The sequence below is a fragment of the Vibrio sp. 1874 genome, assembly GCF_033344395.1.
Lineage (GTDB): Bacteria > Pseudomonadota > Gammaproteobacteria > Enterobacterales > Vibrionaceae > Vibrio > Vibrio alginolyticus.
The window spans coordinates 1-48,910 of sequence record NZ_JAWPOR010000023.1 but is presented as its reverse complement, the minus strand read 5'-3'; the positions used below and the strand labels follow the sequence as shown (position 1 = coordinate 48,910).

The window sequence follows — 48,910 nt, the reverse complement described above, 5'->3', positions numbered from 1 at the left end:
GCGGGGTGGAGCAGCTTGGTAGCTCGTCGGGCTCATAACCCGAAGGTCGTCGGTTCAAATCCGGCCCCCGCAACCAAATACAAGACGATAGATTGAGTACTTATTTAGTATACAATTGTTAAGTCGTCTACGGATGCGCCGCTTGATTCAACGCCTGCTTCTCGCAACCAATCACATCGCTCTTTTCATAATGCTGCGAAGCATGAATCCCCAAAAGCTAAACTTTTATCCGCATCATATGATGTCGGACGATTTCGTTTGTGTTTAAAACACGATATGAATCGGCTGACGTACAAGTATGATGAGGCTTCGCGTGTTTTATCTACTTTAATTAACAGAGTTATCCACATACGTCGTTCTGTGGATAAGTTGGTTGATAAAGTGTTTTTAGCTTGACTTTTTATGATGGGGAAGAAAGATCTTTTCTCTAAAGTGAAGTGGAAACAACAAAGAAATACCAATTAACTCTTTGTTATATAAAGAAAAAATAAGTTTTTTGTCGGATCGAGTACGTTAAAATACGATCATTAACTGGTATTTTTTTGATCCTAGTCATTTCTCCGAGCTGTGTTTAACTTTTTTCTGCTAGCTTGTTTTTCTTGAATCTCAAATTTTTTTCCACATTACAAAATTGAGAACAAGGTCATGAATTGAACATGCAAAAGTACTTTCAATCTCTTGCATATAGACTACGCTCTATGCGTCTCTCGGCAGTCCCTTCTCGACTATCCTTATTAAGCGTTGCTTTTTCGTCTCTATAGATGAATTACTCTCAGTGGGGAGTTGATTCAGTTGCTCTGTCAAAGCCCATTTAATGTGCTCATCAAGTAATTTATTTTCACCTTGCCGACTTTCCAGCGCATCTATGATTCGCTGACTATATTCTGCATTACCAAGTGCGACAGCGATGTTACGTAGCCACTGTATATGACCAATACGACGGATAGCGGAGCCTTCCATATTTTTTAGAAAAGTCGCTTCATCCCAGTTAAACATGTCGACGAGGTCAGGGTTTTTGAAACTGTCACGACGGTGGAAATCATCTTGCTCCGTTATGTCGGCGTAGCGGTTCCATGGGCAAACCAATTGACAGTCGTCACAACCATAAATGCGGTTACCCATTGGCTTTCGAAACTCTTCAGGAATCACGCCATCGAACTCGATGGTGAGATAAGAGATACAACGCCGGGCATCGACAACTTTGTCTTCAACGATGGCTTGTGTTGGGCATGATGTAATGCATGCTTTGCATTTGCCGCACTGATCAACGCTTGGCTCATCTACGGGGAGTGGTAAGTCGATAAGTAGTTCACCTAAAAAGAACCACGATCCACAGTCTTGATCTAAAATCAGGGAATGTTTCCCGGTCCAACCTAAGCCCGCTTTTTGGGCGAGAGGTCGCTCTAATATTGGTGCGGAATCAACGAAAGGTCGGTAACCATATTGACCAACCTCTTGTTCAATAAGTTTGCCGAGCTTATTTAGCTGCTTTCTGACGAGCTTGTGATAATCGCGCCCTAGTGCGTAGCGGCTAATATAGGCATGACTTTTATTCGCGAGGTTCGAAGCGAATTGAGCCTCTGGTGGCAGATAGTCCATCCGGACGCTGATAACGCGAACGGTTCCCGGGAGTAGCTCATGGGGTCTAGCACGCATCATACCGTGACGAGCCATCCAATCCATGGAGCCGTGATAGCCTGCATCAAGCCATTTTTGTAGTGCTGCTTCATGTTCACTCAGATCAACGTCGCAGATCCCAACTTTTTGGAAGCCGAGTTCTTTTCCCCAAACTTTGATTTGTTGTGCGAGTTGTTCGTAGTTCATGTTAACCACCGGAATAAAGGGGGTCGGATCTTAACGGATCTCTGGCTTTGGTGCTACCCAGTTAGGTACGTTTTTGATGTTGTGAATACTGCTTATTGAAGTCATTTGCATATATTCTAAATCTAGGTCGATACTAAGATGATTAAGATACCGTTTATTGGATACTTTTTTCGCACATATGACATTTGAAAGCTTGTCTCTCAAAACCAACACGGTTTACTATTCCTGTTCTTTTGATTTTTATATAGTCAACGATCATTAGTTAGAGAAGCATCAATGAGCACGAAACAATTCAATTTAAAAGATGAGCATGAAACGGTTGCACTAGGCACCGCTTTGGCTCAGCTTTGTTCCCAGCAAACCACAATTTATCTGCATGGTGATTTGGGTGCAGGTAAAACAACCTTTAGTCGTGGTTTTGTCCGTGCTCTTGGTCATCAAGGTAACGTGAAAAGTCCAACTTATACTCTAGTCGAACCGTACCAGTTGGATCAGTGGCAAGTATATCACTTCGATCTTTATCGTCTTGCGGATCCTGAAGAGCTTGAGTTTATGGGGATTCGAGACTATTTCACAGACGATGCGATTTGCTTGGTTGAATGGCCTGAAAAAGGGCATGGCTTACTGCCACAACCGGATCTTGATGTAAACATTCGCTACCAAGGTGAGCAACGTGTAGCCGAACTAACAGCTAATAATGATTATGGTGTGCAGTTACTCAGTCGATTGGAGCTATGTTGAGTTTTTCAAATTTTAGAGTGGTGGCGACGTTTGTCGCCACTTTTCTCCTTCTCATCCCCAATTTAGCATTTGCTAACGTCGTTAAGAGTTTTCGAGTTTGGCCTTCACCTGATGAAACGCGTGTTGTCATCGATTTAGGCTCGGAAGCTGACTATTCCTATTTCTCTTTATCAGGGCCGGATCGCCTTGTCGTGGATTTAAAAAGCACGACGATGCAGGCCAAACTACCTGTTACTGTTACGGATAGCCCTGTTTTAAAACTGGTACGAAAAAGCTCGCCTCCAGAGAAGGGCACTTATCGTTTGGTGTTTGAACTAAAAAAGAGCGTTCAAGCGGAGTTATTTAAATTAAGCCCAACACCAGGTGGGCAGTATGGTCACCGCTTGGTGATTGATTTACCGCACGGTAAGAAGGCATCGACCTCTAAACCGAGTAAGCCAGCGGCGGCCAGCAAAGACATGAGCTCAGTTCAACGAGCTCAAGAAGTGTTAATTGTTATCGACCCTGGTCACGGTGGGGAAGACCCAGGCTCTATTGGCCCTTCACGTCGTAAGTACGAGAAAGATGCGGTATTGAGTATCTCAAGAAAAATTGCTGCTCAGCTCGATGCGACTCCTGGTATTAAAACGCGCATGACTCGTACGGGAGATTACTTTGTAAACTTAAACCGTCGTGTCGCGATTGCTCGTGAAAATGATGCGCACTTGCTGATTTCCATTCACGCAGATGCGTTTACTTCACCGAAGCCTCGCGGTGGATCGGTCTTCGTACTAAATACTCGTCGTGCAAATACCGAAATTGCTCGTTGGGTCGAGAACCATGAGAAACAGTCTGAGTTATTGGGCGGCTCGGGTAATGCGTTCTTCACGAAGACAAAAGATCGTAACGTGAACCAAACTTTGTTGGACTTGCAGTTTAGTCATTCACAAAAAGAAGGTTATAAGCTGGCAACAGAAATCCTAGGTGAGATGGGACGTGTTGCGCACCTGCATAACACCAAACCGATCAACACCAGCCTTGCGGTTTTACGCTCTCCACAGATTCCGTCTGTGCTAGTGGAAACGGGCTTTATTTCTAACCCAACAGAAGAGCGTTTACTGTTTCAACGAGCGCACCAAGATAAGTTAGCTCAGGCTATCACTAAGGCGGTCGTCAAGTACTTAAAAGATAACCCACCAGAGGGTACGGTGTTCTCGCCTTCAGCGAAGCCAATGGTACATATTGTAAAGCGTGGCGAGTCATTATCGGTGATCGCGAACAAATATGGGCTTAGCTCTAAAGCGCTGATGTCGGCAAACAACTTGAAGTCGACAGGCTTGGCAATTGGTCAGAAGCTCAACATTCCCTCTGCTGGTACGATTAAAGTGCCAAGTAAACCGATTACTGTTGAGACAGAAACCATTACGCACAAGGTTAAGTCTGGTGAGTTCTTAGGTAAGATTGCGAATCACTATAAAGTGAAGGTTTCAGATATCCGCCGAGAGAATAACTTGAAGTCAGATACCTTGTGGGTAGGGCAAAAGTTGAAGATAACGGTCGCGGTAAAAGATAAACCGATTCGTAAGCACAAGGTTTCTCGGGGTGAGTTCCTTGGCAAAATAGCGTCCAAATACGGCGTTAGCGTATCGAGCATTCGTAAAGCGAATAACTTACGCTCTGATCAGCTAGCGGTTGGGCAAGTCCTGATCATTCCAAACAAGTAGGTGAGCTTCTAACTCATTATGACGATTAAAATTTTGCCAGCCAGACTTGCAAACCAAATCGCCGCAGGGGAAGTGGTCGAAAGACCTGCTTCTGTGATTAAAGAGCTGGTTGAAAATAGTCTTGATTCTGGCGCAACTCGAATCGATATCGATATCGAGAAAGGAGGCGCAAAGCTGATTCGTGTTCGTGATAACGGAAAAGGTATCGCGAAAGATGAACTTGGCTTAGCGCTCAGTCGTCATGCGACATCTAAGATACATACCTTAGATGATCTCGAAGCCATTATGAGTCTAGGTTTTCGCGGTGAAGCGTTAGCCAGTATTAGCTCAGTCTCGCGTTTGACGCTCACGTCGCGTCCTGCGGCACAAGAAGAAGCCTGGAGTGCCTACTCCGAAGGGCGTGATATGCAGGTGAAGCTTAAGCCAGCAGCGCACCCGATTGGCACGACTGTTGAGGTGTTGGACTTATTTTTTAATACTCCAGCGCGTCGCAAGTTTCTTCGTACGGAGAAAACCGAATTTGCTCATATTGATGAGTTATTGAAACGCATTGCGTTAAGCCGCTTTGATGTCACCATCAATGTGCGTCATAACGGCAAGATCATCCGTCAATATCGTGCGGCGAAAAATCAGCTTCAAACCGAAAAACGTATTGCAGCTGTCTGCGGTAACGCGTTTGTTCGACACATGCTCAGAATAGAGCTTGAGCATCAAGGGTTAAAGCTACATGGTTGGATCACCACACCAGAGGGAGCAAGGCAGCAAAGCGATTTACAATATTGCTATGTGAATGGCCGAATGATGCGTGACAAATTAATCAATCACGCGATTCGTCAAAGCTATGAAATGAGCTTAAAGCCAGATCAGTTTGCTGCGTATGTGCTCTTTATTGAGCTAGATCCGCACCAAGTAGATGTGAATGTTCACCCTGCTAAGCATGAAGTGCGTTTCCACCAAGCTCGTTTGGTGCATGATTTCATCTATCAAGCTTTGACGGATGCACTTGAGCAAAGCGCCGTGATTGATAAACCACAGGTGAATGAATCGGCATTTCATCGCGTGGAACCGACTGAGTCCGAAGAGATTGAGCATTCGCCAGAGCCTGAAAAAGTACAAGAGCCAGCATCTTCACCAGTACCAGAGCGGGTTTATCAAGCGATAGAGAGTACACCGGCTTATCCTGGACGCAGTGATTATGAAGTGAAGCCTCGTAATAGCGGTCCTAGTGAAGCCTCCGTGCGAGAGGCGCGCGTAGTGGAGTCATTCAAACGTAATGATTGGGTGGAATCCAAACCTGCACCAAAGCCAAGTCACAGTAAAGAGCGCCACGTAGAACCAGCGCCAACTAAACAAGAAGTACGCGCTTATCACGAGCTGTTGAAAACGCCAGAGTTTGAGGCTCAGGCAGTCACTCCAATAGCGCCCCAAACGATAACTTCGCACACATCAATGCCATCGATTACTGCATTAGGCAAAGCGCTGATGGTGGTCGATGAACAATTTGTTTTGATGAGCAGTGACAGTGGGGCGGCGTTAGTCTCGTTACCTAGAGCAGAATTTTATCGTGTAAAAGGCCAGCTTTCTCCAAGCGATGGTGCACTCAAGGCACAACCTCTGCTTGTTCCTCTATCTATTAAGTTAGAGGCCGAATTAGTGAGACTGGCCCAAGATTATCAACAAGATTTGGCATTGCTTGGTATTCAATTGAAAGCGAGAAACGAGCACGCCTTAATGGTGATGGGCGTCCCAGCTCCGCTGCGTCAACAAAACTTACAAAATTTAGTACCAGATCTGTTATCTTACGCGCAATCTTGTGTGAACGAAGGTATAGCAGCGGCTCAGATGCTGTCTGAGTTGATAGATTGGCTCGCATTACAGGTCACGACAGTGAAGAGTCACTATACTTTTTCTGAAGCCATTCAAATTATTGCGGAACTTGAACAGCTAAGACATGGTCAATTGCCATTAGAAGATACAAAATTCGTATCCGCTGTTGATTTCTCTGCCACGATAGCCAAATTAAAACCATGACAGATAAACTACCTTTGGCGCTATTTTTAATGGGGCCAACTGCATCAGGCAAAACTGAGCTGGCGATTCGTCTTCGTCAAAAATTTCCGATTGAGATCATCAGTGTTGATTCTGCTTTGATCTACAAAGGGATGGATATCGGTACGGCGAAACCGGATGAAAAAGAGTTAAGTTTGGCGCCTCATCGCTTGATAGATATTTTGGATCCAAGTGAATCTTACTCTGTCGCCGACTTTCGTCGAGATGCATTGAAAGCGATGGATGATATTGTTGCAGAAGGAAAAATTCCACTTCTTGTGGGTGGAACAATGCTGTATTACAAGGCGTTACTTGAAGGTTTATCACCACTTCCTGCTGCAAATCCTGAAATTCGTCAGCAAATTGAACAAGAGGCATTGACTAAAGGTTGGTCAGTGTTGCACGATGAACTCAAAGAGGTTGATCCTGTGTCAGCCGCGAGAATCCATCCCAATGATCCCCAACGTTTATCTCGGGCATTGGAAGTATTTCGCATTTCAGGTAAAACTTTGACTGAATTGACTCAAACGAAAGGTGAAAGCCTACCATACCGAGTCAAGCAGTTTGCAATAGCTCCCAAGGATAGGGCAGAACTTCACCGTCGGATTGAACTCCGTTTCGAGAAGATGATGGAAGCGGGCTTTGAAGAAGAAATGAAAGCGTTACATTCGCGAAAAGATCTTCACCCCGATCTTCCTTCCATACGATGCGTCGGTTACCGACAGATGTGGGAGTATTTAGATGGGGAGTGTACACGTGACGAAGCGGTATTTCGTGGCGTATGCGCGACTCGTCAATTGGCCAAGCGTCAAATCACCTGGTTACGCAGCTGGGATGATTTAACTTGGTTGGATAGCGAGAACATTGAACAGGCATTAGAAACGATGTCGGAAGCAATAGCATCTGATTGACATAGCTGTGTATAATGTGATCGTTTTTGCGTGAACGCACTCTCAAAGGATCTGTTGTTGGCGGTTTTTATACTATGCTGCTAATTACTTAGAGTGCATTTTTGATTCGTTTAGCTCAGATGCAAAAGCCGTATCTTTTGCATTGCACCACTAGCTAAATAATTACAACTACAAATTAAATAAGGAAAATAAAAATGGCTAAGGGGCAATCTCTACAAGACCCATTTCTAAACGCGCTACGTCGTGAGCGTATCCCGGTATCTATCTACCTTGTGAATGGTATTAAACTACAAGGTCAGATCGAATCATTCGATCAATTTGTGATCCTGCTGAAGAATACTGTTAACCAAATGGTGTACAAGCACGCGATCTCAACAGTTGTGCCGGCTCGTCCAGTGAGCCATCACAGCGGTGAACGTCCACAAGGTGAGCGTCCACAAGAGAAATCAGAAGATTAATTCTTCATCGAGTATTTTTAAAATAAGGAGTTGATTGCTTGTTTGACCGTTATGAATCCGGTGAGCGAGCCGTACTTGTTCATATCAACTTCACGCAAGAAGGTGAATGGGAAGATCTGGCTGAGTTCGAAATGCTGGTTTCTTCTGCTGGGGTAGAGGCGCTACAAGTGGTAACTGGTAGTCGTCAATCCCCACACCCGAAATACTATGTCGGAGAGGGTAAGGCCCAAGAGATTGCTACAGCGGTACAATCAACGGGTGCCGAAATTGTGATTTTTAATCACGCCCTCTCTCCTGCCCAAGAACGTAACCTCGAAGCACTGTGCCAATGTCGAGTTCTCGACCGCACTGGTCTTATTCTCGATATCTTTGCTCAACGAGCTCGAACACACGAAGGTAAGCTACAGGTAGAGCTGGCTCAACTTCGTCATATCTCTACTCGTTTGATTCGTGGTTGGACGCACCTTGAAAGGCAGAAAGGTGGTATCGGTTTACGTGGCCCGGGTGAAACCCAGCTGGAAACCGACCGTCGCTTATTGCGTGACAGAATCAAAGCCATCCTGCGACGCTTAGACAAAGTAGCGAAGCAGCGTGAACAAGGGCGCCGCGCCCGAAATCGAGCTGAAATCCCAACGGTTTCACTTGTGGGTTACACCAACGCGGGTAAGTCGACACTCTTCAACCGTATTACAGAAGCTGGCGTGTACGCGGCTGATCAATTATTTGCTACTTTGGACCCGACTTTACGTAAGATAGAGTTAGCAGATGTTGGTCCTGCCATCTTGGCAGACACGGTTGGTTTTATTCGACATTTGCCACACGACTTGGTTGCGGCCTTCAAGGCAACCTTGCAGGAAACGCAAGAAGCTGACATTTTGTTACATGTTGTTGATGCCAGTGATGAGCGTTTTCGTGAGAATATTCAAGCTGTTCATGAAGTACTAGAAGAGATCGACGCGCATGAAGTGCCGACTCTGGTTGTCATGAACAAAATCGACAATCTAGATTCGCAGAAACCACGTATAGAACGAGACGAGGAAGGCGTACCTCGCGCAGTTTGGGTTTCAGCAATGGATGGGTTGGGCATTGATGTCCTGTTTGAGGCGCTGACGGAACGTCTGGCGTCACAAATGGTCGAGCATCAGTTGCGAATTCCTCCACAGTATCAAGGACGATTCCGTAGTACCTTCTTCCAAATGAAGTGTATTCAACGTGAGGAATATGACCAGGATGGTAACTTGTTGATCGATATTCGAATGCAGCAAGTAGATTGGTCTAGACTTGAAAAAAGAGAAGGGGCAGTTTTGACTGGCTTTATAGTCACTTAAAGGACTGCTACAGTATAACGTCATATCAAATGATGGAGCTTTCTAATGGCGTGGAATGAGCCTGGAAATAACAACGGCAACAATGGCCGCGATAATGACCCTTGGGGTAATAATAATCGTGGTGGCCAGCGTCCTGGTGGCCGAGATCAAGGTCCGCCAGATTTAGATGAAGTGTTCAACAAACTGAGTCAAAAGCTGGGCGGCAAGTTTGGTAAAAAAGGCGGCGGTGGTTCTCCAATCGGCGGCGGTGGTGGTAGTGCAATTGGCTTTGGCGTGATTGCTCTGATTGCTGTTGCAGTTTGGTTCTTCGCTGGTTTTTACACCATCGGTGAAGCAGAGCGTGGTGTTGTACTGCGTTTAGGTAAATACGATCGTATCGTAGACCCAGGTCTTAACTGGCGTCCTCGCTTTATTGATGAGTACGAAGCGGTAAACGTACAAGCGATTCGTTCACTACGTGCATCTGGTCTAATGCTGACCAAAGATGAAAACGTTGTAACAGTTGCGATGGATGTTCAGTACCGAGTGACTGACCCATACAAATACTTGTACCGTGTAACCAATGCAGACGACAGCTTGCGTCAAGCAACGGATTCTGCACTACGTGCAGTAATTGGTGACTCATTGATGGATAGCATTCTAACCAGTGGTCGTCAGCAAATTCGTCAAACTACGCAAGAAACACTGAACCAAATCATTGATAGCTATGATATGGGTCTGGTACTTGTTGATGTGAACTTCCAGTCTGCTCGTCCACCAGAGCAAGTGAAAGATGCGTTTGATGATGCAATCGCAGCACGTGAGGATGAAGAGCGTTTCATTCGTGAAGCTGAAGCATACAAGAACGAAATCTTGCCTAAGGCAACGGGTCGTGCAGAGCGTTTGAAGAAAGAAGCACAAGGTTACAATGAGCGTGTCACTAACGAGGCTCTTGGTCAGGTAGCACAGTTCGAAAAACTACTACCAGAATACCAAGCAGCGCCTGGTGTAACGCGTGATCGTCTGTACATCGACGCAATGGAAGAGGTGTACTCAAGCACTTCGAAAGTGTTGATTGACTCGGAATCAAGCGGCAATCTTCTTTACCTTCCAATCGATAAGTTGGCGGGACAAGAGGGCAAAGCAGATACCAAACGTAAATCGAAGTCATCTTCAACCTATGATCAAATTCAACTTGAGTCTGATCGTACACAAGAAGACACTTCGAACACGCAGTCTCGTTCAACAGGTTCACGTCAAGGGAGATACTAAGAATGCGTAAGTTAATGATCCCTGTACTGGTAATCGCACTGGCATTAATGTTGATGTCTTTGTTTGTGATTCCTGAAGGTGAGCGCGGTATCGTGGTTCGATTTGGTCGTGTCTTGAAAGACAACAACGACATCACTCGAATTTACGAGCCTGGTCTGCATTTCAAGATGCCTTTGTTTGACCGTGTGAAACAACTTGATGCACGTATCCAAACAATGGATGGCCGTGCAGACCGTTTCGTAACGTCTGAGAAAAAAGACGTTATCATTGATACCTACGTGAAGTGGCGTATTGAAGATTTTGGTCGCTACTACCTCGCGACTGGCGGTGGTAACTCGCTAACGGCAGAGGCACTACTTGAGCGTAAAGTGACGGACGTGCTTCGTTCTGAAATCGGTGCTCGTGAAATCAAACAGATCGTATCTGGTCCACGTAACGATGATGTGCTACCAGAAGACGCAAGTGCCGATGTTGTCGCAACTGAAGCGGCTCGTGAGGCGCTTGAGATTGATGGTGAACGCGACCTAATCATGTCTGAAGTATTGAAAGACACGCGTGAAAGCGCAATGAAAGACTTGGGTGTTCGTGTCGTTGATTTCCGAATGAAGAAAATCAACCTGCCTGATGAAATCAGTGAGTCTATCTACCGTCGTATGCGTGCGGAGCGTGAGTCCGTTGCTCGTAAGCACCGTTCTCAAGGTCGTGAAAAGGCGGAAGTTATTCGTGCTCAAGCAGAACTAGAAGTAGCAACTATTCTAGCTGAAGCTGATAAAACTGCGCGTGTGACACGAGGTGAAGCGGATGCTGAGGCTGCGAAGATTTATGCTGAAGCGTACAACAAAGACCCTGAGTTCTTTAGCTTCCTACGCTCGCTACGTGCGTATGAGAAGTCCTTCAGCTCTAAGAGCGATATTCTGGTGCTTGATCCGAAGAGTGAGTTCTTCCAATACATGAACCAGTCGAAGGGCAGCATGGAGAAATAATCTCCGCGTCTCATTGAAATAAAAGGCTCCTTAGGGAGCCTTTTTTGTATCTGATGCTAAGTGCTAGCTCATCATGATGGCGATTACGGCTCCAGCAACTACTAGGCAGCCACCGATGCGTCGTAGCTGATTGTTGGGTTGTTCACTTAATTGAGCCACCATATTCCGCCAACCGTTAGGAGCAATCAGTGGCCCAATGCCTTCCACGATCAAGACGAGCCCAATCGCCAACCATATGGATTCAGACATAGCGCTTTCCAGTCGAATAGAGAAAGCTAAATACTATCAGTGATATGCTGATTTCAAAATGAACAAAGCGGCAAGATGACATTCTGGTAGCAACTCTGTGAACAAAAAATGACTGCAAGAAGCGTGATTCGGTGCTAGAATCCATTTTTAACTAGCAATCAGACTTGGAAAGATGGGAAATAACGTAGTCGTTCTAGGCACCCAATGGGGTGACGAAGGTAAAGGTAAAATCGTAGACCTTTTAACTGAAGATGCAAAATACGTGGTACGCTACCAAGGCGGTCACAACGCAGGTCACACTCTCGTAATTGACGGTGAAAAAACCGTTCTTCACTTAATTCCATCAGGTATCCTTCGCGATAACGTAAAATGTGTTATCGGTAACGGTGTTGTACTATCACCTGAAGCTCTACTTAAAGAAATGAAGCCTCTTGAAGAGCGCGGTATTCCAGTACGCGAGCGTCTTTTCATTTCTGAAGCATGTCCGCTAATTCTTCCTTACCACGTTGCAATGGACCAAGCTCGCGAAATCGCTCGCGGTAAAAAAGCTATCGGTACTACTGGTCGTGGTATCGGTCCAGCATACGAAGATAAAGTTGCTCGTCGCGGTCTACGCGTTGGCGACCTATTCGATATGGCGACTTTCGCAGAGAAGCTAAAAGAAGTCATGGAGTTCCATAACTTCCAACTAGTTAACTTCTACAAAGCGGAACCAGTAAGCTACGAAGAAGTACTTGAGCAAGCTAAAGGCTACGCTGAACTACTAACGTCAATGGTTATCGACGTAACTGACGAACTAGACGCAGCACGTAAGCGCGGCGACAAGATCATGTTCGAAGGTGCACAAGGTACACTACTTGATATCGACCACGGTACTTACCCGTACGTAACGTCTTCTAACACGACTGCTGGTGGTGTTGCTGCAGGTTCTGGTTTTGGTCCTCGTCACATCGGTTACATCTTGGGTATCGCAAAAGCGTACTGTACTCGCGTTGGTGCTGGTCCATTCCCGACTGAACTATACGACGGTTTAGATAAGCAAGATCCAATTGGTAAGCACTTAGGTGAAGTTGGCCACGAGTTCGGTGCGACAACTGGTCGTCTACGTCGTACAGGTTGGTTCGATGCTGTTGCTATGCGTCGTGCAATCCAAATCAACTCTGTATCTGGTTTCTGTCTAACTAAACTAGACGTACTAGATGGTCTAGAAGAGCTAAAAATCTGTACTGGTTACAAGATGGAAGATGGCTCTGTGCTAGAAGTTTCTCCGATGGCTGCTGAAGCATTCGAAAAAGCAACGCCAATCTACGAAACAATGCCTGGTTGGTCTGAGAACACATTTGGTGCTAAGTCACTAGATGCTCTACCACAAGCCGCTCTTGACTACATCAAGCGTATTGAAGAGCTAACTGGCGTTCCAGTAGACATCATCTCTACAGGTCCTGACCGTAATGAAACTATCATCAAAGTTCACCCATTCGAAGCTTAATTGATAGCCGTTAAAGATTGCAAAAGCCGACCTTCTGGTCGGCTTTTTTGTATCTGAACAAAAACAGCGTGACTCTCATATGGCAAGCTTTTGCCGCTGAGCCTAAATCAGAGGCAAAAATTGTCTAAAGCTTAGCTGTTTTTTGCCGATAAGGTTATCAAGCAGAGGAGATCCTTCACCGATCTTTGGTTTCTTAGATACCTTAAGGGTACGTTTATGAAGTTACGAACAGTGGCTGCTTCACTGTTGTTGACCTTGGTTGCTACCACAGTGAAAGCCAATGTTGCTGATGTGGGGGCACCAGTTCCGATCTATACCGAAGCAGAGCTGATAAAGCTTATTGAGCAAAATAAGCACTTACAACGTGTGCGCGCTGATAACTGCCAGCTGGTGGAGGATATCGTAGCTCGTGCGACTCGAATTAACTTACCCGCTTATGAATTTCTGTACGGAGATATGTTGGCTTGGGGGGTGTGTGTCGAGCAAGATGTCGAACTGGGTCTTTACTACATCGAAAATGCAGCGCATCAGGGGTTACCAGCTGCACTAGAGCAGATTGGCCGATACTATTCGCGTGGCACTTTAGTACAGCAAGATAAAGAACGTGCAATTCCATATTTGCGAGAAGCTGCGTCAATGGGAAACCTAAACGCGCGTATTCATCTGGCCGAGTTGCTTTTACGTGATTATGGCAGTCCACTCGATTACGAAGATGCGTATCGTTGGTTATATAACTCTGTCACAGCAGATAAGCGGCAGCATAAGCGCATAACTGTATTGAGAAACGGCCTTGAACAGCGCATGCCACAAAACGTTATTGCTCGAGCTAAACGGCGAGACACCTTTTGGTAACGCTTCAATATTGCAAACAACTTCATACAACAAAGCCCACGTCACGTGGGCTTTGTTGTTTTCCCGATAGCTGATAGCGCTTAAACCACTTTGTGTGGACCGAAGCATTCGTAATGGAATTGCTCTTGTGGTACGCCAAGTTCTAATAGCTGTTTCGCTACGTGCTGCATAAATCCTACAGGGCCACAGAAGTACACCTGCACGTTATCTTGCTTTAATGCTGCTTCAATTTCATACAGATTGACAAAGCCCGTGAAGTGGAAGTCTTCACCTAGTTTGTCTTCTGCCGTTGGTTGGTTATACCAAACGAGCGCGTTCATATTTTCTTTTTCTGCAACGAGTTGGTTTACGTGTTGCTTGAAAGCATGCTGTTGGCCATTTTCGGTTGCATGAACCCAGGTTACAGGTGCTTGATGTGCTGAGAGACTTTCTAGCATTGACAGCGTTGGAGTAAGTCCCACACCAGCAGATATTAGAACAACGGGTGTTTGTGGTTCGGCATCCATAAAGAAGTCACCGGCAGGGGCCGCAAGCTGCACTTTTTCGCCAATGTTCAGGCTATCGTGCAGGTAGTTCGACACTTTTCCGCCTTCTTCACGTTTTACCGAGATACGGTAAGTGTTCTCTTGGACCGCAGAAGACAGACTATATTGGCGAATTTCTTGGTTTTCTAACTGGTCACTGTTGATGTAGATGCCAAGGTATTGTCCCGGTTTATACGGCGCCACTTTTTGACCATCGGTTGGCTTGAATACAAAGCTGCAAATGTGTTCGCTCTCAATCTTTTTATCGACTAATTCAAATTCGCGTAGACCGCGCCAGCCGCCTTCCAAAGCTTCATTTTGTTGGTAAATTTGTTCTTCGCGCTGAATAAATACATTCGCAAGTACGCCGTAAGCCTCAGCCCAAGCATCCAACACTTCTTGACCTGGATTAAAAAGCTCATCGATTGTCGCAAGTAAATGCTTACCAACGATTTGGTACTGATCTTCTGTGATCAAAAAGCTCGTGTGCTTATGCGCAATTTTCTCTACTGCGCCAAGCAGAGCTGGCAAATTTTCAATATTGGCAGCATAGGCACAGATAGCGTTGAATAATGCTTCACGCTGATCGCCGTTACGCTGGTTACTCATGTTAAAAATATCTTTCAACTCAGGGTTATGAGTAAACATACGCTCGTAAAAGTGCGCGGTCAGTTTTGGTCCTGTTTCGGCGATGAGTGGTGCGGTCGCTTTGACGATCTCGATAGTTTGATTGCTGAGCATAAGGGCTTCCTACTTTAAGTTGTATTTATAATGCATGTTTAAAGTTGTATCTCAAATGTATCTTTCGATCAAGAAAAGATTTACACTTTTATCGATAGCTCAAGTTTGGGGTTTTAGCATCACCAGCGGGTTATTGAGTCGCACTTTGGGAGAGAATATGCAGTTAACTAGTTTCACTGATTATGCGTTGAGAACCTTAATTTTCTTGGCTTCGTTGCCGGAAGATGAGTTAACCAGCATTACCGAAGTGACGGATTTATTTGGTGTGTCACGCAACCATATGGTTAAAGTTATCAATCGGTTAGGGCAGTTGGGTTATGTCCATACCGTGCGCGGAAAAAACGGTGGTATCCGGCTGATGAAGCCAGCGTCTGAAATCACAGTCGGTGGTGTTGTGCGCGATTTAGAGCCGTTAGATTTAGTCAACTGTGGTGTGGATTTTTGCCATATTACCCCTGCTTGCCGCCTCAAAGATAAATTGGCGAAAGCAAAAAGTGCCTTCCTGGCGGAGTTGGATGACTGCACGATTGAATCCTTGCTCAGTGACAATTCTGAACTTTTGATCTTGCTTGCTCGTCCTTAACTCATTTGCATGCCTAGAGTCGATCTCGATCATTCTTTTTTCAAAGCAATTCTGTAGCTTATCGAGAGACTCAGATATACTAGCCATATACCTTCCTTGCTAGATAGGCGTGCCTATGTCAGACAATATTCCAAACGATCCTTTTGCAGATCGTGAATCCAAAAATTACGAAAATCCAATTCCAAGCCGAGAGTTTATCATCGAGTTTCTAGAGCAAGCGGGCGTTCCAATGAATCGTAACGACTTGTTTGAGGCACTAAAGCTTGAGGGCGAAGAGCAATACGAAGGGTTGCGTCGTCGGCTACGTGCGATGGAGCGAGATGGCCAACTGGTGTTTACCCGCCGTCAGTGCTATGCATTGCCTGAAAAACTTGAAATGGTGAAAGGTTACGTGATTGGTCATCGTGATGGCCATGGTTGGGTACGTCCAGAAGGCAGCGTCGGCAAGGATGATGATATTCTGTTACCGCACCATCAGATGAAGAACATCATCCACGGTGATTTTGTCTTAGTGCAACCGACAGACAACAGCAAGCGCGGCCGCCGTGAAGGACGTTTGGTGCGTGTGCTAGAGGAGCGTAATGATCAAATCGTCGGTCGTTTCTTCCTTGAATATGGATACTCCTACGTTGTCCCAGATGACTCGCGTATCAGCCAAGATATCCTGATCCCAAATGAGCACAAAGCGGGTGCACGCATGGGTAACGTAGTCGTAATTGAAATTACTGATCGTGGCTCACGCTCACGCGGCATGATGGGTAAAGTGGTTGAAGTCCTTGGTGAAAATATGGCACCAGGTATGGAAACACAAATTGCGATTCGTACACACCAAATTCCTCACGAGTGGCCAGAAGCCGTCGATAAACAAATCGAAAACTTGGGCGAAGAAGTACCAGAAGAAGCCAAAGTTGGTCGTGTGGATCTACGTGATTTGCCACTAGTGACCATTGACGGCGAAGACGCACGAGACTTTGATGATGCCGTTTACTGTGAAAAGAACAAAGAAGGTGGTTGGCGTTTATGGGTAGCGATTGCTGACGTCAGTTACTACGTTCGTCCTGACTCTGCGTTGGACAAAGAAGCGATCAATCGTGGTAACTCAGTATATTTCCCGTCGCAAGTTGTGCCGATGTTGCCAGAAGTACTATCGAACGGCCTATGTTCGCTTAACCCGCAAGTAGATCGCTTGTGTATGGTGTGCGAAATGACCATTTCCGATACAGGTAAGCTGTCTGGTTACAAGCATTACGAGGCGGTGATGAACTCGCACGCTCGTCTCACATATAGCAAAGTGAGCGCGATTCTAGAAGGGGATGAAGAACTACGTGAGCGCTACCAGCCGCTTGTTTCTCATCTAGAAGAGTTGCACAAGATGTACAAAGTGCTGAAAGAAGCACGAGATCAACGCGGTGCAATCGAATTTGAAACCGTTGAAACCAAATTTATTTTCAATGCGGAACGTAAAATCGAAAGTATTGAGCCAGTAATTCGTAATGACGCGCATAAGATCATCGAAGAATGTATGATTTTAGCCAACATTGCTTCGGCATCGCTGGTAGAAAAAGCGAAAGAGCCCGCGCTTTATCGTATCCACGAATCTCCAGGTGAATTACGCCTGCAAGGTTTCCGTGACTTCTTAAGTGAACTTGGTCTTGAGCTAAAAGGTGGTTTAGAGCCTTCACCAACGGACTATGCTGATCTCGCACGTCAAATCTCCGGGCGTCAAGATCAAGAGTTGATTCAGACCATGCTGCTACGCTCAATGAAGCAAGCGGTATACAACGCAGATAACGCGGGGCACTTTGGGTTGGCATTGAAACGCTATGCGCACTTTACGTCGCCAATTCGTCGTTACCCTGACTTGTTACTTCACCGTGCAATCAAGTATCTGATTGCTAAAGAAGAAGGTCGTAATCAAGATCGCTGGACACCAACAGGTGGCTATCATTACTCGTTTGACGACATGGATTTTTACGGCGAACAATGTTCGATGACAGAGCGCCGTGCTGATGATGCAACACGTGATGTTGCGGATTGGCTGAAGTGTGAATATATGCAAGACCACGTCGGTGACGAACTAGACGGTGTTATTGCTAATGTCACTAGCTTTGGCTTCTTTGTACGTTTAACGGATTTGCACATCGATGGTTTGGTACATATTTCTACCCTTGCGAACGACTACTATCAATTTGACCCGATTGGTCAACGACTTATTGGTGAAAGTTTCGGTAACATCTACCGCTTAGGTGATGCAGTAAAAGTAAAAGTACTGGCTGTTAACCTCGATGATAAGCAAATTGACTTTGAATTGGTCGAAACAAGTCGTAAGCTACGCGGCGAAGGTAAGACTGCGAAGAAACGCGCAGCGGAAGCAAAACGCAAAGCGAAAGATAAAAAACGCGCTGCGACTCGCTCTTCATCGAAAGAAGGTGGCGCGGCTCGTGCAGTTCCTGCGATAGAGCCAACTAAACGCCCAGAAGAAACGGGTGCAACGAGTAAGCGTAATGGCCCAAAACGTGGTGACGCCGAAGGCAACGAGAAGCCTAAAGTGAAAAAAGCACGTAAAAAGAAGCCGCACAGTAAGCCGAAGAAAACCAAGCGCACTAAAAAAGAAGCGCAGTAGGTTGAAGCGCCAACTTAGTTCAAACTCGGTTGGCGCAGGCAATACGACCAGAACAACAGGTTAAACAATGAGTAACGAATTTATCTACGGCATTCACGCAGTGAAGGCGGTATTGGAGCGCGAACCAGAGCGTTTTATCGAGGCGTACGTTTTAAAAGGTCGTCAAGATGATCGCCTAATGCCAATCCTAAATGATCTTCAGGTTTGTGGCGTTTCTATTCAGCAGATGACACGTAAAACCTTGGATGACAAAGCGCGCGGTGCAAATCACCAAGGCATCATCGCTCGTGTGAAACCAGCGAAGCAGCTGAATGAGAACGATATAGATGACATCCTGGCGCAGCACGAATCACCACTGCTATTAGTGTTAGACGGCGTGACCGATCCACACAATCTTGGTGCGTGTTTACGTAACGCAGATGCGGCAGGTGCTGCGGCGATCATCGTACCGAAAGATCGTTCTGCACCGATGAACGCAACCGTAAGCAAAGTGGCTTGTGGTGCAGCTGAAGTCGTGCCATTGATCCGAGTGACTAACTTGGCTCGTACTATGCGTACACTGCAAGAGCAAGGTATCTGGTTTGTTGGTACGGCGGGCGAAGCAACGCACGACATCTACCAAGCAAAACTGACTGGACCCCTTGCTATCGTAATGGGGGCAGAAGGTGACGGTATGCGTCGTCTGACTCGTGAAACCTGCGACGATTTGATTAAGATCCCAATGGCTGGTAGCGTTTCAAGCTTGAACGTATCTGTGGCATCCGGCATCTGTTTGTTTGAGGCAGTTCGTCAGCGTATTGCTGCAAAGTAATTGCTAAACAAGTTAATAAACAAACAGTTACTGCAAAGTCAGACATAATGATAAAAACAAAGGATGGGGTGCCATCCTTTGTCGTTTTCACCGATTTATAAATAAAAATCCTCAGGGAAGTTATGACTCAACAAGACATTAAATTCATCGCCTTCGATCTAGATGGCACTTTGCTTGATAGCGTGCCAGATCTAGCTGTCGCGGCAGACCAAGCAGTACAGGCGCTTGGCTTTCCATCGGTTTCAGAAGAACAAGTTCGTGATTACGTGGGTAACGGCGCAGACGTGCTTATTGGTCGCTCATTAAGCCAAAGCCTGACCATCAACCCAGAGCTGAGTGAAGAGCTTCGTGCTAAAGCGCGTGTATTGTTTGATGATTACTACGAGCAAAGCGGTCACAAGCTAAGTCATCTTTACCCAACGGTAAAAGAGACACTAGCAGAGCTGCACAAAGCGGGCTTTGTTATGGCGCTGGTGACCAACAAACCTTCAAAGTTTGTGCCTGACGTTTTGGAAAAGCACGACATCGCAAAATACTTCGTTGATGTCCTTGGCGGTGATGCATTCCCAGAGAAAAAACCAAACCCAGTAGCATTGAACTGGCTAATGGAAAAGCACCAAATCCAACCAAGTGAAATGCTGATGGTTGGCGACTCGAAAAACGACATTCTCGCAGCAAAGAATGCAGGCTGTGCCTCATTTGGTCTGACATATGGTTACAACCACGGTGAACCTATTTCAGCATCAAATCCAGATTTCGTCGCTGACAGTTTGGCAGAATTATTGGACGTTGTAGCGGTTTCTGCATAACGGCTACAAAAGAGCTTCCAAAATACTCGTTAATGAGTACACTGAGTAAACCGTGCACCTATTACTGCACGGTTTTTTTCATTTAATTAGATTAAGAAGTCAAAGGAATCATTCTAATGAGCAAACCCATTGTATTGAGTGGTGTTCAACCTTCAGGTGAACTAAGTATCGGTAACTACTTGGGTGCTCTACGTCAATGGCAGCAGATGCAAGACGATTATGATTGCCAATATTGTGTGGTAGACCTTCACGCGATTACGGTTCGTCAGGACCCTAAAGCGCTGCATGAAGCAACTCTAGACGCACTGGCAATTTGTCTGGCAGTTGGTGTTGACCCGAAGAAGAGCACGCTATTTGTTCAGTCACATGTACCAGAGCATGCTCAATTAGGTTGGCTTCTTAACTGCTACACTCAAATGGGTGAGCTGAGCCGTATGACTCAGTTTAAAGACAAATCGGCACGTTACGCGAATGACGTAAACGTCGGTCTATTTGACTACCCGGTGTTGATGGCGGCTGACATTTTGCTTTACGGTGCACACCAAGTACCTGTAGGCAGTGACCAGAAGCAACATCTAGAATTAGCGCGCGATATCGCAACGCGTTTCAACAATATTTACTCGCCAGAGCAGCCAATCTTCCAAGTTCCAGAGCCTTACATTCCGACAGTAAATGCGCGTGTAATGAGCCTTCAAGACGCAACGAAGAAGATGTCTAAATCTGATGACAACCGTAAGAACGTTATCACGCTGCTGGAAGAGCCTAAGTCGATCCTTAAGAAGATCAACAAAGCGCAAACTGACACAGAAACGCCACCTCGTATCGCTCACGATTGGGACAACAAGGCAGGTATCTCTAACCTAATGGGTCTGTACTCTGCGGCAACAGGTATGAGCTTTGAAGAGATTGAAGCGAAATACCAAGGCGTAGAAATGTATGGCCCATTTAAGAAAGATGTTGGTGAAGCTCTAGTTACTATGCTTGAGCCTATTCAAGCTGAATACCACCGTATCCGTGCTGACCGCGCTTACATGAACGAAGTGATGAAGCAAGGCGCTGAGAAAGCATCGGCACGTGCGGCTGAAACGCTTAAGAAAGCATACGAAGCAGTAGGTTTTGTAGCTCGCCCATAGTCGGCTAAGAACAAATACGAAAAAGCTCCACTTTGGTGGAGCTTTTTTATGCCTGTATTATTGAAATGGCGTGTCTTTCATACAGCGTTCCATGTCGTAATATTCAACACGTCCTCGAGCCCCTAGAAAGGCAGACTTCACAACCATGCCTCTATCAATGAAGTAACTAAGCTGTACGCATGATATATCGTAGCTCAGTTCTTTAATTCTCGCTGGAATCCAGTAGGTTCCTGGCGTTCTTAGACGCTGAGTAAAGGTAATAACACCCTCGTCACTGACTTCTAGCTCTTCAATACCATCCAGTTCATTTTTGGCTGATTCGATGATGTCTTGATTCGCGGTAGGTTGAAGTGGCTCACTGGCGGTCAACTGACACCCCGCTATTAAGCTAAGTAGGGAGAGAGCTAGCACACTGCGTTGAATTTTTTTCATTTGTCGTTCCTGGGTTTACAGCTAATGAGATCTTATTGTCTCGCGCAGGTGTTATATCTTTTGTGTATGTTTTTGGCTAGTGAGTAATGAAAAGTTATTGAATAAATCATGAAAACTTTGAAGTATGAGGGGCCTGTAAAAGAGAGAGCGAAGCGAGTAATAGATTCTTGGGCTTGAACAGTGATACAAGTGAAAATTAAAGCATTCTAAATTAGTGACTAATTATATTTTTTATTTGTAACAGGAACGGTTGGGTTAATAAGCTACTCAACAAGTGATGTATTTTCTACTCCTTAACATGAAGTGAAAAAATAAACTGAGTAATCAATCTAAATTCTGACTTGTTTATCAATAGCGCTCTGTATTTATTACAAAAAATGTTTGAATGGGATGCTCTGGCATATTTTCTTATATTCACATGTGATTCATTTCACGGCTTTAATTACTCATTCTTATTTATTTCATAAATAAACCTGATAGTAGACGCAAATGGCAGGCTCTAACCAGAGCTAAGTTTGCATTTACATAAATATCAGGTATGACAATGGACACGTTAATCAAACCCTCAATACTCGCATTAACCATCGCCAGTGCACTTAGTGCAAACGCGAACGCAGAGATTATTATTTCCCAATACGTAGAAGGCGGCGCTTATAATAAAGCGGTAGAGATCGCTAATACGGGTGATACTGCGGTGACACTCACTGGCTACGAGTTGGCGAAATCATCAAACGGTGGTGGTACTTGGGGTAGCACATTCGACCTTAGCCAAGTGACGCTACAAGCTAACCAAGTGTATGTACTGGCGCATGGTGACGCGAGCGATACCATCAAAGCTGTCTCGGATATCACAGATAAAAGCGTTGCGAACTTTAACGGTGACGACCCGATCGCACTGCTTAAAGATGGTGAAGTGCACGACATCATCGGTGTGATGGGTGACGTAGATTTTGGTAAAGACACCACATTAGTTCGTAACAGTGATGCACTAACCCCTTCTGCTACTTATGATGCATCTCAGTGGACGGCATTTGAGAAAGACAACATTGACGGCCTTGGTGAGCTAAATGCGACTGAGCCACCAGCACCATTCGCTTGTGAAGTCGACGGTCAGCAACCTAACTTCACTACCATCCAAGATATTCAAGGTGAAGGCGATACGTCTCCATTCATTGATGGTTACCCATACATTACTAACGAAGATCATTTCGTAACGGGTGTCGTGACTGCTGTTACCACTGGCCTAACCAAAGGTTTCTACCTACAAGCATTAGAAAGCGACAACAACGACAAGACCTCAGAAGGCTTGTTCATTCATACTGACGCGGCAGACACGGCGCTGAAAGCTGGTGACGTTGTTTGTGTGAAAGGTAAAGTTCAAGAGTATTACAGCAATACTCAGCTTGCTTCTGATGCTAACAGCTATGTGAAAACAGGCACCTCTGAAACCTCTCGAGTTACCGATCTTGTTATCAAAGAAGGTGAGACACTACGTGATGCACTAGAGCGTCATGAAGGTATGCAAGTTGAGCTCAGCTCGGCTAGCGAACTTTTCGTTACTCGAAACTTCTCTTACGACTACGATTCACGTCGTAACAATATGATGCTCTCTCATGAAGCGCCATTGTTAAAGCCGACTCAATTACACGCGGCAGAGAGCGATGCAGCCGTTGAGCTAGCAAAAGACAACGCAGCGAACCGCGTATACCTAGAATCAGATGGCAAAGCACCAAACGGCCAAATCCCATACTACCCAGATTTTGCTAAAGATGCAGATCAAGATGGCTCTTCAGAGCAGCACATTCGCCTTGGTTCTCGAGTAGAAGGTCTACAGGGTGTCGTGGCTTACAGCTACAACGAATACCGCCTGATTGCGACGAATGAAGTCAATAACACCAACTTTGTGACTTCAGGTGAAGGCTTCGATGTGGCTCGTAAAGATGCCCCAGCGATTGCGGACTCAGATTTGCGTATTGCAAGCTTCAACGTACTGAACTACTTCAACTCCGTGGCTGACAGTGGTCATGAAAACCCAACCGGACAAAACCGTGGTGCGACTAACCTAGACGAGTTCCTGACCCAACAAGCGAAAATCGTTGCGGCGATGAACAAGATGGACGCTGACATCATTGGTTTGATGGAAGTGGAAAACAACGGCTTTGGTGATGGCAGTGCTATCCAAAACTTAGTTGATGCCCTAAATGCTGAGATTGATGACGCTGAAGATCATTACACGTATGTCGAAATCGAAGAGCAAGACAAATACCAAGACGAATACTTTGGCAGTGATGCGATCATGGTGGCGATTTTATATCGTGCTAACGCAGTAACGCCAAAAGACGCTGCAAAAGTGATCATCACGCCAGAGCAGCACATTGCAGAAAACACAATTACTCGTAAAGAGGGCACAGAAAGTAACCCTGCTTACGATAAGTACCAACGCCACAGTCTACTTCAGACCTTTACGGTGAAAGAGACGGGTGAAGATTTGTCTATTGTCGTAAACCACTTTAAGTCGAAAGGCTCTGAGTGTATTGAAGAGTGGATTGCTGGTGTAGAAGATTCTGAGCCAGAGGATCTGCAAGGCAACTGTAACAACTTCCGCGTTTCTGCTGCGCACGCAGTGGGTGAAGCGTTGAAAGAGGTGAAAGGCGATGTATTGCTCATGGGCGACCTCAATGCTTATGGCATGGAAGACCCACTTCTGACACTGACTGATTACTCGAAAGAGAAATACGGCCGTGACATTTATACTGCTGCTTACACAACCATTGGTGATGGTGAACTTCAAGTAGAGAAGACCAAAATTGAAAAAGGTTACGGTCTGCACAACTTAAACACGTTGCTGCACGGCACTGATACGTTTTCTTACACCTATTCGGGCGAGCTGGGTAATTTGGACCACGCATTGGCAAGCAGTAGCCTAGCGCAAAAAGTGGTAGCAATTGAAGATTGGCACATCAACTCACTAGAGAGTAACTTGTTCGAATACAGCAGCAAGTACACAGGTGATATGCCGAAGTACAAAGATGCGTTCTCTGCCTCTGACCACGATCCAGTGATCATCGCGATTGATTTACCAGATGATGACATCGATTTACCGAAAGCAGGTGACAACTTAGCCGTCGATGTCCGTTTACCACCAACGGCGGTTGTAGGTGATATTGTTACGGTGAACTTAACGCCATCCACACAAGCGGCTGCGGCAAGCAGCGATACGAAAGCTTACTCGGCTAGCCAAACCTTAGTTCAAGCTGATATTGATGCGCGTAGCGTGAATATTGAGTTTGAACAAACGCCAGAGCAAGGTAATTATCAGTTAGAAGAGAAAGTGACTGACTCGACAGGTAATATCGTGAAGTTTAGCTCTGTTCGTGATGTTTCAATGACGCAAACTGAAACTGGAACAGAAGGGTCGAAGGATTCAGATGGTGGTTCGTTTGGTTTTGGCGCGCTATTTGCGCTGCTAGGTCTCGGCTTATTCCGTCGTCGCCGCTAAGCGAATTTACTTTCTGACAAACAGTTCCTAAATAGCTGTAAAGACCAAAGGCCAGCCTATGCTGGCCTTTTTATTCAGCAAAAACTTGCCTTTCTTGCTTGGTATAGCAAAATACCGCCCTTGATTGTCACGAACGTGGCGATTCACTACGTAAGCATTGCCAAAACGGATTGGAGCAACCGACCCTTTATGTTGTTGATCATCGATAACTACGACTCTTTTACCTACAACCTTTACCAATACTTCTGCGAGCTTGGTGCAGACGTAAAGGTGGTGCGTAACGATGAAATCGATATCCAAGGCATTGAGGCGCTCAACCCAACTCATTTGGTGATCTCGCCAGGGCCATGTACGCCGAACGAAGCAGGTATTTCACTGAAAGCGATAGAACACTTCGCTGGTAAGCTTCCAATATTGGGTGTTTGTCTTGGCCATCAAGCGATAGCGCAAGTGTTTGGGGGCGAAGTGGTACGTGCACGACAAGTGATGCACGGTAAGACCTCACCAATTCGTCACAACGGTCGTAGTGTGTTTAAAAATCTGAATAACCCACTCACGGTAACCCGTTATCACTCTCTTGTGGTGAAAAACGGTACTTTACCCGACGTGTTTGAACTGACTGCATGGACAGAACTGCCTGACGGAAGCATGGATGAAATAATGGGTTACCAACATAAAACCTTGCCAATTGATGCGGTGCAGTTCCACCCAGAATCAATCAAAACTGAGCAAGGTCACGAGTTGCTTGCGAACTTTTTAGCACGCAAAGCGATCTGATCGCGATCACTTTTCTTAACAAATCATTCATCTTTTTGCTGAGGTGAGCGGATTGCAAAACTATGCGATTCTCTCGAGTCTCTTTGTCTATTCATGTCTTTTTAAACCTTCTATCCCCTGTATTACATAACATTTATAAAAAATCCCTTCTCTATTTTACTTTCTTGATGCATAAATAGTCATAAGCAGTGATTAATGGAAGTTACTTTCGAGAACGAAAAGAATAAATCACTATTGAAATGGTTAATTAAATGTAAATACAATGCCGCAATAGCTTAAATGCAAAACATTATTTGCTGGCAAAGAGAGCCGGTTAAATTCGCTTATCTGCTACGCATGCGGTATCAAGAAGGAATGTGCAATGACAACGGAAATTAAAGTAGAGCGCGGTTTATTCGATGAGGTAATGGTACCTTGCTATAACCCGATGGAAATGATCCCTGTTAAAGGTGAAGGTTCACGTGTTTGGGATCAGGAAGGTAATGAATACATCGACTTTGCTGGTGGTATTGCAGTGAGCTGTCTTGGCCATTGTCATCCAGTAATGGTAAACGCACTAACAGAGCAAGCTAACAAGCTTTGGCACTTAAGTAACGTTATGACGAACGAACCAGCCCTTCGTCTGGCGAAAAAGCTAACAGAAGTGAGTTTTGCTGAGCGAGTGTTCTTTGCTAACTCTGGCGCAGAAGCAAACGAAGCCGCTTTGAAGCTGGCACGTCGTTATGCAGCAGACGTTCATGGCACTGAGAAATCTGAAATCATTGCATTCAAACAAGGTTTCCACGGTCGTACATTCTTTACCGTAACGGTTGGTGGCCAAGCGGCATACTCTGACGGTTTCGGTCCTAAGCCAGGCGACGTGACACACCTTCCTTACAACGATATCGAAGCTTTACAAGCACACATGTCTGATCGTACTTGTGCGGTCATGATGGAGCCACTACAAGGTGAAGGCGGCATCGTGCCACCAACGCCTGAGTTCGCTCAAGCGGTTCGCGAGCTGTGTGACAAACACAACGCCTTACTGATCTTCGATGAAGTGCAAACTGGTAATGGCCGAACAGGTAACTTCTACGCTTACCAAGGTTTAGGTATCACGCCAGATATTCTAAGTACTGCGAAATCACTTGGTGGCGGTTTCCCGATCGGTGCAATGCTAACGACAGCAAAATTGGCAGAGCACATGAAAGTGGGCACTCACGGTTCTACATATGGCGGTAACCCACTAGCGTGTGCGGTTGCAGAAGCGGTTGTAAATGAAGTTACTAAGCCAGAGGTGTTGGCTGGCGTGCTAGAACGCGAAGCAATGTTCCGTGAAGGTCTAGAGAAGATCAATGCGAAGTACAACATCTTCTCAGAAGTGCGCGGTCAAGGCCTATTACTTGGCGCTGCACTAAATGAAGAATGGCAAGGCCGTGCGCGTGACGTGCTAGTTGCTGCAGGTAAACAAGGTCTCATGGTATTGGTTGCGGGTGCCAATGTCGTACGTTTCACACCATCACTCGTTATCACACAACAAGAAATTGAAGAAGGCTTGGCGAAACTGGATAAAGCGATTGCGACTTTAGTTTAAGCGCGATATCAGTTTAAACGTCAACGCAGACACCCCCGTCAAGGATCTCTGATGGGGGAATTGTTCCTACAATATAGTTAGGATCTTCTTGCATCTGGAGGGAGTATTGATGCTAGTAGTTCGCCCTATCGCGATGTCGGATTACGACGCACTGCACACTTGTGCGGTGGAGTCTGGTCACGGATTTACATCTCTACCGGTTAACGAAGAACTGTTAACCAATCGAATCAAACATTCAGAGTACAGCTTTGGTAAGCCAGATGTGGCAGAACCAGGCGATGAAGGCTACCTGATGGTTGGCTTTGACTCTGAAACGGGTGAGGTTGCGGGTACCACCGGAATCGAAGCATCTATCGGCTGGGATGTCCCATTTTACTCATATCACATTAGTAAAGTTGTGCACTCGTCGCCAAAGCTTGGCGTTAACAACGTCGTTAAACTGCTTACTTTTGGTAATAACTACACGGGTAACAGCGAAATTTGTACCTTGTTCTTGCGTGAGAAATTCCGCCAAGGTCTGAATGGTCGTCTAATGTCGAAGTGTCGTTTCCTAATGATGGCAGAGCACCCAGAGCGTTTCTCTGAAACGATCTTTGCGGAGATGCGTGGCGTTTCAGACGACGAGGGTAATTCACCATTCTGGCAATGGCTCCAAGAGCATTTCTTCTCTATCGATTTCACGCTTGCAGATTACCTAACAGGTATCGGCAAGAAAGGCTTTATCGCCGACTTGATGCCGAAACTGCCTATTTACATCAATCTGCTCAGCCCAGAAGCGCAAGCCGTGATTGGTCAAGTACATGACAACACGCGTCCAGCGCTGAAGCTGCTTGAGCGTGAAGGTTTTACCAACCGAGGCTACGTCGACATCTTCGACGGTGGTCCAACGGTTGAGTGTGATCTGCGTAATATTGAGTCGGTACGTCATTCATTCCGTGCGCAAGTCAAAATCTCTGAACATTCCAGCACACAAGACTTCTTGATGTGTAATTCATCTTTCGAGAACTTCCGTGCGACAGTCACTAAAGCGGCGTATGACGCAGAAACACAAAGCGTGATGATTGCACCAGACGTTGCGGATGCACTTTCGGTTGAAGAAGGGGATTTCGTTCGCCTTCTTCCGCAGTAACAGACGACAGAATTTAAGGATAGAAACAATGACACATTGGATTGCAGGTGAATGGGTACAAGGTCAGGGTGAAGCATTTACGTCTCTGTCGCCGTACAACCAAGAAGTGATCTGGCAAGGCAAAGGTGCAACGGCAGAGCAGGTGAACCAGGCGGTATCTGCAGCGCGTGAAGCGTTTATTGACTGGAAAAAGCGCCCATTTTCAGAGCGTGAGGCAATCGTGTTGGCTTTTGCGGAGAAAGTAAAAGAGAACAGCGAAAAAATCGCCGAAGTCATTGCCAAAGAAACTGGTAAGCCAATTTGGGAAACGCGCACTGAAGCTGCAGCCATGGCAGGTAAAATTGCCATTTCGATTCGCGCTTATCATGACCGCACTGGTGAGGCGAGCCGTGAAGCAGCAGGCAACCAAATCGTATTGCGCCACCGCCCATTGGGCGTGATGGCGGTGTTTGGTCCTTACAACTTCCCAGGCCACCTACCAAATGGTCACATTGTGCCTGCGCTACTGGCTGGTAACACGGTAGTCTTCAAACCGTCTGAGCAAACGCCATGGACGGGTGAATTGGCAATGAAGCTATGGGAAGAAGCCGGTCTACCGAAAGGCGTGATTAACCTTGTTCAAGGCGCGAAAGAAACTGGTATCGCGCTCGCTGACGCAAAAGGCATCGATGGCGTACTGTTTACGGGTAGCGCAAATACGGGGCATGTATTACACCGTCAATTTGCGGGTCAACCGGGCAAGATGCTCGCACTAGAAATGGGTGGTAATAACCCGATGGTGATCTCTGATAAATATGGTGATTTGGATGCCACGGTTTATACCATCATCCAGTCAGCGTTTATCAGTGCTGGGCAGCGTTGTACGTGTGCTCGTCGTTTGTATGTGCCATTGGGTGAAAAAGGCGATGCGCTTATCACCAAGCTCGTTGAAGCGACACGCAATATTCGCGTAGACCAACCATTTGCAGAACCTGCGCCATTTATGGGACCGCAAATTTCGGTCGCGGCAGCCAAGTTTATTCTTGATGCACAAGCTAATCTACAGTCTCTTGGCGGTGAAAGCTTGATTGAAGCGAAAGCAGGAGAGGCGGCGTTTGTTTCTCCTGGCATCATTGATGTAACGAACATTGCTGAGTTACCAGATGAAGAATACTTCGGCCCACTTCTGCAAGTGGTGCGTTACGAAGGGTTAGACAAAGCCGTGGCGCTAGCAAACGATACGCGCTTTGGCTTATCTGCTGGTTTGGTCTCAACCGACGACCAAGAATGGGAATACTTCGTTGACCACATTCGTGCAGGTATCGTGAACCGTAACCGCCAGCTCACTGGTGCAAGCGGTGATGCGCCATTTGGTGGTCCGGGGGCGTCGGGTAACTTGCGCCCAAGCGCTTACTACGCAGCAGATTACTGTGCGTACCCAATGGCATCAATGGAAGGTCAAGAGACTGTCTTGCCTGCAACATTGAGTCCAGGTGTAGCGCTATAAGTTTTAATAATAGAGTCGCAACTATGCATTGCGGCTCACCTTGCCGGCGCATCATTTAGGTATGGGTTGTAGTGATCGTTGGCAGAACACGAAAAGTGAGCAAAGACTCGGAAAAGCGTGTTGACTGACTGGCATTTACCGTCACAGGTTGATGGTTGCTCGTTCATTATTCTGGACAACTTTTGTTGTGAACGAGCAGCCAACTTCCGCTTACCTTTAAACTCTACATCTCGTAACAAGGAGTCGTTATGACGCCCGATGTGTTATTTGAATCGCTATGGCAAGATTACATTCAACGTCTTTGCCCTTCGGCTGCTAAAGTGCATCAGCTGCTTCAAGAAGATGAGCCTCTGATTAATGATCATATAGCTTTACGTACCTTCAATATCGCGCCTCTTGGTATTGAAACTCTAGCTAAGCCATTTGTAGCTATTGGTTACAAGGCGTGTGGTGATTACGTTTTCGAAAGCAAAAAGCTGGTTGCTAAGCACTATGAGCACCCAGATCCGAAGCAACCTAAAGTCTTTATTAGTGAGCTAAAAGTTGAAGAGTGCTCGTCTGAGCTACAAGAGATTGTGAAAAATTTGGTGGCACAAGTCGATGCTGACAAGCTGAACGATAGCGCATTCTTACATGGTGGACGCTTGTGGGATTTAAGCTTTGCTGATTACCAAACGTTGGCTAAAGAAAGTGAGTACGCATCTTGGCTTGCGGCGCATGGTTACGGAGCAAACCACTTCACGGTGAGCGTTAACCAGCTCAATGAATATGAAGAAGTGAAGCAGGTAAACGATCATCTGCGTACCGCTGGGTTTACCATTAATGAAAATGGTGGTGAAGTGAAGGGCACTCCTGAGGTGTTGCTAGAACAGTCATCGACCATGGCAGATAAAGTAGCGGTTCGTTTTAGCGAAGGCACTGAAATTATCCCTGGCGGGTTTTATGAATTTGCTAAGCGCTATCCGATGGAAAATGGTGATTTGTACCCAGGTTTCGTGGCCGCTTCAGCTGACAAAATCTTTGAAAGTACGAATAGCTAAGTTTTAGGGTTAACCTGTTAAGCTTACTCATTAGTGTTCGCTGCACCCTATCTCATTTGGTCATGAGCAAATAAAAAGCCACCAATGTTTCCATTGGTGGCTTTTATAATTTTGTTCGTGTCACTCTAGTTTGAGATTAACGAGTACCGTAAACCACGATGGTTTTACCGTGAGCAGAGATTAGGTTCTGCTCTTCTAGCATCTTCAAAATACGACCTACTGTCTCACGAGAACAGCCAACAATTTGACCGATTTCTTGACGAGTGATCTTGATTTGCATGCCGTCTGGGTGAGTCATTGCGTCTGGTTGTTTTGCAAGGTTCAGAAGCGTCTGAGCGATACGACCAGTTACGTCTAGGAACGCCAGGTCACCCACTTTTTGGCTAGTTACTTGAAGACGACGAGCCATCTGCGCAGAAAGACGCATTAGGATGTCTGGGTTTACTTGGATAAGCTGACGGAACTTCTTGAAAGAAATTTCAGCAACTTCACAAGGAGATTTAGCACGAACCCAAGCTGTGCGCTCTTGGTCTTCCTCGAATAGACCAAGTTCACCAATAAAGTCTCCTTGGTTTAGGTAAGAAAGGATCATCTCCTTACCTTCTTCGTCTTTGATAAGAACCGCAACAGAACCTTTAACGATGTAGTACAAAGTTTCTGCCTTTTCGCCCGCGTGAATTAGCGTGCTCTTTGAAGGGTACTTATGAATATGACAGTGTGAAAGAAACCACTCTAATGTTGGGTCGGTTTGAGGTTTACCTAGAACCATAATATCTCACTTCCTCTGCAGGGTACGCTTGCGCTATCCATATTTTAGCTAAGCCTGAATTAGGCCTACTAGAATAAGAGCACTTTTTATATGCTGCAAGCTCTCTTGTGTTTCGGTAAGAAATAGTATCCTTTTTCGAAAACGATTTCTTGATTTTAATCGTGCCATGATTGAGATTTTGTAAGCAAAACTGTGCACATGATCACGGTATGAAAAGTAAACATCTTCGCAGGCAGGTTTTTAGCCAATTTTCCCTGTTTCGATGAGCTGTTGTAGGATAGGCCGAACTATGAGCTCCATTGCAAAGCTCATCTTACCGCCGGGTACGACAATCGTGTTGTGGCGTGACATGAATGAGCCATCAATCATGGCCAGCAGATATGGGAAGTCGACATTCTTGATACCGCGTAGGCGAATCACCACAAAACTCTCATCCAAACTAGGGATGCCTTTTGCATTAAGTGGGTTGGAAGTATCAACGGTCGGTACGCGCTGGAAGTTGATGTGAGTACGAGAAAACTGCGGAGTGATATAGTTGAGGTAATCGTCCATGGATCGCACGATTGAGTCCATTACCGCTTCACGCGAATGGCCGCGATCGCGAGTGTCGCGTACGAATTTTTGTATCCACTCTAAGTTCACAATCGGCACCATGCCAATTAAGAAATCCACATGTTGAGCAACATTAACATCGCCATCGACCACGCCACCATGTAACCCTTCATAAAACAGAACGTCGCTGTTTTCGGGTAAGTCTTGCCACGGTGTAAACGTGCCTGGCATTTGATTGTAGGGAACCGCTTCGTCAAACGTGTGCAGATAACGGCGCACGCTGCCAGTGCCGTCATGCCCGAACTTACGGAAAAACTCTTCTAATCCCGGGAAGTCATTAGCTTGTGGGCCAAAGTAGCTAATGTGTCGACCTTGCTCGCGGGCTTTGCGGATTTCGATGTCCATTTCTGGGCGAGTAAAGCGATGGAAGCTATCGCCTTCAACCCATGCGGGTTTAACGTTCATCATATTGAACATTTTACGGAAGGCTTCAGATGTAGTGGTCGTGCCGGCACCGGACGAACCAGTAACCGCAATAATTGGGTGTTTAGCTGACATGACAAACCTTGTCGAAAATTACTTACCTGTAATGTGCAGTAGAGTTACTACTGCACGGTCGATATCCCACTATAGCACGTAACAATACCTTGTCATCGAGTGGGATACGGTAAAATGTGAAGGGTCTAAAATTTTGTTTTATGCTGAATATCGACGGTTTCGTGTAGCTCAGAGAACACGATAACCGCTTCACCTTTTTCCAATTGAGCTTTAACTTGATCAATTTTGTCATGCAAAGAAACCTCGACGGTTCCGTAATCCGTTCCTTCGCGTAAGACGAATTCACGAATTAAGTTTTCCAATGTTTCCGGCGCAATGTCTTGCCATGGAATGATCATAAATACCTCTAACTTTTATGATGAGCGGCTAGTTTACTGCGTTCGTTGCTTGGATACAGCAGAAAGGTAATCTGCGGCGATACTTTCGTAATACGCGGGCAGCGCTTCCTCCAACCAAAACTTAGGTTTTAACGCTGTTCCTGTCAGGAAGCCAACATGGCCACCGTGCTCAAAGAGACGGTAATCAATATTATCTGGCAGAACAAACTTCGGTATCACATCATCGGTCATGAACGGATCGTCTTTGGCATGGATGATCAGTGTGGGTAGCGTGATTTGCTGTAGTTTACTTAAGCCAGAGCATTGGTCGTAATAATCTTGTGCGTCTTTAAAGCCATGCAATGGTGCGGTAATCAAATCATCGAATTCATACAGCCGTGTGACACGTTTGATTGAGTTGTAGGACAGCGCCAGCTCGCCATGCAGTAGATGATGCTTTTGTAACGCGTTACGTTTCAGTGAAGAAAGCAGATAACGGCGATACACTTTTGAAAAGCCTTGTTCTATACGGTTCGCACACGCCGCTAGGTCTAAAGGCGCTGAGATAATAGTCGCTGCATTCAAAATAGGGTGGTCTTTATATTGGGCTAAATAATTCGCCAACATGTTACCGCCAAGAGAAATACCAACCGCAACCTTGGGGTTATCAGGAAAGCGTTGCTCAAGGTGCTCTAAGAAGTGGCGGGCGTCAGTCACTTCACCAGAATGATAGGCGCGAGCTTTCTTGTTTGGCTTACCGCTACAACCGCGGAAATGCATCATCACCGACAGCCATCCAGATTGAGCAAATGCATTCATTAGCCCATTGGCATAAGGGCTATAGAAGCACCCCTCTAATCCATGAAATAAAACAAAAATCGGCTTTTTTTGTGCAGGCTCTTGGGTTGGGTCCTCGCTCCACGCGAGATCGAGAAAGTCGCCATCGGATGTATCGAGGGTTTGCCAAATCGGCGTAAACAACGCTTTTTTGCGAATAAAACGCGGCAAAAGCGTTTGGAGATGCGGGTTTTTGATCCCGGCGGCTGCGAAAAATTGTGTCATACCTAACTGCTCTTATGCGGTCCTTCGGTGTCCGTTGAAGAACTTATTAATATAATCCTTTATAAAGATTATAGGTATTCTACAGATTTATGGGCGTTTTGGTGGTTGAATGTTTGGCACCGGAATAGCAAAGGCTTGCTGCAAATGTTCCCCACCGAGTTGACGACAGTATCTCAACGTCAGTGGGTCATCATCATTTTTGAGTAGTGCAAGTGAGTTAATGCAGTCCACCAAATCCGCTTGTTGCTGCTTTTCTAGTTGCAGCTCAAACTGCAAGGTCTCACGATACAAAGCGTCATTGACTTGAGACTTAAGGTGGCGACGAAGGTCGCGAAAGGAGTGAAGTAAAGTTTCGCTCCTACCTAGACAGTCTTGCACCAAGGGCCAGTCTTTTTCTTGGAAAATGAGTTGCTGCTCATCGAGCCATCTGAGCAGCAGGAGTAGGTTCACGTTGCCGTGATAATTGTTCTGCAATGATAAACACGCTTCTTTCACTTCTCGCACACCATAAAACTGCAGACTGAACTGCCAAAGGTGTTCTAGGGTGAGTGTGTATTCAGCGTGTTGATTACTCATTGATTAAACTCTAGCTCCATCTGCTCCAGTTCTTCCTGAGCAGACATCCATTCCATTTCAATTTCTTCGAGCTCAGCTTTACTGGAAGCTTGAAGTGCCAGCACTTGGTTAAGTTTAGCTTTATTTTCGGCCGCATACAGTGAGTTGTCCGCCAATTGTTCTTCAGCTTCGGCCAGTGCAGCACCTAACTTATCCATTTTATTTTCTAGTTGTGTCAGCGTTTTGCGAATTGGCGCTGTCTGTTTTCGAAACTCTGCATCGCGACGTTTTTGCTCTTTCTTCGCAGCTGCGCTGTTGGCCGTATCTTTGCTTGGCTGCGCAGCCTGCGCTTCTTTGCGTTCCGCTCTTTGTTGTTCGGTTAACCATTTATAATAGTCATTTAAGTCACCGTCGAACGGAGCAACTTGTCTATCATGCACTAAATACAAGTCATCGGTCGTAGCGCGCAGTAAATAGCGGTCGTGCGAAACAATCACCATCGCACCTTCGAATGTTTGCAGTGCCATCGTCAATGCTTGGCGCATGTCCAAGTCTAAGTGGTTGGTCGGTTCATCAAGTAGCAACAGGTTTGGCTTTTGCCACACAATTAAAGCCAATACCAAACGGGCTTTTTCGCCACCAGAAAACGGCGCAACTTTTTCTAGTGCTTTGTCACCTTGGAAGCCAAAGCTACCTAGGTAATCACGTAGCTGCTGTTCGGTTTGATCGGGTGCGATTTGCATCATGTGTTGCAGCGGCGTTTCTTCAGGATGAAGCGTTTCTAACTGGTGCTGAGCGAAGTAACCAATTTTCACGCCTTGTGAGTAAGTTAGGTCACCACCTTGCGCGTTAAGTTCACCAGAGAGCAGCTTGATTAAGGTCGATTTACCCGCACCATTACGGCCGAGTAAACCAATACGACTGCCAGGAACCAAGTTCAAGCGGATCTTCTCTAAGATGAGGTTGTCACCGTAACCTGCAGATACTTCATCCATCATCATGATTGGGTTTGGCAGCGCAGCTGGCTCACGGAATTGGAAGCTAAATGGGTTATCGAATTGAGCTGGCAGTACTTTTTCCATGCGCTCCAAAGCTTTGATACGGCTTTGGGCTTGGCGTGCTTTTGATGCTTTGTAACGGAAGCGGTCGATGTAGCTTTGCATGTGCGACATCTGCTTCTGTTGCTTTTCAAACATCGCTTGTTGTAACACCATCTTTTGTGCGCGTTGGTTTTCGAATGACGAGTAGTTACCCGTGTATTCGTTCAGCTGCTGATTCTCGATGTGAATGATGCGACCAACGATTGGATCAAGGAAGTCTCGGTCGTGCGAGATCAGAATCAGCGTGCCAGGGTAGTTTTGTAGCCAACGCTCTAACCACATTACCGCGTCCAAATCCAAGTGGTTGGTTGGCTCATCGAGTAGCAATAAGTCAGAACGACACAATAGCGCTTGAGCCAAGTTAAGACGCATACGCCAACCACCCGAGAATTGGGTCAAACTCCAACTCATTTGCTCTTGGCTGAACCCTAAACCATCGAGCAGTTCTGCCGCGCGAGCGCGAATGCTGTAACCACCAATGGTTTCAATTTTACCGTGTATCTCGGCAACTAGGGTTCCGTTGTCTTGTGTTTCTGCTTCAGCTAACTGCTTTTCGAGAGCGCGGTATTCGCGATCACCATCAATGACGTATTCCAGTGCAGTGCGCTCTAGCGCAGGCGTTTCCTGTGCGACCCAGGCCAACTCCCAATGTTGAGGTTGGCTAAATGAGCCTGCATCAATTGACAGTTCATCTTTCAGTAGGGCAAACAGCGTTGATTTACCGCAGCCGTTTTTGCCCACAAGACCGACTTTATCGCCAGGGTGAATAGTCGCAGAAGCTTGGTCTAAAAGAGGTTTACCGCCACGCAGTAACTGAATATCAGAGAAGGTAATCATAAAGTTTTCATTCACTTTGCGCAGTGCGCGTTGCTTGGTTACATAGCGAAGTGGTTTCAATCGTTTTTAAAGCCACTTGGGTATATATCTAGCGGTGAATAGTAGGGGTATTGACCGGAAAAGTCGATTGATTCGCTTTAATTGCATTATGCTGTACAAAAAAGTATAACAATTTGATAACGGATAAAAATAACCACAAGGACGACCATTTGGCTGTTGCACCGTCTATTCTCCCAAAAGTTCTGGTCATTTATGCTCATCCAGAGCCACATAACTCGATTGCCAATCAAGTGATGATAAAAAAAGCTCAGTCGCTTGATCACGTCACTGTGCACGATCTTTACGGTGTTTACCCTGATTTCTTTATTGATGTGAATTACGAACATGAGTTGTTGCTCGCTCACGATGTGATCGTATTTCACCACCCACTTTATATGTATTCATGTCCAGCCCTATTAAAAGAGTGGCTAGACCGAGTGTTAGGTAAAGGCTTTGCGTTTGGCGGAGGTGCGGCGCTAGAAGGAAAATACTGGCGCAGTGTCATTACAACAGGTGGTAAAGAAGAAGCCTTCAGCGCGAAGGGGTACAACAAATACCCACTTGAGCAAATCTTGCAACCGTTTGAACTGACGGCAGCCCTATGCCAAATGCACTGGATTGAACCACTGGTGTTGTATTGGTCAAGAAATGTTTCAGATATTGAACGCTACGAACATGCCGAGTTATACCGTGGATGGCTGAGTAACCCACTTGAAAACTGGCAAGCGGCAGATCGAGGAGGTCAGTATGGCGATCACCAGTGAGTTTCTTCAAAGCAGTGTGGTCTTTCTTTCGGCTGCGGTTATTGCGGTGCCGATTGCTCAGCGCCTTGGGCTTGGCTCGGTTTTAGGTTATTTACTCGCTGGTGTGTTGATTGGCCCATGGGGGCTTGGCTTAATTAGCGACGTTGATGCCATTTTGCATTTTGCCGAGCTTGGGGTTGTGTTGTTACTGTTTTTGATAGGGCTGGAATTAAACCCTAAAAAATTGTGGCAGATGCGAGGGCCGATTTTAGGTTTAGGCGGTGCGCAGGTTGTGGTCACGACCGCCGTGATTGGTAGTGTCGTCAGTATGTTTGGCGTAAGCATGCAAGTGAGTTTGGTGATCGGGATGGGGTTGGCGCTGTCCTCGACGGCGATTGCGCTTAAAGTCATTGAAGAGCAAGGGCTTAATGGTACCGAAACGGGGCAATCTGGTTTTGCGGTGCTGCTCTTTCAAGATATTGCAGTGATCCCGATGCTGGCGATGTTGCCCTTGCTAGCAGGCGGGCATAGTGGTGGAAGTTGGTTGGATGTCTTCACTATTTTAGGCAGTGTGGTAGCACTGTTGATTGGTGGTCACTTTTTACTACGTCCGCTATTTCGTTTTGTCGTGATGAGCGGCGTTCGTGAGCTCTTTACCGTTGCTGCACTTTTAGTCGTGCTTGGCATTTCGGTCGTGATGCAAAAGCTCGGCCTTTCGATGGCATTGGGGACTTTTTTAGCAGGCGTTTTGCTTGCAGAGAGTGAGTATCGCCATGAGCTGGAAATCGCTATCGAGCCATTTAAAGGTCTGTTGTTGGGGTTATTCTTTATTGCGGTGGGCATGGCGGTAAACTTGGGGTTATTGGCATTACACCCTTTAGAGATTCTCGGTGCGGTGGTGGCTTTGGTCGTGGTTAAGGGTTTGGTTTTGTATGCATTGGCGAGAGCTGCCCGTGTCGGAGCCAAAGCGAGAAGCCGTATGGCTGCAATTTTGAGCCAAGGCGGTGAGTTTGCCTTTGTCATATTTACCGCGGCGAGCCAAGAGGGCATTTTGTCCAAAGAGCAAGTGGCGTTTCTGTTGGTGGTGGTCAGTCTATCCATGGTGACGACTCCTCTTTTGCTGATGGGACAAAAGAAGTGGTTTGCTCATACCCTGAATCAAGAAGAAGAGGGCATGACCACGAAAGTCGTGGATCGCCGACCACGCGTTATCATTGCAGGCTTTGGACGTTTCGGTCAGATCGTCGGACGTTTAATGTATGCCAATAAAATCAAAGTGACAGTATTAGAAAGTGATGCCAGCCAAATCCACCTATTACGTAAGTATGGTTACAAAGTGTTTTATGGCGATGCTACACAAATTGACCTATTGAGGGCTGCTGGCGCTGATAAAGCGGAAGCATTGATTATTTGTACTGATTCACCTGATGAGGTGATGGCTATCGTGGACATTTGTCGCGTGCACTTCCCGAAACTTAAGTTGTTAGCCCGAGCAAGAAGCCGTGTCGAGGCTTACCAGTTAATGAGTCATGGTGTAGAGAATTACTCTCGTGAAACATTTTTAGGGGCGCTAGATCTCGGTCGCCAAGCGCTCGTAGAACTGGGTATGCATCCTTATCAAGCAAAGCGGGCAGAAGCACATTTTCGCAAGTTGGATAATGCTATGCTTAAGGACTTATTGCCTCAACACAATGAAGATAAGAAATTAGCTCAAAGGGCGAAAGAGGCACGCAAAGAGCTAGAAGAAATATTTGGTCGTGAAATGGAGAGCGACCATCAGTCACCTAATCATTGGAAGTAGTACTTGAGCCAAGACTCAGCTAAGGAAATAGCGTGAAAATCAAGAAACGTTTTATTGCCGGCGCTAGCTGCCCAAATTGCAGCCAGCAAGATACCCTGCGCTGGTGGATTGAAAATAACATCGAGTTAGTTGAGTGTGTCGAGTGTGAGTTTACAGAGCAGCGTAAACCACAATCTGTAGAGAAAAATAAACACTCAGATCAGGAAATGATCGGAATTTTTAAGCCGGAGTAATTGAACTTCGATAATTGATCCCCATAATACACCCAGATATCTCAGTACTTAACCCCATTCAGGTTAAGTCAATTAATCTCCCTGGAGTTAGTATGAAAATTGAAAAGAACGTTGTTGCAAGCCTTGCATACAAAGTAATGATGGAAGACGGTGTCGTTGTTGATCAATCAACAGCAGAAGCACCTCTAGATTACCTTCACGGTCACAACAACCTAATCACAGGTCTTGAAAAAGAACTTGAAGGTAAAGTGGCTGGCGACAAGTTCTCAGTAACGGTAGCTCCTGAAGAAGCTTACGGTGAGCACAACGATGCGCTAGTACAGCGCGTTCCTGCGGACGTGTTCCAAGGCGTTGAGCAAATCGAAGTGGGCATGCGCTTCCTAGCTGACACTGACCAAGGTCCAATCCCTGTTGAAGTAACAGAAGTTGACGGCAACGAAGTGGTTGTTGACGGTAACCATATGTTAGCTGGTCAAACACTAACTTTCGAAGTAGAAGTTATGTCTACACGTGAAGCAACAGCAGAAGAGATCGAACACGGTCACATCCATCAAGGTGGTGGCTGTTGTGGTGGTCACGATCATGACCACGATCACGAAGAAGAAGGCGGCTGCTGTGGCGGCGGTAGCTGTGGTTCTCACTAATCATAAGCGCCTTCACTAGATAATCTTATCTAGCAAAGCTTTGAAAAGCGCAAGTTGAGTTTTCAACTTGCGCTTTTTGTTTATCTAAGGTGTAGTGCCAACCATACAAGGAATAACAGTTGGACAAAGCGATGACGAAACCTTTCTCGATTGCCATTCATGGCGGTGCAGGCACCATCTTGCGTGAACAGATGAGCGATGAGCTGCAACAATCCATCTTGGCGGATTTAGAAGCTGCGGTAAAAGCGGGAGATCAAATTCTAGAAACGGGCGGTGAAGCCTTAGATGCCGTCGTAGCGGCAGTGAAAGTATTGGAAGACTCTCCTAACTTTAATGCGGGTAAAGGCTCAGTGCTGACCAACAACGAAATGGTAGAAATGGACGCTTCTGTGATGGATGGGCGAAACCTTGCAGCAGGTGCGGTCGCTGGGGTTCGTCATATCAGAAACCCAATTGAGCTCGCTCGTGACGTGATGCGAAACAGCAATCATGTGTTGTTGGTGGGTGAGGGCGCAGAGAAGTTTGCTTTTGAGCAAGGTCATGAGTATACCGAGCAAGATTACTTCTTTACTGATCGCCGTTATGAGCAGTTACTGTCTATGCGTGAGAAAGGACTGTTTGCTTTGTCGGAATCTCGTTACCCAGATGACCGTAAGCACGGTACGGTTGGTGCGGTGGCATTGGACCAACAAGGCAACTTAGCCGCTGCCACCAGTACGGGTGGCGTGACGAATAAGAAATACAACCGAGTCGGAGATTCTGCTCTTATTGGTTGTGGTACGGTGGCCGAAAATGGCGTCGTGGCAGTTTCCACTACGGGTGTCGGCGAGTTCTTTATTCGTAAACGTGTTGCGGAAGACGTTGCAGCACGTATGCGTTACTTACAAGAAGATATTCATACGGCTTGTGAACACATTATCCAAGGTGATCTCAAACAGATGGGCGGAGAGGGCGGTTTGATTGCCATTGATGCTAAAGGTGAGATGCACTTTGCGATGAACAGTTCTGGCATGTACCGAGCAGGCATTAATACGCAAGGCGAGCTGAGCGTTAAAATCTACGCCGACGAATAGCTTCCTCTTGAGTACCTTCTTAAGTAATTAATACAACAAAGCCCAGAACATGTTCTGGGCTTTATGCTATTTGAGCCTGCATTTTAATAATGCGGTGGTGGGGTTTCTTCTGACGGATCGGCTAAATTCGACGAGTCCATATTTTTTACTTTACCTACCACATATTTCATCTGATCGAGCATCTTGGTAATTTGCAGTTGTTGCTGCGATAAAGCTCCGTTCAGATCTTCAATAGTCTGTTCTTGGAACGCAAGCTGACATTCTAAGTCATTAATGCGTGCTTCCAATTGCTGAATGATTTTTTCTGTCATGATCCGTTCTCTAACTGCCAAGCTTGGGCAATACCTGCTGAAGTAGCAGTAATTACGCGTTGTTTTGAATCAAAGGCTGCATCATACACGACCGCACGGGGAGGGCGAGTGTCTTTTTTGGGCTCCACTTCAAATCCACTCATTCGTTTTCCGGTTTGAGTATCCCATATCGACACACGGCCAGAAGGGCTTCCTGTGACTAGTTGAGTCCCGTCGTCAGAAAATCGTGCGGTAGAGAAAATTAATTGGCGTGACCAACTGCTCAACTGTGTGACTTCTTGTCCAGTTTTTAAATTCCAAACAATCGCTTGGTTTCCGCCATCAGATGTCATTGCTAATTTTCCATCTCTTTGCAGGGCCACGCGAACAATTCGTTGTTCATGTTCGAAGGTTCGTAGTACTTGTCCGGTTTCGGTATCCCACAGATACGCTTTATAGTCATTACCTCCGGTTAGGGCGAAGCGACCATTAGGAGAAATGGCCACGGAATTGACTTTTTCACGATGCGCAAGGAACTCCATGCGACGCCCGGTGACTAAGTTGACATAAATTGCTTTACCGTTGGATAACCCAAGCAGAACTTGTTCACCATTACTGGTGATATCAACGTCGCGAATGAGCGCATCAGAGATAGACCAAAGGCCTTCGGATTGCGTCCAGCCTAGGTCCCAAACTGCGAAGTTCATTTGGCTTGCTGTAATTGCGTAGCGACCATTGTCAGATATGCTGATATGGGAAACCACATTGGCATCGGCATCGAGTTCACCCAGGTTGGCTAGTTGTTCATTTTGCTCTAGGTCCCACAACATCAAATGACGTTGTTGAGAATAGAGCAGAGCAAACCGTCCATCTCTGCTAAGTGCGAAGCTCGTCGCACCTTGAGGTTCTATCGGCCAACGCTGCACTTCACGCTCGGCGAAAAAGCAACCATTTAACGTGGTGATGACAATTAAATATAGGAATAAATGAAAAATTCTTTGCATCACATCTAATAATCCGGTTTGTGTCTTAAGACATATAGCTAGTATATTGGTATAACGATTGTCTTCACTAGTCTCATAGAAGATTTGTGCACAACAACCAATGGCAGAGCCATTATTGGGAGAATTTAATGAAATCAGTTTTAAAAGTGTCGCTACTTGCTGCAACAGTTATGCTAGCGGTAGGTTGTCAGAAAGAAGAAACTAAAACAGAAACCGCACCTCAAGCAGAACAAGTTCAAGCAGAAACCGGTAAAGCGGTTCACTTTAAAACCGACGACGACAAAGCGGCATACGCAATCGGTGTTTCATTTGCTAACTACCTAAGCACAAGCATCGACAAGCCAAGCGAAATCGGCATTAATCTTAACAAAGATTTGGTACTAAAAGGTATCGAAGACGTCTTCAAAGGCAATGCTGAATTGAATGAAGAAGAAACACGTGCAGCACTAGAATCTCTAGACAAGCGTGTTGCAGAAAAGATGCAAGCACAAGCGGCTGAGAAAGCAGCTGAAGCGAAAAAAGCTGGCGATGATTTCCGAGCTGAGTTTGAGAAGCAAGAAGGCGTAGTGAAGACAGATACAGGTCTTCTATACCAAGTAATGACACCAGCTGAAGGTGAGAAGCCAAAAGACACTGATACGGTTCAAGTACACTACAAAGGTACTCTGATCGACGGTACTCAGTTCGACAGCTCATACGATCGTGGTGAACCTGCAACGTTCCCACTTAACCGTGTAATCCCAGGTTGGACAGAGGGTGTTCAGCTAATGCCTGTGGGTTCTAAATTCAAATTCGTTATCCCGCCAGAGCTAGCATACGGTGACCAAGACACACCAAGCATTCCTGCTAACTCAACGCTAGTATTTGAAGTTGAGCTGCTAAAAGTTGAGAACGACAACGCAGAGCAATAACAATAAGCTGCGATAAGTTATTGAAAAAGGTCCGTTTAACGGGCCTTTTTTGTTCTAGGTCACTAGTTGGTGAGTTTGCTAGGTTGCTTTTCAAATTTTCTGATAAACTTACACCAATTTGTTGATTTTTCGCTCGAAGGCTTATGACAACTACAGAAACAATAAACGCGGAGATGTTGCTCGAAATGGAATCCGTTAACGTGATGCCGTTTACCGAGCACGACAAAATCATTTTAAGATCTTATGAGGCGGTCGTGGATGGTATCGCCAGCCTGATAGGTCCATTTTGTGAAATCGTTCTTCACTCTCTAGAAGACTTAAATACCTCTGCAATTAAAATCGCTAACGGTGAAAACACGGGGCGCCAAGTCGGCTCACCAATCACTGATTTAGCGCTTAAGATGCTAAAAGACATCGAAGGCTCGGAGCGCAACTTCTCACGTTCGTACTTTACCCGTGCAAAAGGTGGCGTGTTGATGAAGTCGATTACTGTCGCCATTCGTAATGGCGAAAATCGCGTGATTGGTTTGTTGTGTATCAACGTCAACTTGGATGCGCCTTTCTCGCAAGTTCTTCAGTCTTTCATGCCGACGCAAGAAGCGAAAGAAGCGGCTTCCTCGGTCAACTTTGCTAGTGACGTAGAAGAGCTGGTGGACCAAACTGTTGAACGCACCATCGAAGAGATCAATGCGGATAAATCCGTGTCTAACAACACCAAAAATCGCCAGATCGTGATGGAGTTGTACGACAAAGGTATCTTCGATATTAAAGATGCCATCAACCGTGTCGCGGATCGCCTTAATATTTCAAAACACACCGTTTACTTGTACATTCGTCAACGTAAAACCGAGGATGATGAAAGGTGAGTAAACTGACTTACACGTTAGTGGTGAATGGTCCCGTTTATGGCAGCCAGTCAGCGCGCAGTGCTTATCAGTTCGCCAAAGCGGTGATAGAGCAAGGCCATCAGCTAGTGAGCGTCTTCTTTTATCAAGATGGTGTGACTAATGGTACTGCTTTGAGTGTGCCAGCCAACGATGAATTTGATCTCAATAAGGCGTGGCAGTCTTTGGCTAAAGAGCATGGTGTTCGCCTAGAAACTTGTGTCGCGGCCGCTTTGCGTCGCGGGATTGTAAGTGAAGAAGAAGCGAATCAACATGGTTTGGTTCAGAACAATCTAGCCGATGGTTTTGAACAAGCAGGCTTAGGTAGCCTAGCTGAAGCGATGTTAACCCAAGACAGAGTGGTACAGTTTTGAGTCAGTTAACTTATCTATTTCGTAGTGCGCCACATGGCTGTGCAGCTGGTCGTGAAGGTGTGGATGCACTGTTAGCCGCGTCGGCTTACTGTGAAGATATCAGCGTCATTTTCATGGGTGACGGGGTATACCAGCTTCTACTCGGGCAAGACCCCAACAATATTTTGAGTAAAGATTACGCGCCGATGTTAAAGCTTTTCGATTTATACGACATCGAACAAGTCTTTGTGTGTTCAGAGTCGTTAACCCAGCGAGGTTTGGCGCAAGCGGATTTAGTCATTGAAGCCCAAGCGTTAAGCTCAGAACAGCTCAAAGATAAGTTACAACACGCTGGCAAGCTACTGTCTTTTTGAGGAAGTTATGTTACACATCATAAAAACAGTCTCTGCTCTAGAAGACGCCATGCCCTTATGCAGTGAACAGGATAACATCTTACTTATAGAAGATGCAGTGTACGCTGCTAACTCGCAACATAAAGCATTTTCCCATCTAAAAAACCGCAGCGTATTTGTGTTAGAGAGCGATGCGCAAGCTCGCGGTATTGCAAATCGTATCAGTCCATCGCTGACGATTGTGAATTACTCAGGCTTCGTTGAACTAACAGCAAAACAGGATAAATCCCTAACTTGGGATTGAACAAGATTTGCTGTCGACAAAGCTTTACGGATGAATTGTTCTAATTGAACAAAAAAGATCCGTATATTTCTTGACACACCTCTCACTGCTGCATAGAATTTTGCGTCCCTAACTGCATTGGCAGTTGGGGATAGATTTTTCACAAAGCTTACTTTCAAGTAAATCAGGAGCTAGTTAATGGCAACTATTAACCAGTTGGTACGTAAGCCACGTGCAAAGCAAGTTGTTAAAAGCAACGTGCCTGCACTAGAAGCGTGCCCACAAAAACGTGGTGTATGTACTCGTGTTTACACTACTACACCTAAAAAACCTAACTCAGCACTTCGTAAAGTTTGTCGTGTACGTCTGACAAACGGCTTCGAAGTTACATCGTACATCGGCGGTGAAGGTCACAACCTTCAAGAGCACTCAGTTGTTCTAATCCGTGGTGGTCGTGTTAAAGACCTTCCAGGTGTGCGTTACCACACTGTTCGCGGCGCACTAGACTGTGCTGGCGTAAATGACCGTAAACAAGGTCGTTCTAAGTACGGTGTGAAGCGTCCTAAGTCTTAATGGATTCCGTTAAGTAAGGCCAAACACTAAATTATTTTTAATTTTTTGAAAAAACTGAAAAGTTTTGGATAAAACCTGAAGAAGACAACGGAGATAAATCCATGCCACGTCGTCGCGTCATTGGTCAGCGTAAGATCCTTCCAGATCCAAAATTCAAATCTGAATTGCTGGCAAAATTCGTTAACATCCTAATGGTTGACGGTAAAAAATCTACTGCAGAGAAAATCGTTTACACTGCACTAGATGCTATGGCTGAAAAGTCTGGTAAAGACCACTTAGCTATTTTTGAAGAAGCTCTTGAAAACGTTCGCCCAGCGGTAGAGGTTAAATCTCGCCGTGTTGGTGGTTCAACTTACCAAGTACCTGTAGAAGTACGTCCGGTTCGCCGTAACGCACTTGCTATGCGTTGGTTGGTTGAAGCTGCGCGCAAGCGTGGTGAAAAATCTATGGCTCAACGCCTAGCTGCTGAAATGCTAGACGCGTCTGAGAACAAAGGTACTGCGGTTAAGAAACGTGAAGACGTTCACCGCATGGCTGACGCAAACAAAGCGTTCGCTCATTACCGTTGGTAATACCTTCTGTGCTGCGAGGTTCTCTCGCAGCACTTTTCTATACTCTAAGGTACACCTTAGTAAGAGGATACAATCGTGGCTCGTAAAACTCCTATTGAGCTATACCGTAATATCGGTATCTGTGCTCACGTAGATGCAGGAAAAACAACCACAACTGAGCGTATTCTGTTCTACACTGGCCTTTCTCACAAAATCGGCGAAGTTCACGATGGTGCAGCAACCATGGACTGGATGGAGCAGGAGCAGGAGCGTGGTATCACTATCACATCCGCTGCGACTACTACATTCTGGCGTGGTATGGAAGCACAGTTCCCTGAGCATCGCGTAAACATCATTGATACCCCTGGACACGTTGACTTTACTATCGAAGTAGAGCGTTCTCTTCGTGTACTTGATGGTGCTGTGGTTGTGTTCTGTGGCTCATCTGGTGTTGAACCTCAGTCTGAAACTGTATGGCGTCAAGCAGACAAATACCACGTTCCACGTTTGGTATTTGTAAACAAGATGGACCGTGCGGGCGCAGACTTCCTACGCGTTGTGAACCAAATTAAGAATCGTCTTGGTGCGACTCCTGTTCCAATCCAGCTGAACGTTGGTGCGGAAGATGAGTTCAGAGGTGTCATCGACCTTATCAAGATGAAAATGATCAACTGGAATGATGCCGATCAAGGCACTTCGTTTACTTACGAAGACATCCCAGCTGACATGATTGAACTTGCTGAAGAGTGGCGCAACCACATGGTTGAATCCGCTGCTGAAGCTAGCGAAGAGCTGATGGACAAGTACCTTGAAGAAGGTGAATTGACTGAAGCTGAGCTCAAACAAGCTCTACGTACTCGCACACTAAATAACGAAATCGTACTGGCTACTTGTGGTAGTGCGTTTAAGAACAAAGGTGTTCAAGCGGTACTGGATGCAGTAGTTGAGTTCTTGCCATCGCCTGTTGACGTACCTGCAATTAAAGGTGTCGACGAAAGAGAAAATGAAGTTGAGCGTCATGCTGACGACAACGAACCTTTCTCAGCGCTAGCGTTTAAGATTGCGACTGACCCATTCGTGGGCACGCTAACTTTCATGCGTGTTTACTCCGGTGTTGTAAACTCGGGTGACGCTGTTTACAACTCAGTAAAAGAGAAGAAAGAGCGTTTCGGTCGTATCGTTCAGATGCATGCGAATAAGCGTGAAGAAGTGAAAGAAGTTCGCGCTGGTGATATTGCAGCTGCTATCGGTCTGAAAGACGTAACAACAGGTGACACACTGTGTGATCAGAACCACAAAGTGATTCTAGAGCGCATGGAGTTCCCTGAACCAGTTATTCAGATTGCTGTAGAGCCTCGTTCTAAGGCAGACCAAGAGAAAATGGCTATCGCGCTAGGTAAACTAGCAGCGGAAGATCCATCATTCCGCGTGGAAACGGACGACGAATCAGGTCAGACTCTGATCTCAGGTATGGGTGAACTTCACCTAGACATTATCGTTGATCGTATGAAGCGTGAATTCAGCGTTGATTGTAACGTTGGTAAACCTCAGGTTGCTTACCGTGAAACCATTCGTGGTAAAGCGGAAGTTGAAGGTAAGTTTGTTCGTCAATCAGGTGGTCGTGGTCAATACGGTCATGTTTGGGTCAAACTTGAGCCTTCTGAGCCTGGTGAAGGTTTCGTATTCGTAGACGAAATCGTGGGCGGTGTGATTCCTAAGGAATACATCAGTTCGGTATCGAAAGGTATCGAAGAGCAAATGAATAGTGGTGTTCTAGCGGGTTACCCTGTACTAGATATTAAAGCTACACTATTTGATGGTTCTTACCACGATGTAGACTCAAGCGAGATGGCGTTTAAGATCGCTGGCTCGATGGCATTCAAGAAAGGTGCACTAGAAGCACAACCTGTGATTCTAGAACCTATGATGAATGTCGAAGTAACCACTCCGGAAGACTGGATGGGTGACGTTGTTGGTGACCTAAACCGTCGTCGCGGTATCATTGAAGGCATGGACGAAGGTGTGGCTGGTCTTAAGATCATCCGTGCTCAAGTACCACTATCCGAAATGTTCGGTTACGCAACTGATCTACGTTCTGCAACTCAAGGCCGTGCGTCTTACTCTATGGAGTTTCACGAGTACGCTGAAGTGCCGAAAAACTTCGCAGATAAAATTATTGCAGAGCGTGGTTACTAATTGACGATTGAACTGCAAAAAGTTTACGACTTTTTGCGAGATCAGGGCGTCCAAATATTGCGCTAACGGGCGTTGGCGCATAAAATAACAATTTCTGGCGCGTCGTCGATCAATAATGATCACGACGAATCATAACTAGGAAGGAACACGATCGTGTCTAAAGAAAAATTTGAACGTACGAAACCGCACGTTAACGTTGGTACTATCGGCCACGTTGACCACGGTAAAACA

46 protein-coding genes are annotated in these 48,910 nt (G+C 45.9%); 34 read left to right on the top strand and 12 right to left on the bottom strand.

Going from position 1 to position 48,910, the window contains the following annotated elements; genetic code table 11:
- Nucleotides 1–696: 696 nt before the first annotated feature.
- Nucleotides 697–1,824 carry a tRNA epoxyqueuosine(34) reductase QueG gene (gene queG, locus R8N46_RS22620; RefSeq protein ID WP_005381370.1) on the bottom strand — a complete coding sequence of 376 codons (1,128 nt, stop codon included), beginning with the start codon at nt 1,822–1,824 and terminating at the stop codon, nt 697–699.
- A 276-nt stretch (nt 1,825–2,100) separates the two neighbouring features.
- On the opposite strand from queG, the gene tsaE reads away from it, so the two are divergent.
- The 8 genes from tsaE (at nt 2,101) to hflC (ending at nt 11,248) form a co-directional block, all read left to right on the top strand.
- Nucleotides 2,101–2,565 carry a tRNA (adenosine(37)-N6)-threonylcarbamoyltransferase complex ATPase subunit type 1 TsaE gene (tsaE, locus tag R8N46_RS22615; protein ID WP_005381372.1) on the top strand — a complete coding sequence of 155 codons (465 nt, stop codon included), beginning with the start codon at nt 2,101–2,103 and terminating at the stop codon, nt 2,563–2,565.
- On the top strand, nt 2,559–4,268 hold the full coding sequence (locus tag R8N46_RS22610) for an N-acetylmuramoyl-L-alanine amidase (protein WP_005381374.1): 1,710 nt from the start codon (nt 2,559–2,561) through the stop codon (nt 4,266–4,268). The genes tsaE and R8N46_RS22610 overlap by 7 nt, the downstream gene beginning before the upstream one ends.
- A gap of 18 nt (nt 4,269–4,286) precedes the next feature.
- Nucleotides 4,287–6,299: a DNA mismatch repair endonuclease MutL gene (gene mutL / locus R8N46_RS22605; RefSeq protein WP_213972529.1), complete on the top strand. Its 2,013-nt coding sequence runs from the start codon at nt 4,287–4,289 to the stop codon at nt 6,297–6,299.
- Complete coding sequence (miaA, locus tag R8N46_RS22600) at nt 6,296–7,228, top strand: tRNA (adenosine(37)-N6)-dimethylallyltransferase MiaA (RefSeq protein WP_005381378.1); 933 nt, start codon at nt 6,296–6,298, stop codon at nt 7,226–7,228. Before mutL ends, miaA begins: the two co-directional genes overlap by 4 nt.
- Before the next feature lie 194 nt (nt 7,229–7,422).
- Nucleotides 7,423–7,686: an RNA chaperone Hfq gene (gene hfq, locus R8N46_RS22595; protein ID WP_005381379.1), complete on the top strand. Its 264-nt coding sequence runs from the start codon at nt 7,423–7,425 to the stop codon at nt 7,684–7,686.
- Nucleotides 7,687–7,724: 38 nt separating this feature from the next.
- Nucleotides 7,725–9,014: a ribosome rescue GTPase HflX gene (hflX, locus tag R8N46_RS22590; protein ID WP_005381380.1), complete on the top strand. Its 1,290-nt coding sequence runs from the start codon at nt 7,725–7,727 to the stop codon at nt 9,012–9,014.
- A 45-nt stretch (nt 9,015–9,059) separates the two neighbouring features.
- Nucleotides 9,060–10,265 (top strand): FtsH protease activity modulator HflK, encoded by a 1,206-nt coding sequence (hflK, locus tag R8N46_RS22585; protein WP_017633728.1) that lies wholly within the window; start codon nt 9,060–9,062, stop codon nt 10,263–10,265.
- Nucleotides 10,266–10,267: 2 nt separating this feature from the next.
- On the top strand, nt 10,268–11,248 hold the full coding sequence (hflC, locus tag R8N46_RS22580; RefSeq protein ID WP_005381382.1) for a protease modulator HflC: 981 nt from the start codon (nt 10,268–10,270) through the stop codon (nt 11,246–11,248).
- Between the two features lie 63 nt (nt 11,249–11,311).
- Here the strand turns inward: hflC and R8N46_RS22575 are convergent, their stop codons facing one another.
- Nucleotides 11,312–11,497 (bottom strand): DUF2065 domain-containing protein, encoded by a 186-nt coding sequence (locus R8N46_RS22575; RefSeq protein ID WP_005381383.1) that lies wholly within the window; start codon nt 11,495–11,497, stop codon nt 11,312–11,314.
- 172 nt (nt 11,498–11,669) lie between these two features.
- Between R8N46_RS22575 and R8N46_RS22570 the strand changes: the two genes are divergently transcribed.
- Together R8N46_RS22570 and motX are read left to right on the top strand one after the other, a co-directional pair.
- Nucleotides 11,670–12,986 (top strand): adenylosuccinate synthase, encoded by a 1,317-nt coding sequence (locus tag R8N46_RS22570; RefSeq protein ID WP_005381385.1) that lies wholly within the window; start codon nt 11,670–11,672, stop codon nt 12,984–12,986.
- Between the two features lie 216 nt (nt 12,987–13,202).
- Nucleotides 13,203–13,838 carry a flagellar protein MotX gene (gene motX / locus R8N46_RS22565; protein ID WP_005381388.1) on the top strand — a complete coding sequence of 212 codons (636 nt, stop codon included), beginning with the start codon at nt 13,203–13,205 and terminating at the stop codon, nt 13,836–13,838.
- An 80-nt stretch (nt 13,839–13,918) separates the two neighbouring features.
- Here the strand turns inward: motX and hmpA are convergent, their stop codons facing one another.
- A complete protein-coding gene (gene hmpA / locus R8N46_RS22560) occupies nt 13,919–15,103 on the bottom strand; it encodes an NO-inducible flavohemoprotein (protein ID WP_213972530.1) in 1,185 nt (394 codons plus the stop codon).
- A gap of 157 nt (nt 15,104–15,260) precedes the next feature.
- Here hmpA and nsrR point away from each other — a divergent pair, with 157 nt between their 5' ends.
- From nsrR to trpS, 5 genes are all read left to right on the top strand, one after another.
- The gene (gene nsrR / locus R8N46_RS22555) at nt 15,261–15,686 is read left to right on the top strand and encodes a nitric oxide-sensing transcriptional repressor NsrR (RefSeq protein ID WP_005381392.1); all 426 of its coding nucleotides are present in this window, start codon (nt 15,261–15,263) and stop codon (nt 15,684–15,686) included.
- A 115-nt stretch (nt 15,687–15,801) separates the two neighbouring features.
- On the top strand, nt 15,802–18,309 hold the full coding sequence (gene rnr / locus R8N46_RS22550) for a ribonuclease R (protein ID WP_017821742.1): 2,508 nt from the start codon (nt 15,802–15,804) through the stop codon (nt 18,307–18,309).
- 67 nt (nt 18,310–18,376) lie between these two features.
- The gene (rlmB, locus tag R8N46_RS22545; protein WP_017633733.1) at nt 18,377–19,120 is read left to right on the top strand and encodes a 23S rRNA (guanosine(2251)-2'-O)-methyltransferase RlmB; all 744 of its coding nucleotides are present in this window, start codon (nt 18,377–18,379) and stop codon (nt 19,118–19,120) included.
- Nucleotides 19,121–19,242: 122 nt separating this feature from the next.
- Nucleotides 19,243–19,929: a phosphoglycolate phosphatase gene (locus R8N46_RS22540; protein WP_005382834.1), complete on the top strand. Its 687-nt coding sequence runs from the start codon at nt 19,243–19,245 to the stop codon at nt 19,927–19,929.
- Nucleotides 19,930–20,045: 116 nt separating this feature from the next.
- A complete protein-coding gene (gene trpS, locus R8N46_RS22535; protein ID WP_042523630.1) occupies nt 20,046–21,062 on the top strand; it encodes a tryptophan--tRNA ligase in 1,017 nt (338 codons plus the stop codon).
- 57 nt (nt 21,063–21,119) lie between these two features.
- On the opposite strand, the gene R8N46_RS22530 is transcribed toward trpS, so the two are convergent.
- A complete protein-coding gene (locus R8N46_RS22530; protein WP_042523632.1) occupies nt 21,120–21,494 on the bottom strand; it encodes a hypothetical protein in 375 nt (124 codons plus the stop codon).
- Between the two features lie 544 nt (nt 21,495–22,038).
- Here R8N46_RS22530 and R8N46_RS22525 point away from each other — a divergent pair.
- From R8N46_RS22525 to R8N46_RS22500, 6 genes are all read left to right on the top strand, one after another.
- The gene (locus tag R8N46_RS22525) at nt 22,039–24,993 is read left to right on the top strand and encodes an ExeM/NucH family extracellular endonuclease (RefSeq protein ID WP_318098548.1); all 2,955 of its coding nucleotides are present in this window, start codon (nt 22,039–22,041) and stop codon (nt 24,991–24,993) included.
- Nucleotides 24,994–25,182: 189 nt separating this feature from the next.
- On the top strand, nt 25,183–25,770 hold the full coding sequence (locus R8N46_RS22520; protein ID WP_053303043.1) for an aminodeoxychorismate/anthranilate synthase component II: 588 nt from the start codon (nt 25,183–25,185) through the stop codon (nt 25,768–25,770).
- Between the two features lie 361 nt (nt 25,771–26,131).
- Nucleotides 26,132–27,343, top strand: a complete 1,212-nt coding sequence (locus R8N46_RS22515; protein WP_005381420.1) for an aspartate aminotransferase family protein — start codon at nt 26,132–26,134, stop codon at nt 27,341–27,343.
- Between the two features lie 109 nt (nt 27,344–27,452).
- Nucleotides 27,453–28,472, top strand: coding sequence for an arginine N-succinyltransferase (astA, locus tag R8N46_RS22510; RefSeq protein WP_005381422.1), 1,020 nt, complete (start codon nt 27,453–27,455; stop codon nt 28,470–28,472).
- Between the two features lie 28 nt (nt 28,473–28,500).
- On the top strand, nt 28,501–29,958 hold the full coding sequence (gene astD / locus R8N46_RS22505; protein ID WP_005381424.1) for a succinylglutamate-semialdehyde dehydrogenase: 1,458 nt from the start codon (nt 28,501–28,503) through the stop codon (nt 29,956–29,958).
- Between the two features lie 248 nt (nt 29,959–30,206).
- Nucleotides 30,207–30,998, top strand: coding sequence for a DUF1338 domain-containing protein (locus R8N46_RS22500; RefSeq protein ID WP_053350708.1), 792 nt, complete (start codon nt 30,207–30,209; stop codon nt 30,996–30,998).
- 136 nt (nt 30,999–31,134) lie between these two features.
- On the opposite strand, the gene crp is transcribed toward R8N46_RS22500, so the two are convergent.
- The 6 genes from crp to R8N46_RS22470 form a co-directional block, all read right to left on the bottom strand.
- Entirely contained in the window at nt 31,135–31,767 is a 633-nt protein-coding gene (crp, locus tag R8N46_RS22495) for a cAMP-activated global transcriptional regulator CRP (RefSeq protein WP_005381432.1), read from the bottom strand.
- A gap of 240 nt (nt 31,768–32,007) precedes the next feature.
- On the bottom strand, nt 32,008–32,877 hold the full coding sequence (locus R8N46_RS22490) for a phosphoribulokinase (RefSeq protein ID WP_005381434.1): 870 nt from the start codon (nt 32,875–32,877) through the stop codon (nt 32,008–32,010).
- A 125-nt stretch (nt 32,878–33,002) separates the two neighbouring features.
- A complete protein-coding gene (locus R8N46_RS22485) occupies nt 33,003–33,215 on the bottom strand; it encodes a YheU family protein (RefSeq protein ID WP_005381436.1) in 213 nt (70 codons plus the stop codon).
- Between the two features lie 33 nt (nt 33,216–33,248).
- Complete coding sequence (locus R8N46_RS22480) at nt 33,249–34,256, bottom strand: hydrolase (protein ID WP_017633737.1); 1,008 nt, start codon at nt 34,254–34,256, stop codon at nt 33,249–33,251.
- A gap of 87 nt (nt 34,257–34,343) precedes the next feature.
- Complete coding sequence (locus R8N46_RS22475; protein WP_017633738.1) at nt 34,344–34,832, bottom strand: TIGR02444 family protein; 489 nt, start codon at nt 34,830–34,832, stop codon at nt 34,344–34,346.
- Nucleotides 34,829–36,748, bottom strand: coding sequence for an ABC transporter ATP-binding protein (locus R8N46_RS22470; RefSeq protein ID WP_085570108.1), 1,920 nt, complete (start codon nt 36,746–36,748; stop codon nt 34,829–34,831). The genes R8N46_RS22475 and R8N46_RS22470 overlap by 4 nt, the downstream gene beginning before the upstream one ends.
- Before the next feature lie 209 nt (nt 36,749–36,957).
- Between R8N46_RS22470 and kefG the strand changes: the two genes are divergently transcribed.
- The 5 genes from kefG to R8N46_RS22445 all read left to right on the top strand — a co-directional run bounded on the left by kefG (nt 36,958) and on the right by R8N46_RS22445 (nt 41,281).
- Complete coding sequence (gene kefG / locus R8N46_RS22465) at nt 36,958–37,551, top strand: glutathione-regulated potassium-efflux system ancillary protein KefG (protein WP_005381444.1); 594 nt, start codon at nt 36,958–36,960, stop codon at nt 37,549–37,551.
- Entirely contained in the window at nt 37,535–39,331 is a 1,797-nt protein-coding gene (kefB, locus tag R8N46_RS22460; RefSeq protein WP_017633740.1) for a glutathione-regulated potassium-efflux system protein KefB, read from the top strand. The genes kefG and kefB overlap by 17 nt, the downstream gene beginning before the upstream one ends.
- Nucleotides 39,332–39,363: 32 nt before the next feature.
- Nucleotides 39,364–39,564 (top strand): YheV family putative zinc ribbon protein, encoded by a 201-nt coding sequence (locus R8N46_RS22455; RefSeq protein WP_005381449.1) that lies wholly within the window; start codon nt 39,364–39,366, stop codon nt 39,562–39,564.
- Between the two features lie 92 nt (nt 39,565–39,656).
- A complete protein-coding gene (gene slyD, locus R8N46_RS22450; RefSeq protein WP_005381451.1) occupies nt 39,657–40,208 on the top strand; it encodes a peptidylprolyl isomerase in 552 nt (183 codons plus the stop codon).
- Between the two features lie 131 nt (nt 40,209–40,339).
- Nucleotides 40,340–41,281: an isoaspartyl peptidase/L-asparaginase family protein gene (locus R8N46_RS22445; protein WP_115386342.1), complete on the top strand. Its 942-nt coding sequence runs from the start codon at nt 40,340–40,342 to the stop codon at nt 41,279–41,281.
- Between the two features lie 83 nt (nt 41,282–41,364).
- Here the strand turns inward: R8N46_RS22445 and R8N46_RS22440 are convergent, their stop codons facing one another.
- A complete protein-coding gene (locus R8N46_RS22440; RefSeq protein WP_005381455.1) occupies nt 41,365–41,592 on the bottom strand; it encodes a SlyX family protein in 228 nt (75 codons plus the stop codon).
- Nucleotides 41,589–42,575 carry a WD40 repeat domain-containing protein gene (locus R8N46_RS22435; protein WP_115386341.1) on the bottom strand — a complete coding sequence of 329 codons (987 nt, stop codon included), beginning with the start codon at nt 42,573–42,575 and terminating at the stop codon, nt 41,589–41,591. Before R8N46_RS22435 ends, R8N46_RS22440 begins: the two co-directional genes overlap by 4 nt.
- Before the next feature lie 128 nt (nt 42,576–42,703).
- Between R8N46_RS22435 and fkpA the strand changes: the two genes are divergently transcribed.
- From fkpA to fusA, 8 genes are all read left to right on the top strand, one after another.
- Nucleotides 42,704–43,486: an FKBP-type peptidyl-prolyl cis-trans isomerase gene (gene fkpA / locus R8N46_RS22430; protein WP_017821751.1), complete on the top strand. Its 783-nt coding sequence runs from the start codon at nt 42,704–42,706 to the stop codon at nt 43,484–43,486.
- A 143-nt stretch (nt 43,487–43,629) separates the two neighbouring features.
- Nucleotides 43,630–44,352, top strand: a complete 723-nt coding sequence (locus tag R8N46_RS22425) for a transcriptional regulator (RefSeq protein WP_005382804.1) — start codon at nt 43,630–43,632, stop codon at nt 44,350–44,352.
- On the top strand, nt 44,349–44,744 hold the full coding sequence (tusD, locus tag R8N46_RS22420) for a sulfurtransferase complex subunit TusD (protein ID WP_017821752.1): 396 nt from the start codon (nt 44,349–44,351) through the stop codon (nt 44,742–44,744). The genes R8N46_RS22425 and tusD overlap by 4 nt, the downstream gene beginning before the upstream one ends.
- On the top strand, nt 44,741–45,097 hold the full coding sequence (gene tusC, locus R8N46_RS22415) for a sulfurtransferase complex subunit TusC (RefSeq protein ID WP_054702275.1): 357 nt from the start codon (nt 44,741–44,743) through the stop codon (nt 45,095–45,097). Before tusD ends, tusC begins: the two co-directional genes overlap by 4 nt.
- 7 nt (nt 45,098–45,104) lie before the next feature.
- Entirely contained in the window at nt 45,105–45,380 is a 276-nt protein-coding gene (gene tusB / locus R8N46_RS22410; RefSeq protein WP_115386340.1) for a sulfurtransferase complex subunit TusB, read from the top strand.
- Between the two features lie 177 nt (nt 45,381–45,557).
- Entirely contained in the window at nt 45,558–45,932 is a 375-nt protein-coding gene (gene rpsL, locus R8N46_RS22405; protein WP_004399892.1) for a 30S ribosomal protein S12, read from the top strand.
- Between the two features lie 101 nt (nt 45,933–46,033).
- Nucleotides 46,034–46,504 carry a 30S ribosomal protein S7 gene (rpsG, locus tag R8N46_RS22400; RefSeq protein WP_005382796.1) on the top strand — a complete coding sequence of 157 codons (471 nt, stop codon included), beginning with the start codon at nt 46,034–46,036 and terminating at the stop codon, nt 46,502–46,504.
- A gap of 75 nt (nt 46,505–46,579) precedes the next feature.
- Nucleotides 46,580–48,679, top strand: a complete 2,100-nt coding sequence (gene fusA / locus R8N46_RS22395; RefSeq protein ID WP_005382794.1) for an elongation factor G — start codon at nt 46,580–46,582, stop codon at nt 48,677–48,679.
- Nucleotides 48,680–48,910: the final 231 nt, after the last annotated feature.

What these genes read in the sequence shown, in the direction of transcription:
- tusB (WP_115386340.1), top strand. Translation starts at nt 45,105, where the DNA reads ATGTTACACATCATAAAAACAGTCTCTGCTCTAGAAGACGCCATGCCC.
- R8N46_RS22475 (WP_017633738.1), bottom strand. Translation starts at nt 34,832, where the DNA reads ATGAGTAATCAACACGCTGAATACACACTCACCCTAGAACACCTTTGG.
- R8N46_RS22540 (WP_005382834.1), top strand. Translation starts at nt 19,243, where the DNA reads ATGACTCAACAAGACATTAAATTCATCGCCTTCGATCTAGATGGCACT.
- R8N46_RS22575 (WP_005381383.1), bottom strand. Translation starts at nt 11,497, where the DNA reads ATGTCTGAATCCATATGGTTGGCGATTGGGCTCGTCTTGATCGTGGAA.
- mutL (WP_213972529.1), top strand. Translation starts at nt 4,287, where the DNA reads ATGACGATTAAAATTTTGCCAGCCAGACTTGCAAACCAAATCGCCGCA.
- R8N46_RS22515 (WP_005381420.1), top strand. Translation starts at nt 26,132, where the DNA reads ATGACAACGGAAATTAAAGTAGAGCGCGGTTTATTCGATGAGGTAATG.
- nsrR (WP_005381392.1), top strand. Translation starts at nt 15,261, where the DNA reads ATGCAGTTAACTAGTTTCACTGATTATGCGTTGAGAACCTTAATTTTC.
- rpsL (WP_004399892.1), top strand. Translation starts at nt 45,558, where the DNA reads ATGGCAACTATTAACCAGTTGGTACGTAAGCCACGTGCAAAGCAAGTT.
- R8N46_RS22570 (WP_005381385.1), top strand. Translation starts at nt 11,670, where the DNA reads ATGGGAAATAACGTAGTCGTTCTAGGCACCCAATGGGGTGACGAAGGT.
- slyD (WP_005381451.1), top strand. Translation starts at nt 39,657, where the DNA reads ATGAAAATTGAAAAGAACGTTGTTGCAAGCCTTGCATACAAAGTAATG.
- motX (WP_005381388.1), top strand. Translation starts at nt 13,203, where the DNA reads ATGAAGTTACGAACAGTGGCTGCTTCACTGTTGTTGACCTTGGTTGCT.
- miaA (WP_005381378.1), top strand. Translation starts at nt 6,296, where the DNA reads ATGACAGATAAACTACCTTTGGCGCTATTTTTAATGGGGCCAACTGCA.
- R8N46_RS22480 (WP_017633737.1), bottom strand. Translation starts at nt 34,256, where the DNA reads ATGACACAATTTTTCGCAGCCGCCGGGATCAAAAACCCGCATCTCCAA.
- R8N46_RS22525 (WP_318098548.1), top strand. Translation starts at nt 22,039, where the DNA reads ATGGACACGTTAATCAAACCCTCAATACTCGCATTAACCATCGCCAGT.
- hflC (WP_005381382.1), top strand. Translation starts at nt 10,268, where the DNA reads ATGCGTAAGTTAATGATCCCTGTACTGGTAATCGCACTGGCATTAATG.
- hflK (WP_017633728.1), top strand. Translation starts at nt 9,060, where the DNA reads ATGGCGTGGAATGAGCCTGGAAATAACAACGGCAACAATGGCCGCGAT.
- trpS (WP_042523630.1), top strand. Translation starts at nt 20,046, where the DNA reads ATGAGCAAACCCATTGTATTGAGTGGTGTTCAACCTTCAGGTGAACTA.
- rlmB (WP_017633733.1), top strand. Translation starts at nt 18,377, where the DNA reads ATGAGTAACGAATTTATCTACGGCATTCACGCAGTGAAGGCGGTATTG.
- crp (WP_005381432.1), bottom strand. Translation starts at nt 31,767, where the DNA reads ATGGTTCTAGGTAAACCTCAAACCGACCCAACATTAGAGTGGTTTCTT.
- R8N46_RS22440 (WP_005381455.1), bottom strand. Translation starts at nt 41,592, where the DNA reads ATGACAGAAAAAATCATTCAGCAATTGGAAGCACGCATTAATGACTTA.
- R8N46_RS22610 (WP_005381374.1), top strand. Translation starts at nt 2,559, where the DNA reads ATGTTGAGTTTTTCAAATTTTAGAGTGGTGGCGACGTTTGTCGCCACT.
- R8N46_RS22470 (WP_085570108.1), bottom strand. Translation starts at nt 36,748, where the DNA reads ATGATTACCTTCTCTGATATTCAGTTACTGCGTGGCGGTAAACCTCTT.
- R8N46_RS22445 (WP_115386342.1), top strand. Translation starts at nt 40,340, where the DNA reads ATGACGAAACCTTTCTCGATTGCCATTCATGGCGGTGCAGGCACCATC.
- hfq (WP_005381379.1), top strand. Translation starts at nt 7,423, where the DNA reads ATGGCTAAGGGGCAATCTCTACAAGACCCATTTCTAAACGCGCTACGT.
- R8N46_RS22520 (WP_053303043.1), top strand. Translation starts at nt 25,183, where the DNA reads ATGTTGTTGATCATCGATAACTACGACTCTTTTACCTACAACCTTTAC.
- queG (WP_005381370.1), bottom strand. Translation starts at nt 1,824, where the DNA reads ATGAACTACGAACAACTCGCACAACAAATCAAAGTTTGGGGAAAAGAA.
- R8N46_RS22485 (WP_005381436.1), bottom strand. Translation starts at nt 33,215, where the DNA reads ATGATCATTCCATGGCAAGACATTGCGCCGGAAACATTGGAAAACTTA.
- fkpA (WP_017821751.1), top strand. Translation starts at nt 42,704, where the DNA reads ATGAAATCAGTTTTAAAAGTGTCGCTACTTGCTGCAACAGTTATGCTA.
- R8N46_RS22425 (WP_005382804.1), top strand. Translation starts at nt 43,630, where the DNA reads ATGACAACTACAGAAACAATAAACGCGGAGATGTTGCTCGAAATGGAA.
- R8N46_RS22435 (WP_115386341.1), bottom strand. Translation starts at nt 42,575, where the DNA reads ATGCAAAGAATTTTTCATTTATTCCTATATTTAATTGTCATCACCACG.
- rpsG (WP_005382796.1), top strand. Translation starts at nt 46,034, where the DNA reads ATGCCACGTCGTCGCGTCATTGGTCAGCGTAAGATCCTTCCAGATCCA.
- rnr (WP_017821742.1), top strand. Translation starts at nt 15,802, where the DNA reads ATGTCAGACAATATTCCAAACGATCCTTTTGCAGATCGTGAATCCAAA.
- R8N46_RS22530 (WP_042523632.1), bottom strand. Translation starts at nt 21,494, where the DNA reads ATGAAAAAAATTCAACGCAGTGTGCTAGCTCTCTCCCTACTTAGCTTA.
- astA (WP_005381422.1), top strand. Translation starts at nt 27,453, where the DNA reads ATGCTAGTAGTTCGCCCTATCGCGATGTCGGATTACGACGCACTGCAC.
- hmpA (WP_213972530.1), bottom strand. Translation starts at nt 15,103, where the DNA reads ATGCTCAGCAATCAAACTATCGAGATCGTCAAAGCGACCGCACCACTC.
- tsaE (WP_005381372.1), top strand. Translation starts at nt 2,101, where the DNA reads ATGAGCACGAAACAATTCAATTTAAAAGATGAGCATGAAACGGTTGCA.
- R8N46_RS22490 (WP_005381434.1), bottom strand. Translation starts at nt 32,877, where the DNA reads ATGTCAGCTAAACACCCAATTATTGCGGTTACTGGTTCGTCCGGTGCC.
- R8N46_RS22500 (WP_053350708.1), top strand. Translation starts at nt 30,207, where the DNA reads ATGACGCCCGATGTGTTATTTGAATCGCTATGGCAAGATTACATTCAA.
- astD (WP_005381424.1), top strand. Translation starts at nt 28,501, where the DNA reads ATGACACATTGGATTGCAGGTGAATGGGTACAAGGTCAGGGTGAAGCA.
- kefB (WP_017633740.1), top strand. Translation starts at nt 37,535, where the DNA reads ATGGCGATCACCAGTGAGTTTCTTCAAAGCAGTGTGGTCTTTCTTTCG.